Origin of the sequence: Microbacterium sp. NPDC056052, from assembly GCF_042266785.1 — a bacterium.
Taxonomy (GTDB): Bacteria; Actinomycetota; Actinomycetes; order Actinomycetales; family Microbacteriaceae; genus Microbacterium.
Genome location: NZ_JBHJWV010000001.1, coordinates 392902 through 448162 on the forward strand (window position 1 = coordinate 392902; position 55261 = coordinate 448162).

Below are 55261 nucleotides of genomic sequence, written 5' to 3' on the forward strand. Positions count from 1 at the left end.
ACCCGCTTCCCTGCGCGGTTCCAGCTGGTCCTGGCGACGAATCCGTGTCCGTGCGGGGCATTCGGGGTGATCGGCGAGGAGTGCATCTGCCCGCCATCCGCGATCCGGCGCTACGCGGCGCGGCTGTCTGGGCCGATCAGGGACCGGCTCGACATCGAGGTGCGGGTCGCCCGCGTGTCCGCGGTCCAGGCCACAGCCGAGGAGCGGGGCTCGCTCTCGACGGCCGACGCGCGTGGGCAGGTCGAGGCCGCCCGCGACCGCGCGGCGCGGCGATGGCGAGGAACGCCGTGGCGTCTCAACGCGCACGTGCCAGGCACCTGGCTGCGCCAAGGCGAGTTCCGGCTCCCGGCCGAGGCGCGGGCGCCGCTGGACCGAGCGCTGCAGCGCGGCGCCCTCACGCTGCGCGGATACGACCGGGTGCTGCGGATGGCGTGGTCGGTGGCCGATCTGGCGGGCGCGGACGCCCCCGGGCTCGCGCACGTCGGACGTGCGCTCTTCCTGAAGAAGGGGATCATGACATGAACGACGCGGAACGCACGGCGGCGGGTCCGGACCTCGCCCCCACGGCTCGGCGTACCCCGAGCCCCGCGGAGATGAGAGCCGCGCTGCGAAACGTGCGCGAAGACGCCCGCTTCCTCGCGGCAGCCGTGGGGATCCGCCCCGACGCCGGCGAGCCCGGCGTCCGGGACGCTCTGATCTGGGGCCTCGTCGCCGAGCCCGGCGACGGCGTCGCGGGAGCCCTCGTCGCGGCCCTCGGGGCCACGGAGGCGCTGGACATGGTGGCAGGCGGATACGGCGGTTCCGGGATGCCGGCGGATGACGAACGCCCCGCGGCGGGGGCGGTTCGGGACGGGCGTCGTCGATGGGCGCCCCGGCTCGATCCGGAACCGCATCTGGCCGGCCTGCGAGCGGCGGCGCGCGTCGGTGCGAGGCTCCTGCTCCCGACGGATCCGGAATGGCCGCCGTCCGTGGCCGACCTCGGCGCGCACGCTCCGCTCGCGCTCTGGCTGCGGGGTGACCCTGCGGCGCTGGCCGGCTCCGGCGTGGCGCTCGTCGGCGCGCGGGCCTCCTCGAGCTACGGCGAGCACGTGGCGGGGGAGTTCGCGGGAGAGCTCGCCGCGGAGGGGCGCGTGATCGTCTCCGGAGGCGCGTACGGAATCGACGGCACCGCCCACCGGGCTGCGCTGCGCGCCGGCGGCATGACGGTGGCGGTGCTGGCCGGCGGCGTGGATCGGCCGTACCCGAGCGGGCATGCGCAGTTGTTCGAGCGGATCGCCGCGAGCGGCGCGCTCGTGAGCGAGGTCGCGTGCGGCGTCGCACCGACGAAGTGGAGGTTCCTGGCTCGCAACCGGCTGATCAGCGCGCTCTCCGCCGCGACGATCGTCGTCGAGGCAGGGCAGCGCAGCGGATCCCTGAACACCGCGGGGCATGCGGCCGCTCTCGGCAGGCCGCTCGGTGCCGTGCCGGGGCCGATCACCTCGACGGCGTCGGCGGGATGTCATCGGCTGCTGCGCGACTACGACGCGTGCTGTGTCACGTCGGTGGCGGACGTGCGGGAGTTGCTCGGAGGGGCGCCAGTCGCGGCGACGAGGCGTGCGGAGGATCCGGACATGGTGCGCCTGGCCGATGCCCTGAACGTGCGCGTGGCGCGCGGCAGCACGGAGCTGGCGCAGCGCAGCGGGCTGAGCATCGATCGCGTGGAGGCGCTTCTCGGCGTCCTCGAGCTGGACGGCGGCGCCGTCCGTTCCGAACGCGGGTGGCGCAGTGTCCTGCGGTGAGGGCATCCTGCACCGAGTCGATACCGCGCCCGCGCGTGCTCCTGCTGCTGCGGCGCAGAGGAGCGCATGCTGGAGCCATGCGCGTATCCGAGGCCGCCGCGGCGTTCACGACGCACCTCACCCAGGTGCGCCGGCTCTCCCTGGCGACGGTGCGGGCATACCGCTCGGATCTGGCAGACCTCGCCGCCTCCACGGCGGATGCGGAACTCGCCGATGTCGACCTGGAGGCGCTGCGGGACTGGCTGTGGCGCGCCACGCAGCGCGGCGATGCGCGCTCGACGCTGGCTCGTCGGACCGCGGCGGTGCGCTCGTTCTTCTCCTGGGCGGCCGAGACCGGCCTCGTCGGCATCGACCCCGCGCTGCGCCTCGTGACCCCCAAGCGCGGGCGCACGCTGCCGGCGGTCGCCTCGGCCGACGCGATGCGGGTGCTGCTGGACGAGGCGCGCGACGGGGCGCTCGACGGGGATCCGATCCGGCTGCGGGACAGCGCGATCCTCGAGCTCCTGTACGGATCCGGCATGCGCGTCTCCGAGCTGTGCGGGCTGGCCGTCGACGACCTCGACCTCGACCGCGGCACCGCGCGCGTGCTCGGCAAGGGAGACAAGGAGCGCGTCGTGCCGTTCGGCGCTCCGGCGCGCGACGCGGTGGCGAAGTATCTGCGCCGGGCGCGCCCCGTGCTCGTGGCGCGTGCCGAGCGGCCGGGCCCTGCGCTGTTCCGCGGATCCAGAGGGGGAGCGCTCGGACCGCGCACGGTGTACGAACTGGTCGCCCGCGTGCTCGCGCCCGTCATCGGCGCCGAGACCGTGGGCCCCCACGCCCTCCGCCACTCCGCGGCCACGCATCTGCTCGACGGCGGGGCCGACCTGCGCGCGGTGCAGGAGATCCTCGGTCACGCGAGTCTCGGGACCACGCAGATCTACACCCACGTCTCGGCGGAGCGGCTCACCGCGAGCTACCGGCTGGCGCATCCGCGCGCGTGACGACTCCGCGCCTGACGGCGCCGTCGGGGAGCGTCCTCGCGCCCGTGCGTGACGCGTTCAGCAGCCGCCGGCACCGCAGGGGAGCAGCACCGCACGCGGCACCCCGCCGAACAGCAGCATCGGATTGATGTAGGCGCCGTTCCACCGCACGCCGACGTGCAGCGCGCCCGCCGGGGTGTGTCCGCCGACGGACAGGGTCGCGATCGCATCTCCTCGCCGTACGACGACCCCGGCGCTCAGGTCGGACCGCACGGGCTCGAGCGTGGTGACGAGGCCGTCGCCGTGGTCGATGGTCAGGAGCGGCCGGTCGACGACCACGCCGCGGAAGGCGACGACCCCCGACGCCGGCGCCCGCACCGATCCCTGGGTCGCCGCGACGTCCATCCCGCGATGGCCCGGTCCGTAGTCGTGCGCGGGCGCGCGGAACGGGGCGATCACCGTGCGCGCGCCCTCGACCGGCCACAGCCAGTCGCCGGCGGGCAGGGGATCGGGATCGCCGACGGCTCGGCGCGCGCCCGGGGCGACCCCCGCGACGGCGGCTCCGCCCGGAGCGGCCACAGGCCTGGCGATCGCCGAGGGTCTGGCGATCGCCACGGGCGTCGCAGCCGGGAGGAGCACCGGGACGAGGCCGCCGAGCAGCCCGGTCGCGACGGCGACCGCGACAATCGAGGGGCGGCGAGCGGGGGCGGGTGCGACAGAGCAGGGAGAGGATCGGGGCATGCCCCGATCCTGCGCCGCTCGATCCGCGCGCGGAGGGGCGTCTGCGCAATCGGTGGAAAGCACGCGGCGCGGCGCGATTGTGCGGGCGGAACGCGCGCGATCCAAGGCCCCGACCCTGATATGCTTGCAGGGCATCCCGTATGTCGGGGTGACTACGCGTGCCCACAGCGTTCACCGTGGCGAACACTCCACAGGTCTCTCGAAAGAGAGCGGAGTGCGCGCCGGGCACCAGGATCGCCGATCGCTCGATCGGCAGCACAACCTCAACCAACAAGGAGTACGACCATGGCCGTCGTCACCATCCGCCAGCTGCTCGACAGCGGCGTTCACTTCGGACACCAGACCCGTCGGTGGAACCCGAAGGTGAAGCGCTTCATCCTCACGGAGCGCAGCGGGATCCACATCATCGACCTGCAGCAGTCGCTGGGCTACATCGACAAGGCCTACGACTTCGTCAAGGAGACCGTCGCGCACGGCGGCACCATCCTCTTCGTCGGCACCAAGAAGCAGGCGCAGGAGATCCTCGCCGAGCAGGCCACCCGCGTGGGCCAGCCCTTCGTGAACCAGCGCTGGCTCGGTGGCCTCCTCACCAACTTCTCCACCATCTCGAAGCGCCTCGCCCGGATGAAGGAGCTCGAGGAGCTCGACTACGAGACCCCGGCGAACAGCGGCTTCACCAAGAAGGAGCTGCTGCTCAAGAAGCGCGAGCTCGACAAGCTGCACAAGTCGCTGGGCGGCATCCGCAACCTGACCAAGACCCCGTCGGCCCTGTGGGTCGTCGACGCCAAGCGCGAGCACCTCGCCATCGACGAGGCCAAGAAGCTCGGCATCCCGGTGATCGGCATCCTCGACACCAACGCGGACCCGGATGACTTCCAGTACCCGATCCCCGGCAACGACGACGCGATCCGCTCCGTCTCGCTGCTGACCCGCATCATCGCCGACGCCGCGGCCGAGGGCCTGCAGCTCAAGCACAACCCCGAGGTCGGCGACGCCGAGCCGCTCGCCGAGTGGGAGCAGGAGCTGCTCGAGGGTGGCGAGGCGCAGACCGCTGCGACCGAGTCCGCCGCGGACGAGGCCGGTGCCGCCGCGCACGACGAGGCGATCGCCGCTGCCGCGGACGAGACGGTGACCGAGGTCGCCGCCGCCGAGTCGACCGAGGCTGAGGCGACGGACGCCGGCGCCGAGTCCGCCGACAAGTAATCGCGGTCCGTCGGCCGGCGCAAGCCGGCCGGCTCGCAACCACCACGCACACACACGAAGCAAGGAGCCACCACAACATGGCCAACTTCACCATCGCCGACATCAAGGCGCTGCGTGAGCAGCTCGGCACGGGAATGGTCGACACCAAGAAGGCGCTCGAGGAGGCTGACGGCAACGTCGAGAAGGCCGTCGAGATCCTCCGCCTGAAGGGTGCGAAGGGCAACGCCAAGCGCGCGGACCGTTCCACCAGCGAGGGCCTCGTCGTCGCCCGTGAGCAGGACGGCGCCGTGACGCTCGTCGAGCTCGCCTGCGAGACGGACTTCGTCGCGAAGAACGATCGCTTCATCGCGCTGGCCGACAAGGTCGCCGACGCCGTGGCCGCCATCAAGGCGGACTCCGTCGAGGCGGCCCTCGCGGCCGACGCCGGCGGCCAGACCGTCGAGCAGCTGATCTCGGACGAGGCGGCGATCATCGGCGAGAAGGTCGAACTGCGTCGCGTCGCGACCATCTCGGGCGACAAGACCGAGGTGTACCTGCACCGCACGAGCAAGGACCTCCCGCCGCAGATCGGTGTCGTCGTCGCCTACACGGGTGACGACGCGGAGACCGCTCGCAGCATCGCTCAGCACATCTCGTTCGCGAACCCCTCCTACCTCACCCGTGAGGACGTCCCCGCCGCGGACGTGGAGAAGGAGCGCGAGATCGTCACCGAGATCTCCCGCAACGAGGGCAAGCCCGAGGCCGCCCTGCCGAAGATCGTCGAGGGTCGCGTGACCGCGTTCTTCAAGCAGGTCGCCCTGCTCGAGCAGGACTACGCCAAGGACAACAAGCTGTCCGTGGGCCAGGTCGCGAAGGACGCCGGTCTGAACGTGACCGGCTTCGCCCGCTTCAAGGTCGGCGCGTAGCATCATCGAAGGGGTTCGGATCCACCAGGATCCGAACCCCTTCGTCATGCCCCGGGTTTCGATGCGTCGCACGGCGCATCTCCCGAGATCTTCCGTGCTCGCGCACGGTAGTTTGTTCCACGGATGAGAGGAAGCACTCCATGACCGAACGACAGGGTCGACGTCGCGTCGTCCTCAAGCTCTCCGGTGAGGCCTTCGGCGGCGGCCAGCTCGGGGTCAACCCCGACATCGTCAGCCAGATCGCCCGGGAGATCGCCGCAGCCACCGACCGCGTCGAGATCGCGGTCGTCGTCGGCGGCGGCAACTTCTTCCGCGGTGCGGAGCTGAGCCAGCGCGGTATGGACCGCTCCCGCGCCGACTACATGGGCATGCTGGGCACCGTCATGAACGCGCTCGCGCTGCAGGACTTCCTGGAGCAGGCGGGCGCCTCGCCGCGCGTGCAGTCCGCGATCGCGATGACCCAGGTCGCGGAGCCGTACCTGCCGCTCCGCGCGGAGCGGCACATGGAGAAGAGCCGCGTCGTGATCTTCGGCGCCGGTGCGGGGCTGCCGTACTTCTCCACCGACACGGTCGCCGCGCAGCGCGCGCTGGAGATCGGCGCCGACGAGGTCCTCGTGGCCAAGAACGGCGTCGACGCGATCTACACCGCCGACCCGAAGAAGGACGCGTCGGCGGAGCGGATCGAGGAGATCACCTTCCAAGATGCGCTCGTGCGCGGCCTCAAGGTCGTCGACTCCACAGCGTTCAGCCTGTGCATGGACAACGGCATGGACATGCGCGTGTTCGGCATGGAGCCCGCGGGGAACATCACCCGCGCGCTGCTGGGCGAGCCGATCGGAACCCGCGTCATCGCCTGAACGCATCGGATCCCCGGACCGCGCCGCAGGGCGTCTGGCCGGGGATCCGTGCATCCTCCCCGATAGACTGGGGACGCAACCCCCTGACGAATAGGAGCCACCGTGATCGCGGATGTCCTCGCCGACACCACCTCCCGCATGCAGCGCGCCGTCGAGGCCGCCAAGGAGGACTTCAGCACGGTGCGCACCGGCCGTGCCAACCCGCAGATGTTCCAGAAGGTCCTGGTGGACTACTACGGCACGCCGACTCCGCTCGCCCAGCTCGCGTCGCTGGCCAACCCCGAGGCGCGTTCGCTGATCATCACGCCGTACGACAAGTCGGCGCTCAAGGCCATCGAGCAGGCGGTCCGCGACATGCCGAACCTGGGCGCGAACCCGACGAACGACGGCAACATCGTGCGCGTCACGATGCCCGAGCTCACAGCCGACCGTCGCAAGGAGTACGTCAAGCTCGTGAAGAGCAAGGGCGAGGACGCGAAGGTGCACGTCCGTGGCATCCGTCGCAAGGCGAAGGATGAGCTGGACGGCCTGAAGAGCGATCTCGGCGAGGACGAGATCGCTCGCGGCGAGAAGGAGCTCGATGCCCTCACGCGCCAGCACGTCGACCTCATCGACGAGGCTGTCAAGCGCAAAGAGGCCGAGCTGCTCGAGGTCTGAGACCGTCCATGAGCACCCCGTCCGACGACGACGCGTCGAGGATCCCCCCGCGGCCGCCGCTTCCGCCGCGTACCGGCGAGAGCGCGCCCGCGCGCACCGGTGACAACCTGCAGGCGCAGTTCCGGGCGAAGAAGGCGGAGCTCGAGACGCACGTCTCGCATGCCCGTGACCAGCTGGATCAGGCGAACGAGCGCATCAAGGAGCGCACCGGCCGCGACCTCGTGGTCGCGATCGGTGTCGGCCTGCTGATCGGCGGCGTGATCCTCGCTTCGCTGCTGTTCGCGAAGTGGTCGTTCGTCGTGATCGGCCTCGCGATCATCCTGCTCGCCGTCTGGGAGCTGGTGCTCGCGCTGCGCAGCGGCGGGCGCAAGGTCGACCTGTGGCCGCAGCTCGTGCTCGGCGCCCTGCTGGCCGCCGGCGGCTACTTCGCCGATCCCTGGCTGACCTGGGTCATGCTCTTCGTCGCGGTGTTCGGCGTCGTCGTCTGGCGCCTCGTCTCGCAGATGATCGCGAAGGACGGACGCACCTACGGCGACGTCCTGACGGACGCGATGGCCGGCGGGTTCATCCAGGTGTACGTGCCGTTCCTCGGAGCCCTCGTCCTGATGCTCCTGCGTCAGCCGCGCGGGGAGTGGTGGGTGCTCTCGCTCATCGTCGTGGTGGTCGCGGCCGACACCTGCGCGTACGCCTCCGGCCTGCTGTTCGGACGCGGCGGACGCCATCCGATGGCGCCGCGGGTGAGCCCCAAGAAGACCTGGGAGGGTTTCGCGGGCGCCGTGCTCGGATCCCTCGTCGCAGGCGCACTCGTGGGCGTCTACCTGCTCGGCGTACCGTGGTGGGCGGGAGTCATCCTCGGCGCCGGCCTGGTCGCCTCCGCGACCATCGGCGACCTCGGGGAGTCGCTGCTCAAGCGCGATCTCGGTATCAAGGACATGAGCTCCTGGCTTCCCGGTCACGGCGGACTGCTGGACCGGCTGGACAGCATGCTCCCCTCCGCCGTCATCGCCCTCGCCCTGTATTTCCTCCTCACCCCTCTGGCGGCAGCATGACCGATTCCGCATCGTCCGACCGCGCCATGTCCGGCGCCGCAGTGAGCTTCCCCGTGGTCCCTCGGCGTGAGAAGGGCTATCAGCGCGCCGCTGTCGACACGTTCCTGGCGCGCGCACGCGGCGCGTTCGAGGACGACGCCGATGGGGTCGGATCCGCGGACATCCGCGCGGCCTCGTTCCCGCTGGTACGCGGCGGCTACGACATCGCCGCTGTGGACGCCGCGCTGGCCAGGGTCGAGGAGGCGTTCGCGCAGCGCGAGCGCGCTCTCGTCGTCTCCACCGATGGCGCCTCGGCGTGGGTCGGAAAGGCGCGCACGGACGCTCAGGTGATCCTGGATCACCTGAGCCGCCCTCAGGGACGGAAGTTCGCGCGGACCGGCCTCCTCACCTTCGGCTACCGGATCGACGAGGTGGATCACGTCGCCAAGCGGGTCGTGCGCTTCCTCCGGGACGGCGACGCGCTGACCGCGGAGCAGGTGCGCCAGACCGCGTTCCGGATGCAGCGTCGGGGCTACCGCGAGGAGCAGGTCGACGCACTGCTCGACGCGACGATCGACGTGCTGCTCGCGATCCGTTGAACGGGGCGGATCAGGGCGCGGAGCGCATCGCGGCGATTCTCATGGCGATTTCAGCTTCGGCTGGCTAAACTCGGACCCATTGTGACTCCCGATAACGATTCGATTGCGGCGCGCTCCCGAGGCGCCGCGCAGAACGACGCAGCCACAGCATCCCGCCCGAAGGCGAAATCGCACCCCGGACGGCGTGCGACCTCCGCCGTGCTGGCCGGGCTCGCGGTGGTGGGCTTCTCCGTCGCGATCGTGGCGCCCGCGGGGCTCGCGATGTCCGCCTCGGAGCCGGCGCAGGCCGCGGTGACCACGGCGTATTCGCTGGCGTCCCGCGATGCGCAGAACATCACCGTCTCCGTCCACGGCGCGACGCCGACGGCGCAGACGCGCGAGTCCTTCGACGTCTACGTCACGCCGAAGCCGACCCCGACCCCGACGCCGGAGCCGGTGGTCGCATCCAGCGATTCTTCTTCTTCTTCTTCTTCTTCTTCTTCTTCTTCTTCTTCGAGCGATGCCGGGCCGATGTACTACAGCGGCGGTGGTGCTCCGGCGGAGTGGATGGCCGCGGCCGGCATCGCCTCGAGCGACTGGGGCTACGTCGACTACATCGTCAGCCGCGAGAGCGGCTGGAACCCGAACGCCACCAACAGCGGATCCGGCGCGTGCGGCCTGGTGCAGGCGCTCCCGTGCAGCAAGGTGCCGGGCAACGGCTACGACCCCGTCGACAACCTGCGCTGGGGCAACGGCTATGCCGTGGGACGCTACGGCAGCTGGGGCGCTGCGGTGGCGTTCTGGTCCGCCAACAACTGGTGGTGAGCAGCGCTCACCCATGCCACGCCCGCATCGACGACGTCAAGAGCGCCCGCGCGAGGATGCGCTCGACCGGCTGATCGCCGGGTGGAAGCGCACCGAGGTGCGAGGCGGCGCCGAGTGGTACGTCCAGCCTCTGACGGCGGCGCAGGCGCAGAAGGAGTACATCTGTCCTGGGTGCCGCGGCGTGATCCCCGCGCACACCGCGCATCTGGTGGTCTGGCGTGCGGACGGTGTGCTGGGTGATGCGGCTGATCTGGCGGCGCGCCGCCATTGGCACAACGGCTGCTGGAAGAAGAACTGACGTGGAGATCCGCGGACCCCGTGCGCTGCCCGCACGGCGCGAGGACATCGAGCTGCGCACCCAGGACGGACTGTGCCTGGTCGGGGAGCTCGCCCTCCCCGAGGCCTCCGCCCCGGCGGCGACCCTCGTCACGCTGCATCCGCTGCCCACCGCGGGCGGCTTCATGGACTCGCACATCCTGCGCAAGGCGGCGGCGCGGCTGCCGGCGCTGGCCGATCTCGCCGTCCTGCGCTTCAACACGCGCGGCACCAGTTCGCCGCGGGGCTCGAGCGAAGGCGTCTTCGACGGCGGAGCGGCGGAACGGCATGACGTGGCCGCGGCGATGGCGTTCGTGCGCGAGCGCGGCCTGCCTCGGCCGTGGCTCGTGGGCTGGTCGTTCGGCACCGAGCTCGCGCTCAAGTACGGCCGGGAGCACGAGATCGAGGGCGTCATCCTGCTCTCGCCTCCGTTGCACCGCGCGACCGCGGACGAGGTCGCCGCCTGGGCTCATGACGACCGGCGCGTGGTGGTGCTCGTTCCCGAGCTCGACGACTATCTGCGACCGGCCGAGGCCGAGCAGCGCTTCGCCGCGATCCCTCACGCCGAGTTCATCGCGGTGGACGGCGGCAAGCACCTCTGGGTGGGGGAGAGTCAGACTCGTCGCGTGATGGATGAGATCGTCGCCGCCGTGAACCCTTCCGCGCTCCCTCTTGCGCGGGAGTGGCCGGCGGCCTGACGGGCTAGCGCTCGTTCATCCGCGGGATCAGCACCTGACGGTAGATGATCAGGATGCTGGCCGCGACGGGGATCGCGATGAGCGCGCCGAGCAGTCCCAGCAGCGCCCCTCCGGACAGAGCGGCGATCACGACCACGGCCCCCGGCACGGCGACTGCGCGGTTCATCACGCGCGGCGAGATGACGTAGGCCTCGATCTGCATGTACACGAGGTAGTAGGCCGCCGCGATGAGCCAGGCCCAGGGGGGAGATCCGAGTCCCGGGATCAGGCACAGCAGGACGATGAGCGTCGAGCCGGTCAGCGTGCCGACCAGAGGGATCAGGGAGAAGAAGAAGGCGATCACGGCGAGCACGATGGGGAAGGGCGCCCCGATGATCGACAGGAAGATGAAGCTCAGAACGCCGTTGATCACGCCCATCGCGACCTGGCCCATGACGTAGTGGCCCACCGAGGCGGTGATCTGCTCGGCGAGGTCGATGAACCGGTCGCGCTTGGAGGCGGGCACGACCTGGTACACGGCGCCCTTGAGCGAGGGGATCGCCGCGGTGAAGTAGATGGTCAGGATCAGCACGATGAATGTGCCGCTGATCCCGGCGAAGAGCGCGCCTCCGACGACGATCACCCCCTGGCCGATCGAGCTGCTGATGTCGCCGAGATTCTTGTTGAGCCAGTCGTTGATGTAGCCGAAGACGGTGTCGACGTCGAGATTGGGGAGAAGATCCTCCAGCCAGTGCTTGAAGTCGGCCATCGCCGTGCCGCTGTTCACGATCACGGTGATCTGCTGGACGAGCTGCGAGATCTGGTTCACCAGGATCGGGATCACCATCAGCACGATGCCCGCGAACACCCCGAGCACCACCACGATCGTGATCAGCACCGCCGCCCAGCGGGGAAGCCGACGCCGGGTCAGCCAGCTCACCATCGGATCCAGGCCGAGGCTCAGGAACAGGGCTGTGCCGACGTACAGCAGGATGGTGGACAGGGACTGCACGCTCTGGATGAGCATGATCCCCAGGCCCACGCCGAGGGTCGCCACCAGCGCGGTGCGGAACGGGTTGTGCAGCTTCATGAGATCCTCTGGCTCGGTCCCTCAGCCTAACCGGCAGAGCTCCCGGAGCCGTGGAGCGTCGCTGTGGCGCTCGTGGCTGAGCGGCCGGAGGGGCCTCTCGTGGCATCCATACAGGTCGTTTCGCTAGTCTGAAACGTCGAGCGGAGATCCCGGGCGCCTACCCGTGGATCGCGGAGGGGATTTTTCGTGCGTTTTGTATGGGCTGTTCTGGCCTTCGTGCTGGCGGCCGTCCTGATCGGGACGGGTATCGCTCAGCGGACCATCTTCCTCGGCCCCAAGGACGTCACGGCCGAGCTCTCGGTCAAGGCTCCGCAGGCGTTCACGGTGATCGATTCCGCCGTGCTCCGCGCCCACCCGGGCGAGCAGACGCTCGTCGCGCACGGCGACGGCACGATCTTCGTCGCTCAGGCCCGCACCGCGGATCTCGAAGCCTGGCTGAGCGACACGAGCTACAACCGGATCACGCTCGCCAAGGACGGCACTTCCACCACCGCGAAGGTGGTCGAGCCGACCGCGAAGAGCGAGGACGGCAAGGACGCCCAGCGGGATCCGGCGGGATCCGACCTGTGGCTGGACAGCTTCACGGACAAGAACTCCCTGGTCGACCGCATGCAGGTGCCGGAAGGGGTGAGCGTGCTGATCGCGTCCGACGGCAAGACCGCTGCGCCCTCCGACGTCGCGTTGAAGTGGCCGCTCGACACGGCGACGCCGTGGGCCGGTCCGCTCATGGTCGCCGGCGGGGCCTTCCTCCTGCTCGGCCTGGTGCTGTACATCCTCGCAATCCGGCACTCGCGTCGAGGTCGCGGCCCGCGCCGCAAGGCTCCGCCGCCCCTCCCGGTGACCGAGCCCATCGACGTCGCTGATCGCGCTGCGATCGATGCGGCGCGTGAGACCGCGGCGCCTGAGGACGCGGCGCCTGAGACCGCCGATCCCGAGGACGCCGCTCCTGAAGCCGCGCCGGAAGCCACGGGTTCGCGGACGCCGCCGGAGACGGATCCGGCCGCGAATCGGGACGGGGTCGTGCGGGAGCGTCGCGCCACGGGGCCGAAGCGCCGCCGCGCCCTGCTGCTGATCCCCGCCGTGGGCGTGACCGCCGCGCTGCTCAGCGGATGCACGCCCGACATCTGGCCGCAATCCGCGGCATCGCCCACTCCGACCCCGACCGAGACCCAGGCCGTCGAAGCGGGCCAGCAGGCCCCCGCGGTCACCGAGGCGCAGGCCGCCCGGATCCTGGAGAGCATCTCCGGCACCCTCGCCGACGCAGACAAGAACCTCGACGCCGCGAAGGCGGAGACCCGGCTGGAGGGTCCGGCCCTCGCGGTGCGCAAGACGGCGTACGCCGTCCACAAGAGCGTCGCGGACTTCGCGCTGCCCGCGACGATCCCGGCCGACAAGGTCAAGATCCTCGTGCCGCAGGCATACGACTCGTGGCCGCGCACCGTGCTGATGCTGGTGGAGCACGGCAGCGACGACAAGGTCGCTCCGCTGATCATGACCATGACGCAGTCCGACCCCTGGTCGAACTACAAGATCTCCCATGTCGCCGAGATGCAGGCGTCCGCGAAGCTGCCCAACATGGCCCCGGCATGGCTGGGCGCGAAGCTCACCCCGCCCGACTCCCCGTTCCTCGTGGTCCCGCCGGATGAACTGGCCTCGGAGTTCGCGAACGTGATCGATCAGGGCGACAAGAGCGAGTTCTACGACAAGTTCGACAAGTCGGCGCTCGCTTTCGCCAAGTCCGTGCAGGACAGCCGGGCGACGGTTGTTCAGGCGCTCAAGGAGGCCAACGCCGACACGACGTCGACCCTCGCCTTCGCGGCGACGGCCGGCACCGAGGTTCCGGTGTCGATGTCGAGCATCGACAGCGGCGCGATCGTCTCGGTGACGGTCGACGACTCGCAGACGATCAAGCCGACGTCGGCGGATGCCGTGATCAAGCTCGACAAGAACCCCTCTGCGAAGGCCCTGACCGGTGTCGATCAGTCGGCGACCGGCTTCGTGTCCGTGTACGGCGTGCAGCTCTTCTTCGCCGTGCCCGCGCAGGGATCCGATGCCAAGATCACGCTGCTGGCCGCGTCCCAGCAGCTCCAGAGTGTGACGGAGATCAAATGACCGAGCTGTCCGCCGCCGCGCTTCGCGGCGCCGTCGACCTTTCCTCGCTGCGCAACCGCCCTGCCGCGCCGGCGCCCGATGCTCCCGCGGAGGCACCCGCAGAGGGCGGCGCCTTCCCGCTGGTCGTGGATGTCACCGACGCGACGTTCGGGCAGGTGCTCGAGCTGTCGCAGAGCGTTCCGGTCGTCGTCGACCTGTGGGCGGAGTGGTGCGGGCCGTGCAAGCAGCTCAGCCCGGTGCTCGAGAAGGTCGTGACCGAGCTCGCGGGCCGCCTGGTGCTCGCGAAGGTCGATGTGGACGCCAATCCGCAGCTCGCCCAGGGCTTCCGTGCGCAGTCGATCCCGATGGTGGTCGCTCTCGTGGCCGGTCAGCCGGTTCCGCTGTTCACCGGTGCCGTGCCCGAGGAGCAGGTGCGTGAGGTGTTCGCTCAGCTGCTGCAGCTCGCGGCGCAGCACGGTGTGACCGGCACGATCCCGGTCGGCGAGAACGCGGAGCAGGGCGAGCCCGCCGAGCCGGTCGAGCAGCCGCTGCCGCCGCTGCACCAGGCCGCCTTCGATGCGATCGAGCGCGGCGATTTCGCCGCAGCCATCGAGGCGTACGAGAAGGCCCTCGCGGAGAATCCGCGTGACGAGGAGGCCCGCTCGGGTCTCGGACAGGTCCGGCTGCTGTTCCGCACGCAGGACCTCGATCTGAACGAGGCTCGCGCCGCGGCCGCGGCGGTGCCGACGGACATCGATGCCCAGTTCGCGGTTGCCGACCTCGATGTCGCGGGCGGCCATGTCGCCGATGCGTTCGACCGCCTGCTCGATCTGTTCACGGCGGTCCCCGCCGACGAGCAGCGTCGCGTGCGGGAGCGCCTCGTGGAGCTGTTCGGCCTGGTCGGCGATGCGGATGCGCGCGTCGTCACCGCCCGCAAGCGCCTCGCTGCTCTGCTGTTCTGAGCGTTCAGCCGTTCTGAACGGATCCTGCGCGCCCGCGCGTCAGGACGAACGAGGCAGCGTGCGCAGCCACCGTTCCGTCTCGCGGGGATGCCCGAACCGGACGACCGGCAGATACGGATGCTCCGAGGCGATCTCGGGCATGCGCTCACGCCACTTGTGCAGAGTCGTCGTCTGCCAGCGCAGGATGTTCTCCTCAGGTCCGTGGCGGAGCATCGCCCATAGCGGCTTCTCGCGATTGCCGTTCCAGAGCTCGCTGCGCAGGACGCTCCGCGAGATCGTCCGCCGCAGCAGCCGTGTCCGCACGACGCGATACGGGTAGTCGAGCCAGATCGCCAGGTCCGCGCGCGGCGCCAGGATCGGATCCGTGCCCTTGCTCGTGTACTGCCATTCGGTCACCCAGCGCTCCGTGGCGGCGAACGCGCGGACGTCGTCCAGGAACGAAGGACGAGGTGTCCAGCCGGGGCCGTGGAAGAGCGCGTCCAGCTCGACGTGGGGGAGACCCCGGATCGTGCTCAGCCGCCGCGCCAGGGTGGTCTTCCCGCTTCCCGTCACGCCGGCGATGAGGATCCGATGCGGCGCGGACGGCACAGGTGCTTGGTCGGCGGACATCGGATGAGGCTAGCATCCGGAATATCCCCGAAGAACATGCGGTTGAATCGACGTGTGAGTGAACCCATCTCGATCGACATCTGGTCCGACATCGCCTGCCCCTGGTGCTACATCGGCAAACGCAATCTCGAGGCGGGGCTCGCCGCCACAGCCGAGGACGACGACGCGCCGCAGGTGACGATCACCTTCCACTCCTTCGAACTCTCACCCGACACCCCGGTCGACTTCGAGGGGGACGAGGCAGACTTCCTCGCCGGCCACAAGGGCATGCCGCGCGCACAGGTGGAGCAGATGCTCGACCGCGTGACGGGCGTCGCGAAGGAGGCGGGACTCGAGTACCGCTTCGACCTCCTGCAGCACACGAACACGGTCAAGGCCCATGAGCTGCTGCACCACGCCAAGGCGCACGGTCGCCAGCACGACATGGAGGAGCGGCTCATGTCCGCGTACTTCATCGAGGGTCGTCACGTCGGTCGCGTCGAGGACCTGGCCGACCTCGCGGCCGAAGTCGGGCTCGACCGGGACGCCGCTCTCGAGGCGCTGCGTTCCGAGCGGCACCTCGCCGACGTGCGAGCGGACCAGGCGCAGGCCCAGGCCTACGGGATCCAGGGCGTGCCGTTCTTCGTGATCGACGGGCAGTACGGCGTCAGCGGCGCCCAGCCGCCCGAGGCCTTCGCCGGCGTCCTGCGCGACCTCTGGTCCAAGCGCGCCGACGCCGACGCCGACGCGGCCGGCGCCTCCGTCCTCGAGCCCTGACCCGCCCGACCCTTTTCACCCGCGAGACTCCATCTGGGCGACGAGACTGCAGCTGATCCGTGCAGTCTCGTCGCCCAGATGGAGTCTCGCGGGTGGGGGTCAGTCCAGGGCGTTCTCGATGGCGGCGACGATCTCGGGGTCGTCGGGGACCTGGCGGGGGCGGAACCGCCGCACGGATCCGTCCGGTGCGACGAGGAACTTCTCGAAGTTCCACTCCACGCGTCCTGCCTTGCCGTGACCGTCCTCGGCCTGCTTCAGGCTCTTGTAGAGGTCGGCGGCGCTTCGTCCGTTGACCTTGACCTTGTCGTTGATCGGGAACGAGATCCCGTAGGTCGTGGAGCAGAACTCGAGGATCTGGTCCACGGATCCGGGCTCCTGACCGAAGAACTGGTTGCAGGGGAAGCCGACCACGGTGAGGCCGCGTTCGCCGAATCGGCGCTGCAGTTCCTCGAGCTGCGCATACTGCGGCGTGAGCCCGCATTTCGATGCGACGTTGACCACGAGCACCGGACCTGAGCCGTAGTCGTCCAGCGTGCGGGTGCCGCCCTCGGCGTCGGTGAACGGGATCTGGCGCAGCGGAGTCTCAGGCATATCCCCCAGCCTATGAGCGACGGGGATCGGAGGCTCCGGATCTGGGACAATGGACAGGATATGACTCTCGCCCCTGCTTCCGTCCGGCCCCTGCAGATCGGCCCGCTGCGCATCGACGTCCCCGTCGTGCTCGCCCCGATGGCGGGCATCACCAACACGGCCTTCCGTCGCCTCTGCCGCGAGTACGGCGCCGGCCTGTACGTCAGTGAGATGATCACGTCGCGGGCGCTCGTGGAGCGCAACGCGATCACCATGCGTCTCATCCAGCACCATGAGAGCGAGACTCCGCGATCGATCCAGCTCTACGGGGTGGATCCGCAGACGATCGCCGAGGCGGTGCGGATCATCGTCGCGGAGGACCGCGCCGATCACATCGATCTCAATTTCGGCTGCCCGGTGCCCAAGGTGACCCGCAAGGGCGGCGGCGCCGCGCTGCCGTGGAAGATCGGACTGTTCGCCGACATCGTCGACCGCGCCGTCAAGGCCGCGGGCGATGTGCCGCTCACCGTGAAGATGCGCAAGGGCATCAGCAAGGATCACCTCACGTTCCTCGACGCGGGGCGTGCCGCGGAGGACGCCGGGGCCGCCGCGGTCGCGCTGCACGCGCGGACGGCGGGGGAGTACTACTCCGGGCATGCGGACTGGTCGGCGATCGGCGAGCTCAAGCAAGCGGTGACCTCGATCCCGGTTCTGGGCAACGGCGACATCTGGAGTGCCGACGACGCCGTGCGGATGATGGCGGAGACGGGCTGCGACGGCGTCGTGGTGGGCCGAGGCTGCCTCGGCCGGCCCTGGCTGTTCGGCGAGCTCGCCGGTGCGTTCGGCGACGAGAACGCGGTGCAGGTCGACGCGACCCTGGGCTTCGTGAAGGACGCCTTCCGGCGGCACGCGGAACTCCTCGTCGAGTTCTTCGAGGATGAGGACCGCGGCTGCAAGGACGTCCGCAAGCACGTGGCCTGGTATTTCAAGGGCTACCCCGTCGGCGGGGAGACCAGGGCGGCGCTCGCCCGCGTCTCGACGCTGCAGGAGATCGACGACATCCTCGCCACGCTGGGCGACGCCCCCTATCCCGGCGCGCCGGCCGAGGGGCAGCGTGGTCGCGCCGGGACGCCGAAGCGCACGGCGCTGCCGGACGGCTGGCTGGACTCCCGCGAGGTGGCCTCCGAGGTCACCGACATGATGCGCGGCGCCGAGGTCGAGAACAGTGGCGGCTGAGGACGTCGTGCGCGTCGACGGCTACGACGCGCACGACGCCGCCCGCTTCTTCGCCGAGACCCACCGCTCCGAACGGGACGACTTCGCCCGCGACCGCGCCCGCGTGCTGCATTCTGCGGGGCTGCGCCGTCTCGCGGCGAAGACGCAGGTGCTGAGCCCCGCGAGCACGGCGGACTTCGCCCGCAACCGTCTCACGCACTCGCTCGAGGTGGCGCAGGTCGGACGCGAGCTCGCGGTTGCGCTCGGGGTCTCCGCCGACGTCGTCGACACCGCGTGCCTCAGCCACGACCTGGGGCACCCGCCGTTCGGGCACAACGGGGAGCGCGCGCTCAACGACTGGGCCGAGGACATCGGGGGGTTCGAGGGCAATGCGCAGTCGCTGCGGATCCTCACCCGGCTCGAGGCGAAGGTGCTCGACGACCAGGATCGCTCGGTCGGGCTCAACCTGACCCGGGCCAGCCTGGACGCGACCTGCAAGTACCCCTGGACCGTGGACAGCCCGCTGCCCGATCCCGGCGGCAGGCTGAAGTTCGGCGTGTATCCGGATGATGAGGACGTCTTCCACTGGATGCGCGAGGGCGCGCCGGGCCGCCTGCGCTGCATCGAGGCCGAGATCATGGATCTCTCCGACGACATCGCCTACTCGGTGCACGACTTCGAGGATGCCATCGTCAACGGCTACCTCGACGTGGCGCAGCTGGCGGATCCGGCGGAGCACCATGCGCTGGTCGGACGGGTGCAGCAGTGGGTGGGTTACGACTTCACCCGCGAGGACCTCGCGGACGCGCTGTACCGACTGACCCGGCAGCCGATGTGGCTGTCCTCCTTCGACCGTTCCCGTCGCGATCTCGCCCGGCTGAAGAACCTCACGAGCGACATGATCGGCCGCTTCGCGCGCGCCGCCGTCTCCGCGACGCGTGAGGCCTACCCCGGCGCGAGCCTCGCCCGGTACAGCGCGCACGTGGTCGTGCCGAAGGTCATCGAGGCCGAGATCGCCGTGCTCAAGGGGATCATGGGCCAGGCGATCGTCACGATCGATGCCCGCCGCGGCGTGTACAAGGAGCAGCGACGGGTGCTCAAGCGCCTGGCCGACGCACTGTGGTCCACCGACGCGCTGTGGACGGCTGGTGCGGACGTGCTCGAGCCGGCGTTCGCCGCCGACTTCCACGCGGCCGGATCCGACGCCGAGCGCGCCAGGGTGGTCGTCGACCAGGTCGCGAGCCTCACGGACCAGACCGCGGTGGACTGGCACAACCGCCTGGTCGGCGACATCGACCCCGCCGAGGTCGGGATCTGGTCTCCCCGGCACGCCAGGCCCCGCCCGGCGCACACGCCTCGGGCCGCGCTCGTCGACGCCGAACACGGCGGGCGCTGATGCCGCGGATCCTGCAGGCGGATGTCGACGAGGTCAAGTCGCGCACCAACATCGCCGACATCGTGGGGGAGCGCGTCTCGCTGAAGTCCGCGGGCGTGGGGTCGATGAAGGGCCTGTGCCCTTTCCACGACGAGAAGAGCCCCAGCTTCCACGTGCGCCCGCAGGTCGGCTACTACCACTGCTTCGGATGCGGCGCGTCCGGCGACGTCTACTCGTTCCTGCGCGAGATGGACCACGTGAGCTTCACCGAGGCCGTCGAGCGCCTCGCCGCGCGCGTCGGCTACACGCTGCACTACGAGGATGGCGGGCCCGCGCCGGAGACGAGCGGCCGCAGCCGGCTCTACGCGGCGAACACCGCGGCCGCGGAGTTCTTCCGCGGCCAGCTGCTCAGCCCCGAGGCCGAGTCGGCGCGCGCGTTCCTCGGTCAGCGCGGGTTCGACGCGGGCGCCGCCGCGCACTTCGGGGTGGGCTACGCGCCGCGCGGCTGGGACGGCATGCTCAAGGCACTCAGCGCGCAGGGGTTCACCCGCGACGAGCTCACCGCCGCGGGGCTCGTGTCGGCCGGGCAGCGCGGTGTCTACGACCGGTTCCGCGGGCGCGTGGTCTGGCCGATCCGCGACGTGACGGGCCAGACCATCGGATTCGGGGCCCGCAAGCTCTACGACGACGATCAGGGTCCGAAGTACCTGAACACCCCCGAGACACCGATCTACAAGAAGGCGCAGGTGCTCTACGGACTGGATCTGGCCAAGCGGGACATCTCGCGCGGCGATCCCAAGCGCGTGGTCGTGGTCGAGGGCTACACCGACGTGATGGCCTGCCACCTGGCCGGCGTCACCACCGCCATCGCGACCTGCGGCACCGCATTCGGCGCGGAGCACATCAAGCTCCTGCGCCGGGTCATGGGTGACGACTCCGCCGCCGGTGAAGTGGTGTTCACGTTCGACGGCGACGAGGCGGGCCAGAAGGCGGCGCTGCGCGCGTTCACCGAGGACGACCGGTTCAACGCGCAGACCTTCGTCGCGGTCGCGCCCGATGGTCTGGACCCCTGTGATCTGCGTCTCCAGCGCGGTGACCAGGCTGTGCGCGGCCTCATGTCGGCCAAGGTGCCGATGTTCGAGTTCGTGATCGACCGCAAGATCGCATCCTTCGATCTGGGCACCGCGGAGGGGCGGGTCGGAGCGCTGCGCGCGGCGGCGCCGATCGTCGCCGAGATCCGTGACGTTCTGCTGCGCCCCGAGTACGAGCGGATCCTCGCCCGTCGTCTCGGCATGGACCCCACCGACGTGCACGCCGAGGTGCGCCGGCACGAGCGTCAGCGTCGCCAGGGCGGCTCCGGTGCGCACGAGCAGCGCTCGACCGCTCCGGCTGCCGGCGCGCGTCCGGGTGCGCCCGACGCGCCTGCCTCCGTTCCCGTGCCCGTGATGACGCTCGCCACGCTTCCGCGCACGGGGGATGCGCCGCTCGAGCGCGACGCGCTCATGGGGGCGCTGCAGTACGGGCATCAGCTCGATGCGGAGCTCCTGCAGCGCGCGATGACCATGCCGTTCGCGGTGCCCGCGCTCGACGCGGTGCGCGAGGCGATCGCACAGATCTCCGACCGGCAGCGGCCGGGATGGGCGCTGCAGGCCGTGGACGCCGTGCGGGAGCCTTACCGCGGGCTGGGCGGGGAACTTCTCATGGCCGCCTTCCCCGCGCGGGACGAACAGGGCGCCAGGGCGTCTGCGACGGACCTCTGCCGCCGGCTCATCGTGCGCGGTCTGGAGCGGGAGAAGCACGAGCTGCTGGGCGCGATCCAGCGGCTGCCCGCAGATTCCGACGGTGCTCGTTCGATCGCGCGACGCATCGTCGAGATCGACGCGGAGCGGCAGCGCTTCATCGAGAACTGAGGCCCGCCGCGAAGCACGGCCCGGCACCCCCGCGCATCGGGCAGGATGGGTGCATGGCACGTGCGACGGGGGATGCATCGACGGCGATCGTCTGCGAGGACATCGTGATCGACCGGATCGGGCATTCCGCGCCGACGAGGGCGATCGACGGCGTGACGTTCGCGTTGCCCGCGGGGGAGCTGATGTGCATCGCCGGTGCGACGGGGTCCGGAAAGTCGACGCTCGTCGGTGCTCTCGCGGGCGCTGCCGATCCGTCGATCCGTGTCGTCGGTGGTTCCGCCACGGTCTGCGGCGTGTCCGTGCGTCACCCCGGACGCCGGCTGCGGGAGCTGACCTACCGGGCCGGCTACTTGCCGCAGAACGCCGGGGCGCTGCTCACGCCCCAGCTCACCGTGCAGGAGACGATCGCGGAACCGATCCTGCAGCGCGAGCGGCGCGTGAACGTGAAGGCGCTGGCGATCCGGGTGGCGACCCTGCTGGACGAGCTGCATCTGCCACTGGGTCTCGCCTCATCCTTCCCCTATGAGCTCAGCGCGGGCATGCGCCAGCGCGTGGCGATCGCCCGCGCCCTGGTGCTGGATCCGACCGTGCTGATCGCGGACGAGCCGCTGGCGAACCTCGATCTGGAGGTGCGCCCCGTGGTCTTCGCCGCGATCACGCGCCGTCGCACCGAGCGCGGGATGGCCGCTCTGCTGGTGAGCAACGACGCGGCGTTCGCGCGCGAGCTCGGCGCGGAGACGCTCATGATCCGCGAGGGGCACGTGGTCGCACGTGGTGCGGGCGCGGATCTGCTCTGGACTCCGGGCACCGAGCACGCGCGCTGACTCGCCGACCGAGGCCGTAGGCCCGTCGTCGATGCGGTGTCGGTGTCGCAGGCGGGGACCTTAAATACGGCCGCGACCCCTGCACGGCGCGGTCCTCTCTGACTACTCTCGAAAGTGGGCGGAGATGAGAGGAACGTGTCATGAAGGAAATGATCGTTGTAGGAGTCTCGGACGCACCGGTCGCGACACGCGTCGTGGAGTGGGCGATCACACGTGCCGCGGAACGGTCGCAGCGGGTGGAGCTGGTGTCCGTCGTCGGGGGAGCGATCGGCACCCTCGGCGAAGGCGGCCCGCTGGCGGACGCGACCGCCGCGGCGCGCGCCTTCCTCGAGGAGTTCGTCCAGCGGCACGCCGAGCGAGGCGTGGATGTGAGCGTACGGGTAGAGGCCGGCAGCCCGGTCGAGCGACTCGTGGCCGCGTCGGAGGACGCCTCGCTGCTGGTCATCGGCAGCGACTATCAGGGGGGATCGTCGCCGTCTGTCCGCGGGTTCCACGGCGTCCGCATCACCGCCGCCGCGCACTGCCCCGTGGTCGTCGTCCCGGACTTCGACCTGGCCGATCGGAGGGGGATCGTCGTCGGGGTCGACGGATCCGAGATCTCCGAGAGCGCCCTTCGTTTCGCCGCCGCCGAAGCCGACCGTCGCGGTGAGCCGCTCACCGCGGTGTCGGTGTGGACACCGCTGACGGCACCCGGATACGGCCTCGTGGGCTACTCGCAGCCGTACATCGACAACATGCAGACGGCGACCGAGGAGATCCTCGCGATCGCCCTCGCCGGCCTGTCGACGGACTACCCCGATCTCACGATCGTTCCCGTCGTCGAGAGCGGCTTTCCCTCCCGTGTGCTCGACGAACTCGCCGCGGCGGCACGACTCTGCGTCGTGGGCTCCCGCGGGCGAGGGGCGATCCGGCGTCTTCTGCTCGGATCGATCAGCCAGGAGGTCATCGCTCATCCGGCCACCGTCACGGCCGTCGTTCGATAGGAGCGGGAGATGATCATCGAACTCAGCGAGCAGGAGTGCTACGACCTGCTCACTGCGACGACCGTCGGCCGGATCGGCTTCCTGCACGACGCCCGCGTGCTGATCCTTCCCGTCAACTTCGTGGTCTCAGGGCGGGATCTGCTCCTGCGCACGACCGCCGAGGGACTCCTGGGCACCCTCTCGGAGTCGCCGGCCGAGGTGGCGTTCGAAGTCGACAGCCATGTTCCGCTCTCCCGCACGGCCTGGAGCGTACTGATGCACGGCCGGCTTTCCCGCGTCGCGGAGGAAGACGCGGGGGCGGTCTTGCCCCGCGTCTCGCCGTGGGCCGGCACCGGCAGGGATCTGCCGTTGCGGTTCCGGATCGAACACATGACCGGGCGGACCGTGCACGGCGATCACGACTAGGGTTTCGGCCTTCTCCGGATCCACGTTCACGCCGTAGGGCTCACCCCGGCGGATCTTGAGGATCCCGCGGTGTCGTCGGATCCCAGAGACCGCCCGCCGTGCCCGCCTCCAGGTTCGAGCGATAGATGGCGGTCTTCGCGGATATCACGGCGAGAGACTCTTCCAGATCGCGGATCCTCGCACGGACGGTCGCCTCATGCGCCTCCAGCAGCGCCATCCGATCCGCCTCGTTCCCGGGACCGGCCTCGATGAGGGAGGCGAGTTCTTGGACCCGGGCGATCGGCATGCCGGTTCTTCGCAGCGTCGTGCACAACGTGATCCAGTAGACGATGTCGGCATCGAACACCCGTTGACCGCCGGGAGTCCGCTCCACCTTCATCGGGAAGAGCCCCTCCCGCTCGAACCAGCGGAGAGCATGAACCCCGACCCCCGTGATCCGGGAAACTTCGCCGATCGAATAACGTTGCGGTCCGGATGACGCGACCTCGTGGTCGCTCGCACTTGACATAGAGTTCACTCTAGGTCTTACGGTCGCATCATGACTTCGATCGAGACCCGCCTCGCACGCCAGCATCCGCTTCCCTCGCGTTTCACCCGCGACCACACCGCAGCCGATGTTCTCGGCGAAGTAGACCTCGCCGGCAAGCGGGTGCTCATCAGCGGGGGCTATTCCGGCATCGGGTTGGAGATGACGCGGGCTCTCTCCGAGGCGGGCGCCTCCGTCGTCGTCCTCGCGCGCCGCGTCGGGCTCGCCGCCGAAACGACCCGGAGAATCGAGCGCGTCACCGTGCTCGAGGCGGATCTGTCGGACCAGCGCGAGATCCACGCGCTCGTGCAGCATCTTCTCGAGGAGCGCGGGCGGTTCGACGGCGTCATCGCGAGTGCGGGAGTGATGGCTTCCCCGGAGAAGCGGACCCGTGAGGGATGGGAGTACCAGTTCGCGGTCAACCATCTGGGCCATTTCGCGCTCATCGGGGGGATCCTGCCGCTCCTCGGCGAGAACGGGGCGCGCGTCGTCATGATGTCGTCCGCCGGTCATTTCACCAGCGGAATCCGCTGGAACGACCTGCACTTCGCTTCAGAGCCCTATGATCCCTGGCTCGCCTACGGACAGTCCAAGAGCGCGAACGCGCTGTTCGCCGCCGAACTCGCGGAGCGCGGTCGAGAGATCGGCGTGCAGGCGTTCTCGGTGCATCCCGGCAACATCATGACCCCGCTGCAACGGCATCTTTCGACGGAGGACCAGATCGCGTTGGGGTGGGCCGACGCGTCCGGAGCGCCGAGTCCCGCGTTGCGGCTGAAGACCACGGAGCAGGGCGCGTCGACCGCCGTCTGGGCGTTGACCTCTCCCGAGCTCGCGGATCTGAGCGGCGTGTACACGCAGGACAACGACGTCGCGCTCCGGGCGCTCGACGCGGACATGGACATGGTCACCGGCGGAGTCAAGTCCTGGGCGCTGGATCCCGCGGACAGCGCGCGCCTCTGGGATTACTCGGTAATCGCGACCGGGACCGCGCCCCTCGTCTGAGCGTGCGGAGCCCGACCCCGGGAGCCATCAGCACGGCGCCGGGACCACATGCGCGTCCCGAGAGCGGATCGGCGCCGGCCCGCGATCGCACCAGCGTCACTCGTGTCGTTCCGTCGATGCGGGGGCGAGGTGCAGCGCGTCGCGATCCAGACGTGACTGTAGCCGGTGCAGCGTGACATCGCTGATGGTGCCGTGGTTGCGGAGGCGGATCACGATGTCCCGCGTGTGATCCACGAGAGCGAGACTCAGTGCGGCGTAGTCGCGATCCAGGTCGCGCCGGGTGCTGCGGTCCGGGTCGGGCGAGCCGTCGATCCTCTCGAGGCGTTCCCGGTACTCGTTCATGATCCGGTCGCGGACGTGGTCTGGGGCGTCGATCCCTTGTGCGAGGGCGGGCGTCGCATGGATCGCGGAGAGCAGGGCGGTCCGGTGCGCGCGGGTGAATTCGGCGGAGACCATCGAATCGGGTTCGAACCGCGCCCAGCGGATGGCCACCGGCAGGAGCAGGCCCTGGGCGAGGATCGTGAGGATGACGACGCCAGTGGCGACGAAGACGATCTCGGCGCGCCCTGCCATCCCGGCGGGCACGGCGAGTGCGACCGCCAGGGAGATCGCGCCGCGGAACCCGGCGACGGTCGAGACGACCCTGGCCCGATGCGTCATCCGTTTGCTGCGCTGCGCGGGGCTCCGATCCACGAGCCGGATCGTCCAGGTCGTGAACATCTGGAACACGAACCGGATGAGCAGGATGGCGATCCAGATCAGCACGCAGAGCGCGAGCAGCAGGGGGATGCTCTGCGGCGAGACGGATCGGATCGCGGACTGCGCTTCGATCCCGATCAGGACGAAGAGAGCGCCGTTGAGCGTCGTGGTCGCCAGGATCCAGAAGCCGTCCCGCTGCTGGCGGGACTGCGGTGTTCCGGAGCGCGGCCCTGTGCGGCTCAGGTACAGGCCTGCGGCGACGACGGCGATGACGCCGGACGCGTGGATCTGCTCCGCGGCGAGGAATGCGGCGAACGGCACCAGGACCAGCGCCGCGTTGTGCAGGAGGGGGTCGCTCAGGCGCCGGAGCACGGCGGTGCCGAGAAAGCCCGCGAGGAGCCCGACGATCCCGCCGCCGCCGTAGGCCAGTGCGACGAGCCACGTGACCTCTGCACCGGAGTAGTGGGTGCCGCTGCCGGCAAGTCCGATCACGATCGTGAAGATGACGAGCGCGGTGCCGTCGTTGATCAGGCTCTCGGTGCGCAGTTGGACGATGTTCCGGTGCGGGAGCGCGCGGGCGAGCGCTCCGACCGCCGTGGCGTCGGTGGGAGCCAGCGCGGCGCCGAGGACCAGCGCGGGCAGCCATCCCCAGCCGAGCGCGACGCCGATCCCCGCCGTGCCGAACGTCGTGGCGACCACCAGCAGCGTGCTCAACAGCAGGATGACTCTCAGATCCCGTCGAACTTCGCGCAAGGGCGTCATCAGCGCCTCCCAGAACAGCAGCGCAGGAAGGAACAGCACCAGCACGGCATCGGAGGGCAGGTGGATGCTCTGCACCGCGGGAATGAGCCCGACCAGCAGCCCGAGGATGAGCTGCAGCAGCGGGCCGGGCAGGTGAAGCCGTGGGGCGGCCCAGGACGCGCCCACCACGAGGGATCCGACCAGGACGAAGGTGGCGAGCGGATCCATGGGCTGTCCTTTCCGGCAGACGGGACGGTGCAGGGAACCGGGGATCCCGCCATCGCGACGCCGGTCCGCAAGACTCGGTCGAGAGGAGCATCTCAGTCCGGTGTTTCGACGCCGTTTCCGGCAGCGGCGGGGAGCGTTTCGGGCGCGGCGCCGCGGCGCTCGCGAGGTGCCCGAAGGCCCGAAAGCGTCTGGGAAAGGAGAGGCCCCAACCTCTTCACCCACAGGTGATCACACCGAAGATGCGCAACAGCAGGACCACAAGAGGGTCTGGTGCAGGAACAGGTGACATCGAGCATGGCTAGCCGGGAGGGCTGGACAGGAAGGATGTCATTGTGACCAGGCCACTTCCCAAGGGCACGACAAGCCTGTCGCGGCCCAACACCGCCCTCCGGGAAACCCGGGTCGATTCACTACGAGACGGGGGGCGAGCGTGGGGAACTCGTCAAGGGCATGCAGGTTCGCGTACACCTGTACGAGAACCTGGGCTGTCGCGCGATCGTCACCTCTGGACAGCGCATCGAAGATCTCGATGGAGGCTTCGTGGACCGTTCCACGGTTGTCGGTATCGAGCGCGAGGAGGTGCGCGCCCAGCGAGCGTGCGATGCTCTCAAGCGTGCTCCCGCGAGCGTCCCTTCGATCTCGTTCGATCGCGTAGAGGTTGCTGAACCGGCAACGCTCGATGACTGCGGTATTGACAACGCGTGCATCAGTACCTGTAGTCTGCACGCGGCTTCGATAGCTGCTGGGGTGGACGTAGGGGGATACGTGAGCGAGCGCGCGAGCGTGCCGGTTTCGGCGCGGCACCGGAGACTCTGGTGGACCATTGGGGTGGCAGGGGCAGCGGCAATAGCCGTGGCAGTGCTGGGCGTGACGCTGTCCAGCTCGATGCATCCTGCAACTGGTCGGGGCGAGCCTCTGCAGACTTTGCCGTCCTCGTTGCCACGACCTGTGCCGACGGATGCAGCTCTCGCGGCGGACAAGACGCAGGCTGCGACGGTCGATGACGTGTGGTCCTCCGCGCGCACCAGCGTTGAGGCGAAAGCGTTGACGCGGAGCGACTGCCTCGACTCTGCTGCGAAAGCGTACGCGACGGCTGCGGCGAAGAGGGGTGGCACGGGCGGAAGCCCGGAGAAGCCGTCGAGCAACTGCGACGGCGATGTGACCTTCGGGTACATGCTCGGTTTCGACAGCACGGGGGTCTCGCAGGCGACGGCGGCGCTGTCCGCGACGGGCAAGGGGAGTTCGCCGTTGGTTGCTGAGGGGGAGAAGAACGTGGGGTATGCGCTGGTGGAGTCTCGGGGGAGTACTGGCGACGTGAACGGGTATGTGCTGGCGTGGGCGGTGTCGAAGTGACCCGCCGGTGGCTGGCTGCGGTCGCAATCGCAGCGGTGGCGGCGACGACCTTGACGGCATCGCCGGCGTTTGCCGCAGCGAAGACGCCGACGGCGAAAGTGGTGCTTGACCCGGACAACGACTTCTCGCACGCGGTTTGGGATGGCGTCTCCTACAGCGAGTTGCCCATCACGGCACAAATCGCAAAGGACGTGAAGACGCAGCTGGAAGGGCTTCTGATCGCGCTCACTCTTCTTCCGTTCCTCGACATCGCGGCCGCAATTGCAGTGGACGGCGTCGCGATTGCTGGGTCGAGCAGGCCGGGAAACCCCGAGAGCCCGGTGGGTAAGGGGGGATACTATGAACGCACACCCACCGAAGTTCAGAAGCTTGCTGAGACGGGCAAGAGGTCGGCTCGTGGCGACGGATTCGTGACCAAGGCTGCGCAGGAACTCGACAAGCACGGAGGGGTGGGAGGATTTCCCAAGCCAACAGGCAACGCCCTAGTCAAGAACGAGCAGGCTCAAGCGATACTGGAAGAAATCCTTTACAACCCGGGAACACGTACGCAACCGATTGAGAATGGCCTTTTCGTTGGAGGCAAATACTATATCGCGCCGGATGGTTGGGGTGCTGCGTTCGATGTCAATGGCGTCTTCCAGTATTTTGGAAACTTTTGAGAATGAACTTCCCTATCCTGCGAAGCGCGCCTAAGCGGTCTCGTCTTGTCCGCGTGGTCTACGACTGGCTTGCCTCCGATGAGCTGGTGCAGTTCAGTGAAGTATTTGACTACAGTGCAATTGGTGTCAACTTCATCTTCAACAGTGGCGCGGCCTACACTATTCGGTGGTTCAACGGTAATCGGATTGAGTGCTTGACAAGTGAAGTATTCAATCCCCCGAGGACCGGTCCTGACTCCTTCAAGGTCGACCGAAGCGTCCGCTGGCATGAAGTCCTCGGTGCCACAGTTGTTGACCAATATCACTCCTACATTGAAACGGGCAGTGGGGAAATGGCGCCCTGGTGCACCAGGCTCGTCTTCGATAATGGGCATTCTATTGTTGTCTTCCTTGGTGACGTGGATTCCGAAGGGCGACCGATTGCCAGTGCTGATTCTCTTCTGGTGACGAGTGATGAAGATGCAGCGCGCGGGTATGAGCTGCATTCAGGGCAAAATGCGTGGCCAGAGGCCTAGTGCAGAATTTGGGCTATTTCTTCTGGTCGCGGCTAAATATTGGCTGCCTTTGGAGCAGTCCATGCGTTGTACGGTGCTCAGTCTGACGAGGGGAAAGTGGAAACAGTGAGTTTCGGAGACCTCCGACCATGAGGGGTGATCCTGGTCGTATGGAACCGATTCAGATCGCCCTCATCTTGGCGGCTATTGACAGCCTCGATCACTTTGACGGAGATCTGGCTCATCTGGCCGACATGCAGGCTCGGACAAGAGCCGCGCTGAACGCTCTTGAGATTGGCCATCAGACAGACAATTTGCGAGCCGCGCGTCGTGAATGGGGTCAGATCGAGATCATTTACGCGCTTGCGCTTGATCAGGAAAGATCAATACTTCTTGTCGACGATCGAGATGACATGTGGCAAGCCGTTCGGGTGTTTCGAGGGCTTTTTGATGGGCTATTGCCGCATGAGGGTGTGCGACGTGACGATTGAGAACTACTTGGCGATCGTGATCGGGGTCGCCGCGGTTGCGTGTGGACCTTTCATCATTCGTCGTCGTGTTCGGATCTTCCACGTCATTGTGGATGCCAACAGGGCCATGTGCGGGTCATCCGGGAAGGTTCTGGCGCGGCGGTCGAGTCCGTGATGGGTGGGGTTCTGTGGCGTGTGGTTGATGATCATCGGCGTCGGCGCGATTCTCGTCGGGATTTTCGGGCGAGAGTAATCGATTGGGAGCCTTCTCTGTGGTGTGTATCGTGGCAGGCGCGGTCGCGATCCTGGCAGGCATGTTGGCGCTGCTGTTCCGAGTTCGCGTGCTGCGTTTCGTGCAGGGACGATACGCGCGCGTTCATCGCGAGGATGGCTTGTCGGGGGAGGAGTCCTTCGAACGGATGCCGCGGATGTGGATGCTGCTGGCCATTGCGAGCGGCTACCTTGCATTCGGCATCTTGTCCAGCACCGTGGGCCTGATGACCGCGGGTGCGATTGCACAGGATGCTGACGCAAAGGGCAATCAGTGCATCACGTTGCGCTAGAGGGCGTTACATGACCGACGGCGCTGTGAGCGCTGCGATGCCCGCCGCCGGACGACGGTGGCTGCGTGTCCCGGCTGTGATCGTGGCCTGGGGTATGGCGCAGCTCGTCACCCCCGTACGTCACCCAGGCGACTGCGTGGTCTACGACGCTGCAGGTAACGTTCTAGACCATCTTTGGCGGTTCCGACCGGTCATTGGGGGCAGGAAGCTGAGATGACGCAGAGGCTTTGGCGAGGGGCATGCGGGATTCGAGTTCGCCCTGAGCCCAGTGGAGTGGCCGTGACCGTAGAGCTAGCGGCCTTGAAGAGCAGGCGAGCAACGTTACTCACGATCCTTGGGGGAATCAATGATCACTGAACCGAGCATTGGCGGCGTCGTCATGGACGATGCCGAGATCAAACGACATGTCGGCGACATCACGCGATTCGCGCTCAGCCGCCCGTCCGCGCTGGTGGTTCTCGTTCTCGGACCGCTCCTGTCGGTGTGGACCGGGCTGATGTTCTCGTCGGCCACCTGGCAGCCGCTGATCCTGGCTCTGGTCGGATCGATCCTGTTGATCGTCGTTTTCGTCGTGATCACGCGGAGGTCCGCTTCTCGCGTCGTGTGGGCGCAGTATCCGGTGGGCTCGCGCGTGGTGGCAGAGGTCGACGGCGACGTGCTGCGCACATGGACGGCGCTGAGCCGCGGCGAGACTTCCTTCGCGTTACTGGCCGGAGTGCTAATCGTGGGCGGCACTGTTGTTTTGAAGCGCAGAGGCGGCTCGTTCGTCGCGGTCCTTCCCGCGGCTGCGTTCTCCGCAACCGATCTCGGCGCGCTACAGGCGGCCTTCGCTGGGTAGGTCAGCCCTGCGGTGCGCGAAGAGGCGTGGGCCTACGGTCGATGATCTCTGTGGCGGAGTGGACGCAACCGACTCAGGTCAGTTGCAAATCCGATTCGGCAATGGGGTGACCCTTACGTGCTTTCCTTCAGAGGCATTTGAAGCCTGGTCGGTGACTTTGGCAAGCGGTGAGCTCTTCGTCTGCGAACCAGGGGGCGGGATTACTCATTGGGCCGGAGGCGTCGCGACGGTGAGGTGACGCAGGCTTGCCCAGTGGTGTCGCCCCATCATGGTCCGACGAGGTATCGCAGATGACGCTACGCAACTGCGTCTTAGCCATTGAGAGCGAGACGGTCGACCTTGCTGAGATGGTTGCGGTCCTTGGCAGCGCTCCAGACTCCGGATTCCAAAGGGGTGAACCCTCCGGGCTACGCGGCGCCGTTCGTCGGCGGTCCTCGTGGATGAAGGAGCTCAGGTGGGAAGGGGATGTTCATCCCGGCACCATGGGCCTTTCTTCGGCGATTGAGGCACTCGGCGACGAGCTTGCACAGAAGGTCAGGAAGCTCGTGAATGCCGGCTGTGCGGCGACGGTTGCCGTCGTCCAGGAACTGACGACGGATACCTGCTCGCACGGGCTAGCTTTGTCTGCTGCGGCGACTGCATGGATGGGTTCTGCTAAGGCGGGACTCACCGTTGACCAGTATGTGGACTCAATGTAACGCGACCGAGGGCGCCTCGGTACATGTCTGTCATGAGCATCTCTTCACCGGCAGCTGCGGCCCACGAATCGGCACGCACGGCAACAGGGCAGTTCGGCGAGCAGGAGCGCGCCGCTCCGGACGTTGCCCTCCCATCCGAGCCCTCTCTCGGCCGTGGCCTCATCGCGAGGCAGCTGTCCCGTTTCATCGAGAAGCTTCCCGCCGGTCACCCGTGGCGTTCCGATGCACCACGTCTGCTTGGGGTCGTGCGTAGTCTGCAGGACTCGCTGCCCCACGATGTCAACGCCACCGATGTCGCCGAGGTTGCCTGGCTGTGCGAGGAGCACGGCATCACGCCGAACATCCCCGGAGATGACAGCTGGCCTTCGTCGCTGAACGCTCTCGGCAAGGACGCGCCCGCCGTGCTGTGGTCCCAGGGCGACATGAGCCTGCTGGCCGACCGGGACCAGGTCACGCAGTTTGACGGCTCCCGGGCGTCCACCGCCTACGGCGAACATGCGGCCGCCGAACTCGCAGAAGGCCACAGCCGTCTCGGCGGCACCATTCTCACAACCGGCGGCTACGGCATCGCCGGTTCGGCAACCCGTCGCACCCTGGAATCGGGCGGGCATGCCGCTGTCCTCGTAGCGAGTGGGATGGACCGGCCATACCCGTCCGGGCATGCTTCGCTGCTTGCCACTACCAGCGATGCCGGCGTGGTGTGCTCCGAGTACCCGCCGGGCACACCGCCCACCAATCACCGCTTCCAGCGACGAAACCGAGTTGCCGCCGCCCTCTCCGGCCGACTGATTGTCGTCGAAGCAGGTGAACGCAGCGGTGCCGTCGCCGGCCGGCGCCGCGGAGCCAGTGCTGAGAGCCGGTGGCGTCTCGGTACCGTGCGCGCGCACGACAGGTTCCGTTGGCGTCCGAGGTCAGCACTATCTTTCCCAGCTGGCCCGGACGGCGGGCGGCGGGCATCAGCCTTTGAGTGCGTCGACGAACAATTGCACGCTGGTCTCCGGGTATCGCAGGACCCGGCCGACTTTGATGGGTTGCGGGCCGTACGCGGGTGTCTTCGTCCGCCAGTTGTAGATGGTCTGCTTGGGGACGCCGAGGTAGGCGGAGAGCTCGTCGATGCTCAGGAGGCGTTCGAGTCCGACGGGATCGGGGCGCGTGTTTGCGGTCATGCTGGGCATGTACCGCGGTCGCGAACGCTCGCGTCGGTAAGTAGTGGGAAACGACGGGGAACGTTGGTATGTCAATCTCGCCAGAGGGCTGTTTTTGGCGTATTCGCGCTACCATACGCGCCAACCGAGATGTCCGTACATGCAAGAACCCCTTGTGATTCCGCGGAATCACAAGGGGTTTCAGCTCCCCGGCTTGGACTCGAACCAAGAACCTGCCGGTTAACAGCCGGCTGCTCTGCCAATTGAGCTACCGAGGAATGCTTCCCGCCTCGCGGGCAACTCGTCAACTATAGCAAAGGATGCGCCCCGACTCCGACACGGGCCGGCGCCCGGGCGCGTCGCCCCGCGCGCCCCTCGGGGACGACGGAGGGGCCCGCCGTGGCGAGCCCCTCCGGAAGATGCAGGATCCTCGAGGATCAGCGTGCGGCGCCCTTGAGGGAGCCAGTGGTCTGACCGGCCGGGTCGCTCACGATGCACTGCACGAGACGGTCGTTCATCGAGTCCCAGGTGTCCTTCGTCGGCGTCATGTAGGAGACGTCGAGGGAGGAATCGTCGTAGGCGACGCCGATGAAGGTCGTGAACGCGTCTCCGGCGCACTTCTCGACCTCGGCGTCGATCGCGTCGGAGTCGTACTCGGCGCCTTCGAGCTTGAACTCGTAGAAGACCTCTTCGTCGTGCGGCTTGTCGCAGGGCACCACGTCGGTCTCGCTGATCGTCGTTCCGGTGTCGCTCATCTTGCAGTCGCCGAGCTTGAGGTTGAAGATGCCGATGTTCGAGCTCGCTGTGACCTGGGACTTGTCGTCGCGCGGCGCATCGCCGCCTCCGCTGCCGAGCAGGCTGTTGAGCATGCTGCAGCCGCTGAGCCCGGCGGCCAGGACCAGCGCGGAGCCGACGACGGCGACGCGACGGAGAAGAGCGCGGTCGTTCATGGGAATTCCCCCTCTAGAAGCTATGAATCCACGCAGAACGCGGGACAGCTAAGAACGTACCGGTGCAGAAGAGGAAATTTCAAACCTGCAAGAAAGTACGTCTGTCCAGGGGGATTTCTGTCCCGAGTTGAAATTTCGGGATCAGCCCTCGAGATCGTCCACGCCCGGCAGCCAGCTCACGCCGGGGCGCCCCCAGCCGCGTTTGCGGGCGATCTTCTGCACCGTCTTCCAGTCGCCGTCATCGAGGCGGTCGACGTAGAGGATGCCGTCGAGGTGATCGAACTCGTGCTGCATGATGCGGGCCCGCCAGCCGTCGACCTCGATGCGCACGTCGTCGCCGTTCAGATCCACGCCGGTCACCAGCACGCGCTCGGAGCGCCGCAGCGGGAACCGCTCACCGGGGAAGGAGAGGCAGCCCTCGGACTCGAGGTCGGGGTCGGGGGAGCCGGGCTCCAAGGGCGCCATCCAGAGCACGGGGTTGATGATCTCGCCGCGCCAAGGGTTCTCGTCGTCGTCCACATACGAGTAGACGTAGATCCGCAGGCCGATGCCTACCTGGGGCGCGGCGAGTCCGACGCCCGGGGCGACGTCCATGGTCTCGTGCATGTCCGCCACGAGGGTGCGGATCTCGTCGGTGATCTCGCCGACCGGGTCGGCGGGGGAATGCAGGACGGGGTCGCCCATGATGCGAATCGGAAGCACAGCCACGCGTCAACCCTAGTCGGCGCACGACGGCGGGTAGGCTCGAAGCGTGCTGGAGAACATGACGCGGACCACAGGGGCGGCCGACGTCGGCGAGCATCTCGCCGGGGTCTTCCAGAACCCCGGCCTGCTCATGGGCATTCCGCTCGCCCTCGCCGGCGCGGTGTTCATGTCGCTCGGCGCGCAGTACCAGCATCGCGGCGTGGAGAAGGTGGAGCGGCTCAGCGGCTCCGACGCGGCCACCGGCCTCAGCTGGGTGCAGGTGCGCGGGCTGCTCACGCGTCCGTCCTGGATCGTCGGCACCCTGATGCTGGCCCTGGCGATCATCTGCCAGCTCGCGGCGCTCACCAAGGCCCCGCTGATCGTGGTGCAGCCGCTGGGTGCGATCGCGCTGGTGATCACCACTCTGCTGAACGCCAGGGTGAGCGGCGTCGCGCCGACCAAGCGCTCCCTCGTGTCGATCTTCGCGTGCGTCGGCGGCATCTTCATATTCGTGCTGTTCGCGGCGCTGTTCGCGGTGGAGCGTGCGATCAGCGAGATCCAGCTGTTCACGATCCTGACGATCCTGCTGGTCGTGATCATCCTGCTCGGTACCTGCTGGCTGATCCTGCGGCACCGCATGCGCGCGCTCTTCTACGTGACCGGCGCCGGCATCCTGTACGGCTTCGTCGCGACCCTCGCCAAGGCCGTCATCAGCCGGATCCAGGCCGGGCAGTTCGACTGGCTCACGGCCGTGTGCGTGATCGCGCTGATCGCCGCGGGTGCCGCAGGCGCCTACTTCGTGCAGACCGCGTACGGATCCGGTCCTCCGGACCTGGTGATCGCGGGCCTCACGGTGGTCGACCCGATGGTCGCGGTGCTGATTGGTCTCCTCGTCCTCGAGGAGGGCGCAGCCGCCCCCGCGTGGGTGTTCGTCGCGTTCGGGATCTCCGGTGCGATCGCCGGCTGGGGCGTCGTGACGCTCGCCCGCTACCACCCTCAGGTCGTCAGCGAGAGCCAGGAGCTGCCGATCGCACGGGGCAGTTCCGGGGGCGCGACGCCGTCCGCCGCGCGCCCGGATCCTGGACCTTCGGTGACCGAGACGCCTTCGGGCGGATCCACCTCCCCGGGAGTTCCGCAGAGGGACGTTCCGGAATGGCCGTCCAACGTCGCGCCGATCCGGCGCGAGGATCCGCCCCGCACCGGCGGCGATGCCGACGAGCGCGGGAACGGATCCGCAGGCGTCTGAGCGGGTACCGGATCCGGTCCGGTCGGACGACCGTATCGATCAGTAGTCGACGTCGATGAGGTCGGGTGCGACCTCGGAGGCGGCCGCCTCGTCGACGAAGAACACCGTGCGCTTGCGCCCCTTGGCGCCCGCGGCCGGGACGTTCTCGTAGTTCGCGCCGGCCAGGGCGAGCCCGAGCGCGGAGGCCTTCTCCGCTCCGGTGAGCACGAGCCACACCCGCTGGGAGGCATTGATGACCGGCCGGGTCAGCGTGATCCGCTCCGGCGGGGGCTTGGGGGAGTCACGCACCGGCAGCACTGCGGCGTCGGTCACTGTGATCTCCGGGCGGTCGGGGAACAGCGACGCGATGTGGCCGTCCGGGCCGACGCCGAGGAAGCACACGGCGAAGGAGGGCCAGGCGCGCTCGGCGTCGCCGAAACGGGCGAGTTCCGCGGCGTAGGCCGCCGCGCCCTCGTCCAGGCTCAGTCCCGCATCGCTCGCCGCCATCTCATGGACGTTCTCGGGTGGGACCGGGATCCGGTCCAAGAGCGCCTCGCGCGCCTGTCCGGCGTTGCGCTCGGGGTCGTCCGCCGGCACGAAGCGCTCATCGCCCCACCAGAAGTGCACGAGCGACCAGTCCACCTCGGCCGCCCGCGCGTCCTCGGCGACGGCGCGCAGCACGGCGGAGCCCATGCTGCCGCCGGTGAGCGCGACGTGGGCGATTCGTCCATCCCTGATCCGCGCCTGGACGCGCACGAGGAAGCGGTCGGCGACGAGGCCGGCGAGGGACGCAGCGTCCGCGCCGATCACGACCCGCTTGGCGGGGGAGTCGGAGGCCATGTCAGGCCACCGGCTCCGGCGCGCTGAGCTGTGCGAAGCCCTCGGTGATCACGCGGCCATAGAGCGCGTCGGGGTCGAGCCGGCGCAACTCCTCCGCCAGGCACTCCCGCAGCGTCCGCCGCGGCAGGTGAAGCTCGTGGTCCGGCTGTCCGGGCTGGGTGAGCATCGCGGATCCCGGTACCGGGCGCTCCAGCAGGATGTCGCCGTTGGCACGGGTGAGCCGCACCGACTTGATGCCGTGCGCCCACTGCGCGATCGGCTCGTATGCCCAGCGGACCGGCACGTCCAGCGCGAGACCCAGCCAGGCGGCGAGCAGCGCGGTGGACGGGGAATCGGCGGCACCGCGCACCTCGACCGCGGTCACCTCGTCGAACGGCGGCTGATCGAGGACAGCGGCGAGCTGCTCCCGCCAGTGCGTGAGCCGGGTCCAGGCGAGGTCGGTGTCGCCGGGGACGTGCGTGCGGCCGAGTACCTCGAGCTGCGCCCGCACGTCGGTCGCGGTCGCCGCGTCGGTGATGCGGCGTTGCGCGATGCGTCCGAGCGGCGACTCGGCAGGGGCTTCCGGCGCCAGTGTTGGCCACCAGACGACGACGGGGGCGTCGGGCAGCAGGAGGCCGGTGACGAGGCTCTCCTCGTTGCTTGCTGCGGCGCCGTAGGCGTGCAGCACGACGACCTCGCTCGCGCCGGCGTCGCCGCCGACGCGGATCTGCGCGTCCAGACGTGCCTCGCCCTCGCTCGTAGTGAGCACGATGACGCGCATCGGGTGCTCGCGGGACGCGTCGTTCGCCGCGTCGACCGCTGCCTCGAGCGCGTCGTCCGGCGCCGCGATGATGAGCGTGAGCACGCGGCCGAGCGCGACCACGCCGCCCTCTTCGCGAGCCTTGACCAGGTTCTTCGCGACCTGGCTGGTGGTGGTGTCGGGCAGATCGATGATCACGGGCGCCTCCAGACACGTCCGTCGCGGGCGAGCAGGGCGTCGGCGGAGGCCGGGCCCCAGGATCCGGGAGCATACTGCTCCACGGGGCCGCCTTCCGTGGCCCAGTACTGCTCCACGGGATCGAGGATCTTCCAGCTGAGCTCGACCTCCTCATGGCGCGGGAACAGCGGCGGGTCGCCGAGCAGGACGTCCAGGATGAGCCGCTCGTACGCCTCCGGGCTGGCCTCGGTGAACGCGTGTCCGTAGCCGAAGTCCATGGTCACGTCGCGCACGTTGCTGCCGTTGCCCGGAACCTTGGAACCGAAGCGCAGCGTGACGCCCTCATCCGGCTGCACGCGGATGACGAGCGCGTTCTGCCCGAGCTCCGACGTCTGCCCGCTGCCGAACAGGTGCTCGGGTGCGCGCTTGAAGACGACCGCGATCTCGGTGACGCGGCGGCCGAGGCGCTTGCCGGTGCGCAGGTAGAACGGCACGTCGGCCCATCGGCGGGTGTTGATCTCGAGCTTGACCGCGGCGTAGGTCTCCGTGGTGGATTCCGGATCCATGCCGTCCTCGTCGAGGAAGCCGGTGACCTGCTCGCCGCCCTGCCAGCCGCCGGCGTACTGCCCGCGGGCGGTCGCGAGGGAGAGGTCGTCGGGCAGCGAGACCGCGGCGAGGACCTTCTCCTTCTCGGCCCGCAGATGCTCAGCGGAGAGGCTGATCGGCTCCTCCATCGCGGTGAGGGCCAGAAGCTGCAGCAGGTGGTTCTGGATCACGTCGCGGGCCGCGCCGATGCCGTCGTAGTAGCCGGCACGTCCTCCGACGCCGATGTCCTCGGCCATCGTGATCTGCACGTGGTCGACGTAGTTGCGGTTCCAGATCGGCTCGTACAGCTCGTTCGCGAAGCGCAGCGCGAGGATGTTCTGCACCGTCTCCTTGCCCAGGTAGTGGTCGATGCGGAAGATCGAGTCGGCGGGGAAGGTGCCTTCGAGCGCGTCGTTGAGCGCTCGCGCGGAGGCGAGGTCATGCCCGAACGGCTTCTCGATCACCACGCGGCGCCAGTGGTCCGCGTCCTCATGGGCCTCGACGAGCCCTGAGTCGCGCAGCTGCTGCGCGACGAGCGGGAACTGGTTGGGCGGGATCGACAGGTAGTAGGCGTGGTTGCCCATCGTGCCGCGTTCGACGTCGAGAAGCTCGACGGTCTCTCGCAGGCGGCGGAACGCGTCGGGGTCGCCGAACTCGCCCGACACGAAGCGGATGCCCTGGAGCAGCTGCGCCCACGTCTCCTCGCGGAACGGGGTGCGCGCGTGCTGCTTGACGGCGTCGTAGACGACCTGCGCGAAGTCCTGGTCCTCCCAGTCGCGGCGGGCGAATCCGACCAGGGCGAACCCGGGAGGCAGCAGGCCGCGGTTGGCGAGGTCGTAGACGGCGGGCATCAGCTTCTTGCGCGACAGATCGCCGGTGACGCCGAAGATCACGAGGGCGCTGGGCCCCGCGATCCGGTTCAGCCGGCGATCATCGGGGTCGCGGAGCGGGTTGCTGCCGCGGGAGACGGGAACAGTCATCAGCGGGGGATTCTCCTGAGTGCTCTCTGGGGGTGCTTACTGCGCGGCCTCGAAGAGGTCCAGCACATCGTCCTGGGGTTCGGTGATCGTGAGGGTCACCACGGGCCGGCCGTGCGCGGCGAGCACGCCCGCGTCGCCCGCGGCCTGCGCCTCGATGAGCTGCCCGAAGGTGAACGGGCGGTCGGGGATCTCCAGATCCACGTCCGTGCGCTCCAGGATCTGCAGGAACACGCCCTGCGCAGGGCCGCCCTTGTGGTACTGCCCGGTCGAGTGCAGGAATCGCGGACCCCAGCCGAACGTGGTCGGCCGCCCCGAGTCGGCGGCGACGAGTTCGCGGAGGCCCTGCAGCTGCGGCATCTCGAGCCGGTCCACATACGCCTGGATCGACACGTAGCCATCCGCCGGCAGCGTCTGCCACAGGGCGTCCAGGACACCCGCGATCGTGCCGGACACGAGCAGGGAGTCGTCCGAGGCGCGGACCTCGACCCCGTCCTGCACGAAAGCGGCGGGCGCCGCCTCGGGTCGGGCGTCCAGCAGACCGCGCGCGGCGATCTTGGCCGACTCCACGTCGGGCTGGTCGAACGGGTTGATCCCGAGCAGGTATCCCGCGATCGCGGTGGCGTACTCCCACACGATGAACTGCGCGCCGAGCGTCCCGCTGACGAGGATCTCGCCGGGGTGGCGCTCGCGCAGGTGGAACTCGTCGGCCTCGTCGACGAGGCGCACCAGCTGCAGGTCCGCCGGCCGGGCCTCGACCTCGGGGGAGACGGGGAGCAGGACGACGGGAAGGATCCCGGTGCCCTCCTTGCCGGTGGACTCGGCGACGAGCTGCTCGATCCAGTCGGGCAGGCCCACGATGTGGGTGCCGTCCGTGATCAGGCCCAGCTTGTCGCGCCTCGGACCGCCGGGGGTCTGCGCGCTGGCGGCGATCGCCGCGCCGAGCAGCAGCGCCGGGTTCTCAGCGGAGTCGATCGCGACCTGCAGCAGCGTGGCCTCGGCCTCGTCGAGCAGCTCGGCGATGTCGACGCCGGCCAGACCCGAGGGCACCAGTCCGAATGCCGTCAGCGCGGAGTACCGGCCGCCGACGTTCGGGTCGGCGTTGAACACGCGGTAGCCGGCGGCGCGCGCCGACTCGTCGAGAGGCGACCCGGGGTCGGTGACCACGACGATGCGCTCGACGGGGTCGATCCCGACATCGCGGAACGCCGCTTCGAAGGTGCGACGCTGCGAGTCCGTCTCGACCGTGGATCCGGACTTGGAGGAGACCACGAGCACGGCATCGGCGAGACCGGCGTCGATCGCCGCGAGGACCTGGCCGGGAGAGGTCGAGTCGAGGATGGTGACGTCGATGCCCGCGGTCTGCGAGATGACCTCGGGGGCGAGCGAGGATCCGCCCATCCCCGCCAGCACGACGCGCGTGACGCCCTTGCCCGCGAGGTCATCGCGCAGGGCGAGGATCTCGGGCACGAGCGGGCGCGACACGGAGACGGCGTCGACCCAGCCGAGGCGGATGCTCGCCTCGGACTCGGCGGCCTCACCCCACACGGTCGGGTCGCCTCCGGTGATCCGGGACGCGATCAGCTCGCCCACGAGACGCGGGACGACGTCGTCGATCGCGGCCTTCGGCGCCCCGGAGGTGTGGATCTCGAAACTCACCGCTGGGCTTCCAGTCCCTCGCGGACCTGGGTGAGCAGGCTGTGCCAGGAGTCGATGAACTTCTCGACGCCCTCGTCCTCGAGCACCTGGGTCACGTCGGCGAAGTCCACGCCGATCGCCGCGAGGCCCGCGAACACCTCACGCGACTCCTCGTACGCGCCGGTGACCGTGTCGCCGGTCACGACGCCGTGGTCGAAGGTCGCCTCGAGGGTCTTCTCCGGCATCGTGTTGACGACGTTCGGCGCGACGAGCTCGGTCACGTACAGGGTGTCCGGCAGAGCCGGGTCCTTGACGCCGGTGGACGCCCACAGCGGCCGCTGACGGTTGGCGCCCGCGGCGAGCAGCGCGGCGGCGCGGTCGCCCGCGAAGGTCTGCTCGTACAGCTCGTAGGCGAGACGGGCGTTCGCGAGGCCGGCCTTGCTCTTCAGTGCGGCGGCCTCCTCGGTGCCGATCGCGGTCAGGCGCTTGTCCGTCTCGGTGTCGACGCGCGACACGAAGAACGAGGCGACCGAGTGGATCGTGGACAGGTCGTGGCCGGCGGCCTTGGCCTGCTCGAGGCCCGTGAGGTAGGCGTCGATGACCTCGGCGTAGCGCTCGAGGCTGAAGATCAGCGTGACGTTGATGCTGATGCCCTCGGCGATCGCCGCGGTGATCGCCGGAAGCCCGGCCTTGGTCGCGGGGATCTTGACCAGCAGGTTGGGGCGGTCGACCTTGGCCCAGAGGTCCTTGGCCTGGGCGATCGTGCCGTCGGTGTCATGCGCGAGGTCGGGGGAGACCTCGATCGAGACACGTCCGTCGACGTGACCGGTCTGCTCCCAGACCGGACGGAAGACGTCGAGCGCATCGCGCACGTCCTGGGTGGTCGCCTCGAAGATCGCCTCCTCGGCGCTCGCGCCCGACGCCGCGAGCTGGGCGACCTGGCTGTCGTAGGAGGTGTCGTCGGGGTCGGTGATCGCGTTCGCGAAGATCGTCGGGTTCGTGGTCACGCCGACGATGTTGCGGGTGGCGATGAGGTCGGCGAGGTTGCCGGAGGCGATCCGGGTGCGGGACAGGTCGTCCAGCCAGATGGAGACTCCGGCGGCGGCGAGTGCGGCGGTGGGGGTGGTCATGCGTTCTCCTCGAATCCGTGCTTAGGCAGCCGCGTTCGCGGCGATGGTCTCGTGGGCCGCGGTGACGACGGCCTCGGCGGTGATGCCGAACTTCTGGAACAGCGTCTTGTAGTCGGCGGAGGCGCCGAAGTGGTCGATGCCGACGGAGCGCCCGGTCGAGCCCACGATGCCGTGCCAGGTCAGGGTGGATCCGGCCTCGACGGAGACGCGGGCCTTGACCGCGGATGGCAGCACCGACTCGCGGTAGGCCTCGTCCTGGTCGGCGAACCACTCGAGCGACGGCGCCGACACCACGCGGGCGTTGACGCCCTCCGCGGCGAGGGTCTCGCGGGCGGCGACCGCGAGCTGGACCTCGGAGCCGGTGGCGATGAGGATCACGTCGGGCGTGCCGCTCGGCGCCTCGGCCAGGATGTAGGCGCCCTTGACCGTGTTCGACGCCGCGGCGAACGTGTCGCCCGACGCGTCGCCCGTGCCTCGTGCGAAGTTCGGCACGTTCTGGCGGGTCAGGGCGATGCCCGTGGGGCCGCCGTGACGGCGCAGGATCTCCAGCCAGGCGGCGGCGGTCTCGTTGCCGTCCGCGGGGCGGACGATGGCGAGGTTGGGGATCGCGCGCAGCGAGGCCAGCTGCTCGATCGGCTGGTGCGTGGGGCCGTCCTCGCCGAGCGCGACGGAGTCGTGCGTCCACACGAAGACGCTCGGCACATTCATGAGGGCCGCGAGACGCACCGCGGGGCGCATGTAGTCGCTGAAGATCAGGAAGGTGCCGCCGAACGGCCGGGTCGGGCCGTGCAGGACGATGCCGTTCAAGATCGAGCCCATGGCGTGCTCGCGGATGCCGAAGTGCAGCACGCGGCCGTACGGGCTGCCGTCCCAGTCGTGCGTGGACCAGGTCGCGGGGATGAAGGACTTCGCGCCCGCGATCGTGGTGTTGTTGGATCCGGCGAGGTCGGCCGACCCGCCCCACAGTTCGGGGAGCTCGGGAGCGAGCGCGTTGATGACCTTTCCGGACGCGGCGCGGGTCGCGAGCTCCGTGCCGGCCTCGAACACGGGGAGCACGTCCTCGATGCCCTCGGGGAGCTCGTGGGCATCGAGGCGCTCGAGGAGCGCCTTGCGCTCCGGGTTGGCGGCGGCCCAGGCGTCGAAGTCCTGCTGCCATGCGGCGCGCTGCTCGGCCGACCGCGCGCCGAGTGCGCGGGTGTGCTCGATCACCGCGTCCTCCACGACGAAGGACTGCTCGGGGTCGAAGCCCAGGACGACCTTGGTCTCGGCGACCTCGTCCGCGCCCAGCGCGTTGCCGTGCACCGACTCGGTGCCCTTCTTATTGGGCGCCGGCCAGCCGATGACCGTGTTCAGGATGATCAGGGAGGGCTTGGAGGTCTCGGCCTTCGCCTGCTCGATCGCGTCGAAGAGCTCCTTCACGTCCTCGACGTAGGTGCCGGTGCGCACCCAGTCCACGTGCTGCACCTGCCAGCCGTAGGACTCGTAGCGCTCGCGCACCTCCTCGGTGAAGGACACGTTCGTGTCGCCCTCGATCGAGATGCGGTTCGAGTCGTAGATCGCGATGAGGTTGCCGAGCTGCTGGTGACCGGCGAGCGAGGACGCCTCACTGGTCACGCCCTCCTGCAGGTCTCCGTCGCCCGCGATCACGTAGACGTAGTGGTCGAAGGGGCTCGTGCCGGCGGCGGCGTCCGGGTCGAACAGGCCGCGCTCGTAGCGGGACGCGTAGGCGAAGCCCACCGCGGAGGCGAGGCCCTGGCCGAGCGGGCCCGTCGTGATCTCGACGCCCTTGGTGTGCCCGTACTCCGGGTGTCCCGGGGTGAGCGAGCCCCACGTGCGGAGGGCCTCGAGATCCGTCAGCTCGAGGCCGAAGCCGCCGAGGTACAGCTGGACGTACTGCGTGAGGGAGGAATGACCCACGGAGAGGATGAACCGGTCGCGGCCGATCCAGTGGGTGTCCGCCGGGTCGTGGCGCATGACGCGCTGGTAGAGCAGATAGGCCACCGGCGCCAGGCTCATGGCGGTTCCGGGATGGCCGTTCCCGACCTTCTGGACGGCATCCGCCGCCAGCACCCGGGCGGTGTCCACCGCGCGTCGATCGATCTCATCCCACAGCAGTTCCGACACTCCAGAGCCCTTTCCAAGACAGTGAGTGCGCCCGGCTGTGTTGCGCGCTACCGCGACTTCACGGAGGCGTGGCACGTTGACGGGCGCGCGAGTAATTTCAGCATAGTGCGGTCGCATGCCTGCGTGGCCGGTCGGGTCGCTGTGTTGCGCACGGTCGCCGGCGGCGGGGTCGGGCGCGGTCGACGAGGACGGGGCCGGGCTCCGTCGTGGCGTAGGATGGAGGCGTTCCCGTGTGCGCATGAAGGAGGCGGTCAGCATCGCGACCACCATCGAGTCCGTCGCCGCCGAGCGCTCTCTGAAGCGGACCGTCAAGGCCTATGTCGAGCTGACCAAGCCGCGTGTGCTCGAGCTCCTGCTCGTCTCCACCGTGCCGGTGATGTTCCTCGCGCAGCAGGGTCTGCCGAACCTCTGGCTGGTCGCCGCGACGGTGATCGGCGGCTCGATGAGCGCCGGATCCGCGGCGTCGTTCAACATGTACATCGATCGCGACATCGATGCGCACATGCACCGCACCGAGAAGCGTCCGCTCGTGACCGGCGAGGTCACGCCCCGAGGGGCGCTCATCTTCTCGTGGGTGCTCGCGGTGCTCTCGACCGTCTGGCTGTGGCTGACGACGAACTGGGTCGCCGCCGTGCTGTCGGCCGCCGCGATCTTCTTCTACGTGGTCATCTACACGCTCATCCTGAAGCGCCGCACCGAGCAGAACATCATCTGGGGCGGCATCGCCGGGTGCTTCCCGGTGCTGATCGGCTGGGCGGCCGTCACCGGGTCGCTGGACTGGCCGGCCTTCGTGCTGTTCGTCCTGGTCTTCCTCTGGACTCCTGCGCACTACTGGCCGCTGTCGATGAAGTACAAGGACGACTACGACGACGTCGACGTGCCCATGCTCGGCGTCACCCGGTCCGCGTCCCAGGTCGGGCTGCAGGTCATCCTGTACGCCTGGGCGACGCTGGCGTGCTCGCTGCTGCTGATCCCGGTCGCCGGCATGGGGCTGGTCTACACGGTCTCCGCGCTGGTCTTCGGCGGCTGGTTCGTGTACGAGTCGCACCGGCTGTACTCGCAGGCGGTGAAGGGCGCATCGGCCAAGCCGATGCGCGTCTTCCACGCCTCCATCACCTACTTGACGCTGATCTTCGTCGCCGTCGCGGTCGACCCGCTGCTTCCCTTCTGAGACTCCTCGGCCGGCTCGTCGCCGGTCTCCTCAGCCCGCTCCTGCTGCTCCTGCGCGATCTCGTGCGGTGCGGCGGGCGCGTCGAGGGCTCCCTCGGTGTCGTCGTCCTGGTCGATGTCGTCGAAGGCGAGCGGAGCGATATCGACAGGCTTCGCCGTGGCGGCGCCGAGCAGCGACGAGACGACCGCCAGGGCGAGCGTGAGCAGCACTCCGAGCGCTCCCGCTCCGAGCAGGGCAGCTCCGAGCACGATCCAGGACTGTCCGCCATAGACCTCGAGCCCTGTCGCACTGCCGTCCTTGAGGGTCGCGGTCATGGTCCCCAGATGATCGAGGACGGTGAGAAGGCCTGCGGCGACGAGGGCGATCGAGGCGGCGAGGAGGATCCAGAACGGGATGCTTCGGTTCAGTACGCGTGTCATGGATCCAGCCTCGCGGGCGAACTCGTGCGTCCGGTCTGCATCGCCTATGAGGCTGGTATGCGTCGGACGCGGGGAGAGGTCCCGGCGCTCAGGCGCCGGGACCGGTGTCCCCAGCACGCAGGTGCGGACCAGTCCCTGATCCGGAACACCTGCTAGCGTCCAATCCACATTCCAACTGACCTGATCAGGACGGCGCAAGGTCCGGTTCGTGCGCTGTCCGCAAGAGGACATGATGATGAGCGATGACGACCTGCTGGATCTGCTGCTGCGCGAGCGGCTCCTCGACGTGGACGCTGTCGTGGCGCGTTCCGGCCTCGCTCCGGATGCGGCGCGCGAGAGCCTGGAACGACTCGCGGACGAGGGCAGCCTGTCCCTGCGCGACGGGGTGGTCCTGCTGAATCCGCCGGTGCATGCGGCGGCGATCGCGATCGAGCGGCTGCTGCAGTCGGAACGCGCAGAGGCGCAGCGACGCAGCGACCGACTCGCCGCGGTCGTGGACGCGGTCGCACGCCGCACCTCGTCGTGGAACTTCGGCGAGGCCGTGGCGCAGGACCGGCTCTCGCTGCAGAGCGCGCACGGCCCGCACGCGGCGGAGGATCTGTGGTTCGCGGTGCAGGCATCTCGGGTGGGCTCGGGCGGCCGGGTGCGCGCCGTGCTCACCGACCTCGATCGGTACCGCGCGAGCAGTCCGGAGCGCAGCAGGTCGTTCGCCCGTGCGATGTCCACGTATACGTCGGTGCAGGCGATCATCCCCGCGATGCCGCTCGATGAGCAGTTGACGGCCATGGTGCGCGCCTTCGGGGACTCCGGAGTCGAGTTCCGCATGCTGGCGGATCCGCCGAGCTGGTTCTGGGTGGACGATCTGGATGTCACGGGCGTGCCGCTGGTGTGGGGGGAGAAGGCGCCGCAGAGCGTTCTCGCCGTCGCGAGTCCGGTGATCGCCGGGATCGCGAAGGCCTACTTCGCCGAACTGTGGCGGCAGGCCAGTCCGGTCGAGAAGGATCCGGGCGGCTACGGGCAGCTGCTGCATCGCATGCGTCGCGGGATGACCCTGGACGCGGCGTCCCGCTCGCTCGGCATCACCCCGCGCACCGGGCGCCGCAGGATCGCGGCCGCCATGGACCGCTACGGCGTCGCTACGCTGTTCGCGCTCGGGGTCGCCTGGGCGCAGGACGGCAGCCCAGGCGCCGAGCGGGCGGGCTGAGGGAGAGGTTCAGCCGCGCGCGGCCGATGCACCGGCGGCTCCCGCCTCCTCGGCGCGGACGGCCGAAGGCGAGGTCGGGGCCGGGCGCTTCAGCCGCAGCACGAGGGAGGTGCACGCCGCGACGAGGATCGCCGCCAGCACCATGTGCACACCCACTGCGAGCGGGGGCAGCGCGTTGCGTGCCTGGTAGAGGCCGACGGCGACCTGGACCAGCTCGATCGAGAGCAGCACGATCACCGCATTGCGGATCGCCGCGAGCGAGTTCGCCAGCGCGATCACGAGCAGCGTCAGCGTGAGTGCGAACAGCGCGTAGGCGGGCCAGGAGTGCACGTGCTCGAGGACCGTGGCGTCGAAACCGTTCCGCAGTGTCACCGCGGGGTCGCCCGAGTGGGGCCCCGCGCCTGTGGTGAGCACGCCGAAGAGCACGGTCAGGGCCAAGACGAAGGAGGTGACGTGCACCAGGATGGCGACGCCCCGGGGCACGGCGCGCTCTCGTGCGCCACGAGGCTGCCCCATCCGCACCACGAAGGCCGCCGACACCGCGACGAGCACGAGCGAGACCAGATAGTGGAAGGCGACCATGTTCGGGTGCAGCTGGAAGATCACCAGGATCCCGCCGACCACGGCCTGCACGAGCACGCCGGCGAAGATGATCCAGGACATGATCCAGAGGTCGCGGCGCTCGGCCCTGATGCGCGACACGAGAACGATCACCGCGATCGCGGCGAGGCCCACGAAGAAGCTGAGCCCGCGGTTCCCGAACTCGATGAGAGAGTGATAGCTCTGCGCCGCCGTGGGGAACAGCGAGTCCGGCGTGCACAGCGGCCACTCGCAGCCGAGGCCGGAATCGGTGAGGCGGACGGCGCCTCCGGTCCCGACGATCGCGATCTCGAGGACGAGCGACACCCAGGCCGCGATCCGCACGCGGAGATCCACGCGATCGGGGAGCCAATCATGGACTCGGCCCAGTAATCCGGAACGGGTGCGGGGGGCGGGCGGGGGTGCGGTCTCGGGCATGGCTCCTCCGGAACCCTTCCGGCGGGCGCACTGCGGCCCGGATGTCGGAGGGAACCTGTAGAATCTCAGGTGTTGGCGATGGTCGCAGAAGCGCGGGACGCGCGTGGCACTGCCATCGACAACACAGTTTAGGCGCGAATGCTTTGCGTCCATGATGAGGGCCCAGAAGCGGCACCCGTTCCCTGCAGACTCGACGGGATCCACGGTGTGCCGGGGCGGATGAACCGTTACGGCCCAAGAGGAGAGTGTGATGTCGGATGTGCTGATCGACCGCCCGGAGCTGGATGGTCTGGGGGTGTACGAGTTCGGCTGGCACGACACGGATGCCGCCGGCGCGACCGCACGACGCGGTCTTTCCGAAGACGTGGTGCGCGGCATCTCGGCGCTCAAGAGCGAACCGGAATGGATGCTGAAGACCCGTCTGAAGGGCCTGCAGCTCTTCGGCCGCAAGCCGATGCCGACCTGGGGCGCCGACCTCAGCGAGATCGACTTCGACAACATCAAGTACTTCGTGCGCTCCACCGAGAAGCAGGCGCAGAGCTGGGAGGACCTCCCGGAGGACATCCGCGAGACGTACGAGCGCCTCGGCATCCCCGAGGCCGAGCGTCAGCGTCTCGTCGCCGGCGTTGCCGCGCAGTACGAGTCCGAGGTCGTCTACCACCAGATCCGCGAGGACCTGGAGGCGCAGGGCGTCATCTTCATGGACACCGACACCGCGCTGCGCGAGCACCCGGAGTTCTTCGAGGAGTACTTCGGCACGGTGATCCCGGCCGGCGACAACAAGTTCGCCGCGCTGAACACCGCCGTGTGGTCGGGCGGCTCCTTCGTCTACGTCCCCAAGGGCGTGCACGTGGAGATCCCGCTGCAGGCCTACTTCCGGATCAACACCGAGAACATGGGCCAGTTCGAGCGCACGCTGATCATCGCCGACGAGGACAGCTACGTCCACTACATCGAGGGCTGCACCGCCCCGATCTACAAGAGCGACTCCCTGCACTCGGCCGTGGTCGAGATCATCGTCAAGAAGAACGCCCGCGTGCGCTACACGACGATCCAGAACTGGTCGAACAACGTCTACAACCTCGTCACCAAGCGCGCGGTCGCACACGAGGGCGCGACCATGGAGTGGGTCGACGGCAACATCGGCTCCAAGGTGACGATGAAGTACCCGTCGATCTACCTGATGGGCGAGCACGCGAAGGGCGAGACCCTCTCCGTGGCCTTCGCCGGCCCAGGGCAGCACCAGGACGCCGGCGCGAAGATGATCCACATGGCGCCCTACACGCAGTCGTCGATCGTCTCGAAGTCGATCGCCCGCGGCGGCGGCCGCGCCGGCTACCGCGGCGAGGTCAGGGTGGATGCGAACGCGCACCACTCCGCCAACACCGTGCGCTGCGACGCGCTGCTCGTGGACACCAAGTCCCGCAGCGACACCTACCCGGCGATCGACATCCGCGTCGACGACGTGCAGCTCGGCCACGAGGCGACGGTCTCGAAGGTCAGCGAGGAGCAGCTCTTCTACCTGCAGTCCCGTGGCATGCCCGAGGACGAGGCGATGGCGATGATCGTGCGCGGCTTCATCGAGCCGATCGCACGCGAGCTGCCCATGGAGTACGCGATGGAACTGAACAAGCTCATCGAGATGGGCATGGAAGGATCGGTCGGCTGAGATGACGGCCCCCACTGCCGCGCCCGCGGAGGCGCAGGACACGCACGCCCACATCGACCCCGCGGCCCAGCTCGTGGCTGCGGAGAAGACCGTTCCGGTGCAGACCCGTTCGGAGCGCCCGCACTCCTACGACCCGGCCGACTTCGGCGCACCGACGGGCCGCGAGGTCAACTGGAAGCACACGCCCGTCGCACAGCTCGCCGGTCTGATGACCGACGAGCCCGGCGATGACTTCGCCGTGTCGATCGACCTCGACGACGTCGAGGCCTTCCTGGTCCCCGACGAGGCCGACGCGTACGGCCAGTTCTTCCGCCCGGAGGATCTGCCCAGCGCGCTGGCGTGGAAGCACGCCCGCCGCGGCCTGCACGTGCGTATTCCGCAGGACGACGAGATCGACGCCCCGATCGTGCTCCGCATCGACGGCACCGACGCGGGCAAGCGCGCGTTCGGCCAGATCCTCATCGAGGCGATGCCCAACTCCCGCGCCACGGTCGTGCTCGATCACCACGGCGCCGCCCAGTACGCGCAGAACGTCGAGGTCATCGCCCGGGACGGCTCCCGCCTCACCGTGGTCAGCGTGCAGCGCTGGGCCGATGACGCGATCCACGCGTCATCGCACCAGGCCCGTGTCGACCGCGACGCCTCGCTCACGCACTTCGTCGTGAGCTTCGGCGGCGGCGTCGTGCGGGTGAACCCGAACGTCGAGCTCGCGGGAGCCGGATCCGAGGCGCGTCTGTACGGTCTGTCCTACGCGGATGCGGGTCAGCACCTGGAGAGCCAGGTCTACCTGCACCACAAGGGCCCGCACACCGTCGGCGACGTCCTGTACAAGGGCGCCCTGCAGGGACAGAACGCGCACAGCGTGTGGATCGGCGACGTGCTGATCGGCCCCGACGCGACCGGCACCGACTCGTACGAGGCGAACCGCAACCTCGTGCTCACCGAGGGCGCGCGCGCCGACTCGATCCCGAACCTCGAGATCGAGACGGGCGACATCCTCGGCGCGGGGCACGCGAGCGCCACCGGACGCTTCGACGACGAGCAGCTCTTCTACCTGCAGGCGCGGGGGATCTCCGAGGAGGAGGCTCGCCGCCTCGTCGTCCTCGGCTTCCTCAGCGACATCGTGCAGCGTCTCGGTGTGCCCTCCCTCGAGGCGGAGCTGCTCGCCGCGATCGAGCTCGAGCTGCAGGCGGTGAACGCGTGACCGCCCAGCGGGCCTGCGCCGTGAGCGACCTGCAGGAGGACACGCCGCTGCGCGTCGAGCTGGACGGTGTGCCGATCGCCGTCGTGCTCGACTCCGAGGGCGAGATCCACGCGATCGGCGACACCTGCACGCACGGCGACATCTCGCTGTCGGAAGGGTTCGTCGAGGGCACGACGCTGGAGTGCTGGGCGCACGGTTCTGCGTTCTCGCTGTGCTCGGGCAAGCCCCTGAACCTCCCGGCCTACGAGCCGGTCCCGGTGTACGTCACGGAGATCGTCGGAGACGACCTCATGATCGACCCCACCGTCACGAAGGACGTCAGCGGCCTCTGAGCCCGGCGTCCCCACACGAAGCTTCACGAATACGAAGGAACCATCCATGACTGTCCTGGAGATCAAGGACCTGCACGTCACCGTCGAGACCGAGGCGGGCACCACGCCGATCCTCAACGGCATCACCCTCACCATGCGCACGGGCGAGACCCACGCGATCATGGGCCCGAACGGGTCCGGCAAGTCGACTCTCGCCTACACGATCGCCGGTCACCCGAAGTACACCGTCACCGGCGGTTCGATCACCCTCGACGGCGAGGACGTCCTCGCGATGAGCGTCGACGAGCGCGCCCGCGCGGGCCTGTTCCTCGCGATGCAGTACCCGGTCGAGATCCCCGGCGTCACCGTCACCAATTTCCTGCGCACCGCGAAGACCGCGCTGGACGGCGAGGCACCCTCGATCCGCCAGTGGACCAAGGACGTGAAGGAGTCCATGGCGAACCTGCGCATGGACCCCAAGTTCGCGCAGCGCAACGTCAACGAGGGCTTCTCGGGCGGCGAGAAGAAGCGCCACGAGATCCTGCAGCTCGAGGTGCTCAAGCCGAAGATCGCCGTGCTCGACGAGACCGACTCCGGCCTCGACGTCGATGCGCTGAAGATCGTCTCCGAGGGCGTCAACCGCGCCAAGGAGCACACGAACCTCGGCGTGCTGCTGATCACGCACTACACGCGCATCCTGCGCTACATCCGCCCCGACTACGTGCACGTGGTCGTCGCGGGCAAGATCGTGGAAGAGGGCGGCGCGGAGCTCGCCGACCGTCTCGAGGACGAGGGCTACGACCGCTTCCTCGACCCCGCCGCTCCCATCGAAGCGTAGGCTGAAGGCATGACGGCAACGCTGACCGGAGAGAAGTACGACGAGGTCACCGAGGCGCTCAAGGACGTCGTGGACCCGGAACTCGGGATCAACGTCGTCGACCTCGGCCTCATCTACGACCTCTCCTGGGACGAGGAGAACGATGCCCTCGTCATCCACATGACGCTCACGAGCGCCGGGTGCCCGCTGACCGACGTGCTCGAAGAGCAGACCGGCCAGGCGCTGGACGATGTGGTCGACCGCTTCCGCATCAACTGGGTATGGATGCCGCCGTGGGGTCCCGAACGGATCACCGACGACGGCCGCGACCAGATGCGCGCCCTCGGCTTCGCGATTTGACACGCAACGGCTCAATGCTGCGAAGCAGCGTTGAGCCGTTGTCGTGTCAAGGTTGAGCGAGCACGCCGGAGGCGAGCGAGTCGAAACCTCACCTTCAGGGTCTGACGCCGTATGACGGCGTCAGACCCTTCGTCATCTGCGCCTCGATAGGCTCGAACGGTGACCATCGCCGCCCGCCCCGCAGCCCTCCAGGCGCTGCCGCTCGATCAGCTCCGCCGTCGTACCAGCACCAAATGGCGCTCGTATCCGGACGACGTGCTGCCGCTGTTCGTGGCGGAGACGGACTTCCCGCTGGCGGACGCGATCACCGAGCGCCTGCATGAGGCGGTCGAGCTCGGCGACACCGGGTACACCCCGCCGGACCCCGGGCTGCGGGACGCGTTCGTCGCCTACGCGCAGCGCCGGTTCGGCTGGAGCGTGCAGCCCGCGCGCATCAGGTCCACATGCGACGTGATGATGGGCGTCGTCGAGATCCTTCGTGCCGTCCTGTCTCCTGGGGATCGCGTGATCGTGGCGCCGCCGGTGTATCCGCCGTTCTTCGACTGCATCGAGGAGGCCGGGGGTGTGGTGGAGCGGGTGCCGCTCCTCGATGTGGACGGATCCTGGATCCTGGATCTCGACGGGATCGAGCGGGCACTCGCGGACGGGGCGCGCGCCGTGCTCCTGTGCAACCCGCACAACCCGACCGGCACCGTGCACAGCAGGGCGGCGCTCGCACGGCTCGCGGAGATCGCGGCGGCACACGGGGCGGTGGTCGTGAGCGACGAGATCCATGCGCCGCTCGTGCAGCCCGGCATCCCTTACACGCCGTTCCTCGCCGCATCGCCACTCGCTGCAGAGATCGGCTACACCGTCACCAGCGCGAGCAAGGCGTACAACCTCGCCGGGCTGAAGTGCGCGATCATGGTGACCGCGAGCGAGCAGACCGCCGCCGTGGTGCGCGGGCTTCCGCCGGAGGTGGAGTGGCGCACGGGCCTCTTCGGGGCGATGGCGGCCGTCGCTGCCTGGGATCCTGCGAGCGATGCGTGGCTGGATGGGCTTCTCGTGGCACTCGACGAGAACAGGCGCCTCCTCGGCCGTCTGCTCGCCGAGCACATCCCGGAGGCGCGCTACCGCGTGCCCGATGCCGGGTATCTCGCCTGGGTCGATCTGGGCGACCTCGGCTGGGGCGACGACCCCGCAGGGCGCATCCTGCGGGAGGCCAGAGTGGCGCTCAATCGCGGACCGACGTTCGGCGCGGAGGGCAAAGGGCACGTGCGCATCAACCTCGGCTGCGCGCCGGAGGTGCTGACGCAGGCCGTGCTGCGGATCGCGTCGCTGGTGCAGCGGTGAGCATCGGGGCGCCCGTCGCCACGATCTGGGACCGGCATCGCCTGGGCATCACGGTCGGATCCGTGGTGCTGATCTTCCTCGCCGCGATCGAGGCCCTGGCGGTGACGACGGTCATGCCGCTGGTCGCCGCAGACCTGCACGGCGAGTCGTTGTACGCCGTGGCCTTCGCCGGGACGCTGGCGACCGGGGTGATCGGCATGGTCGTCGCCGGGGCGTGGAGCGACAGGTCGGGTCCGAGAGCGCCGCTCTACACCGCGGTCGTGCTGTTCATCGCCGGGCTGCTGATCGCGGGTGCCGCCACCGACATGTACGTCGTGATCCTCGGCCGGCTCATCCAGGGGCTCGGCGCGGGCGGCCAGACCGTCGCGCTCTACGTCGTCGTCGCCCGCGTGTACCCGCCGCAGCTGCACGGCCGGATCTTCGCCGCCTTCGCCGCCGCCTGGGTGGTGCCGTCGATGATCGGCCCGTTCCTCGCGGGCGCCGTCGCGCAGTACCTGCACTGGCGCTGGACGTTCCTCGGGGTCGCCGTGCTCACGGTCATCGCGTTCATCCTCGTCGTCGTGCGGCTGCGTGCCGTGGACCTGAACACGCACCCGGACGGCTCCGCCGAGAAGGCGGATGCCGCAGCGGACGGCGGCCGGATCGGCCTGAGGATCCTCCTCGCCGTCGTCGTGGCGATCGCCGCGGTCGCCGTCGGTTTCGCGGCCGATGCCGCACCGGCGATCGGGTGGCCGATCGCCCTCGGCGCGATCGCGACCATCGCTTTCGCGATCAGGTCGTTGCTGCCCGCGGGATCGCTGCGTGCGGCGCCGCGGCTGCCGAGCGTCGTGCTCATGCGCGGCCTCGTCGCGGGGGCGTTCTTCGCCGCGGAGGCCTACGTGCCGAAGATGCTCATGGAGCGCTTCGACTTCAGCCCGACGATCGCCGGTCTCGCCCTCACCGCTGCGGCCCTCGCGTGGTCGGGCGCCTCCGCTGTGCAGGGCCGGTACGGCGAGCGGCTGGGGAGCCGCCGGATGGTCGTGATCAGCGCGGTGCTGCTCCTCGTCGCGTTCCTCGGCCTCGCCATCGTCGCGGCGTCTCACGCATTGCCCTGGGTCGTCGTCCTGCTGTGGGGGATCGCGGGCGGGGCGATGGGGCTGCTCTACCCGCGTCTCACGGTGCTCACGCTCGCGTACTCGACGCCGGCCGACGAGGGTTTCAACTCTTCGGCGCTCTCGATCTCGGACGCGTCGGGTTCGGCCGTCACGATCGCGGTCGCCGGGTTGCTCTTCGTGAGCCTTCCGATCGCCGGGTCGGGCTTCCCCGTCGTGTTCGCGCTGGCGGCCGCGGTGCTGCTGGTCGCCGCGATCCCCGGCCTGCGGATCGGAGACGGCCCGCGGGCGATCGAGGCGGACGCCGTCAACGCGGTGTCGGCATCAGACCCGCGCCGCGGCTGAGCAGCGCGATCCCCGCCTCGAACACGGCCGCGTCCTCGCCGTCGGCCGGTTCGCCGGTGGAGCTCGCTGCGCCGTGGCTCTCCCCGTGCATGCGCTGCTGCACGAGCGTGGTGTGGCCGAGGATGAACTGCAGCACCGCCGTCGCCGCGAGACCGGCGTCGGCGAGAGTCGGCGGCAACGCCGCCCGGAGCGCGGCGTCCGCGCGGGACCGGCCGGGACGGAGGGCCGCGGAGCTCAGGACGACTTCGGCGCCATCGCGGTACGAGAGCAGGGCGTCCCGCACCGCATGCGCCGCGCCGAGGAGGTCGATCCCGGGCTCCGCATCGGGGATGCGCGCGAGGATGCGGTCCGACACGGCGGCCAGCAGGTCCTGCTTGCTGTCGAAGTGCCAGTACAGGGCGCTGGGCTGCACCTCCAGCTCCGTCGCCAGGCGCCGCATGGTGAGGTCCGGCAGGCCGTAGCGGTCGAGCAGCTCGAGCGCGATGCCGATGATGTGTTCGCGGTCGTGACGTCCGGTGCGCGC

Annotated in this window: 58 protein-coding genes, 1 tRNA gene and 1 pseudogene (2 of these 60 running past the window's edge); 41 read left to right on the forward strand and 19 right to left on the reverse strand. The window is 69.1% G+C overall.

All coding sequences use genetic code 11. From position 1 onward, the window contains the following. The 3 genes from ACFC1J_RS01860 to ACFC1J_RS01870 form a co-directional block, all read left to right on the forward strand. Positions 1–522, forward strand: the 3' end of a protein-coding gene (locus ACFC1J_RS01860; protein WP_375901967.1) for a YifB family Mg chelatase-like AAA ATPase. It extends 1008 nt beyond the left edge of the window; the window shows 522 of its 1530 coding nt (coding positions 1009–1530); its start codon lies beyond the left edge, outside the window; the stop codon is at positions 520–522. Further along, positions 519–1778 carry a DNA-processing protein DprA gene (dprA, locus tag ACFC1J_RS01865; RefSeq protein WP_375901969.1) on the forward strand — a complete coding sequence of 420 codons (1260 nt, stop codon included), beginning with the start codon at positions 519–521 and terminating at the stop codon, positions 1776–1778. The genes ACFC1J_RS01860 and dprA overlap by 4 nt, the downstream gene beginning before the upstream one ends. A 77-nt stretch (positions 1779–1855) precedes the next feature. Further along, positions 1856–2758, forward strand: a complete 903-nt coding sequence (locus ACFC1J_RS01870) for a tyrosine recombinase (protein WP_375901971.1) — start codon at positions 1856–1858, stop codon at positions 2756–2758. A gap of 57 nt (positions 2759–2815) precedes the next feature. Here ACFC1J_RS01870 and ACFC1J_RS01875 read toward each other — a convergent pair whose 3' ends face one another. Further along, on the reverse strand, positions 2816–3478 hold the full coding sequence (locus ACFC1J_RS01875; RefSeq protein ID WP_375901972.1) for a murein hydrolase activator EnvC family protein: 663 nt from the start codon (positions 3476–3478) through the stop codon (positions 2816–2818). 285 nt (positions 3479–3763) lie between these two features. Here ACFC1J_RS01875 and rpsB point away from each other — a divergent pair, with 285 nt between their 5' ends. The 9 genes from rpsB to ACFC1J_RS01920 all read left to right on the forward strand — a co-directional run bounded on the left by rpsB (position 3764) and on the right by ACFC1J_RS01920 (position 10544). After that, positions 3764–4681, forward strand: coding sequence for a 30S ribosomal protein S2 (gene rpsB / locus ACFC1J_RS01880; protein ID WP_375901974.1), 918 nt, complete (start codon positions 3764–3766; stop codon positions 4679–4681). A 77-nt stretch (positions 4682–4758) separates the two neighbouring features. After that, positions 4759–5586, forward strand: coding sequence for a translation elongation factor Ts (gene tsf, locus ACFC1J_RS01885; protein WP_105687842.1), 828 nt, complete (start codon positions 4759–4761; stop codon positions 5584–5586). Between the two features lie 140 nt (positions 5587–5726). Beyond that, complete coding sequence (gene pyrH / locus ACFC1J_RS01890; protein WP_045273203.1) at positions 5727–6443, forward strand: UMP kinase; 717 nt, start codon at positions 5727–5729, stop codon at positions 6441–6443. 102 nt (positions 6444–6545) lie between these two features. Continuing rightward, on the forward strand, positions 6546–7100 hold the full coding sequence (gene frr, locus ACFC1J_RS01895; RefSeq protein ID WP_309337356.1) for a ribosome recycling factor: 555 nt from the start codon (positions 6546–6548) through the stop codon (positions 7098–7100). An 8-nt stretch (positions 7101–7108) separates the two neighbouring features. After that, positions 7109–8149 carry a phosphatidate cytidylyltransferase gene (locus ACFC1J_RS01900; RefSeq protein ID WP_375901977.1) on the forward strand — a complete coding sequence of 347 codons (1041 nt, stop codon included), beginning with the start codon at positions 7109–7111 and terminating at the stop codon, positions 8147–8149. Continuing rightward, positions 8146–8727 (forward strand): DivIVA domain-containing protein, encoded by a 582-nt coding sequence (locus ACFC1J_RS01905; RefSeq protein ID WP_375901979.1) that lies wholly within the window; start codon positions 8146–8148, stop codon positions 8725–8727. Before ACFC1J_RS01900 ends, ACFC1J_RS01905 begins: the two co-directional genes overlap by 4 nt. 81 nt (positions 8728–8808) lie before the next feature. Then, positions 8809–9531: a transglycosylase SLT domain-containing protein gene (locus ACFC1J_RS01910; RefSeq protein WP_375901981.1), complete on the forward strand. Its 723-nt coding sequence runs from the start codon at positions 8809–8811 to the stop codon at positions 9529–9531. A gap of 13 nt (positions 9532–9544) precedes the next feature. Next, positions 9545–9829 carry a hypothetical protein gene (locus ACFC1J_RS01915; protein ID WP_375901983.1) on the forward strand — a complete coding sequence of 95 codons (285 nt, stop codon included), beginning with the start codon at positions 9545–9547 and terminating at the stop codon, positions 9827–9829. Between the two features lies 1 nt (position 9830). Next, positions 9831–10544, forward strand: coding sequence for an alpha/beta hydrolase (locus tag ACFC1J_RS01920; RefSeq protein ID WP_375901985.1), 714 nt, complete (start codon positions 9831–9833; stop codon positions 10542–10544). 4 nt (positions 10545–10548) lie between these two features. Here the strand turns inward: ACFC1J_RS01920 and ACFC1J_RS01925 are convergent, their stop codons facing one another. Next, on the reverse strand, positions 10549–11613 hold the full coding sequence (locus ACFC1J_RS01925) for an AI-2E family transporter (RefSeq protein WP_375901987.1): 1065 nt from the start codon (positions 11611–11613) through the stop codon (positions 10549–10551). A 186-nt stretch (positions 11614–11799) separates the two neighbouring features. Between ACFC1J_RS01925 and ACFC1J_RS01930 the strand changes: the two genes are divergently transcribed. Next, a complete protein-coding gene (locus ACFC1J_RS01930) occupies positions 11800–13725 on the forward strand; it encodes a glycosyl transferase (protein ID WP_375901989.1) in 1926 nt (641 codons plus the stop codon). Continuing rightward, positions 13722–14666: a tetratricopeptide repeat protein gene (locus tag ACFC1J_RS01935; RefSeq protein ID WP_375901990.1), complete on the forward strand. Its 945-nt coding sequence runs from the start codon at positions 13722–13724 to the stop codon at positions 14664–14666. The genes ACFC1J_RS01930 and ACFC1J_RS01935 overlap by 4 nt, the downstream gene beginning before the upstream one ends. A 39-nt stretch (positions 14667–14705) precedes the next feature. On the opposite strand, the gene ACFC1J_RS01940 is transcribed toward ACFC1J_RS01935, so the two are convergent. Continuing rightward, positions 14706–15275 (reverse strand): AAA family ATPase, encoded by a 570-nt coding sequence (locus ACFC1J_RS01940; RefSeq protein WP_375901992.1) that lies wholly within the window; start codon positions 15273–15275, stop codon positions 14706–14708. A gap of 54 nt (positions 15276–15329) precedes the next feature. On the opposite strand from ACFC1J_RS01940, the gene ACFC1J_RS01945 reads away from it, so the two are divergent. Beyond that, a complete protein-coding gene (locus tag ACFC1J_RS01945; protein WP_375901993.1) occupies positions 15330–16031 on the forward strand; it encodes a DsbA family protein in 702 nt (233 codons plus the stop codon). Positions 16032–16130: 99 nt separating this feature from the next. On the opposite strand, the gene ACFC1J_RS01950 is transcribed toward ACFC1J_RS01945, so the two are convergent. After that, positions 16131–16622 (reverse strand): glutathione peroxidase, encoded by a 492-nt coding sequence (locus tag ACFC1J_RS01950; protein WP_375901994.1) that lies wholly within the window; start codon positions 16620–16622, stop codon positions 16131–16133. A 60-nt stretch (positions 16623–16682) separates the two neighbouring features. Between ACFC1J_RS01950 and dusB the strand changes: the two genes are divergently transcribed. From dusB to ACFC1J_RS01980, 6 genes are all read left to right on the forward strand, one after another. Continuing rightward, entirely contained in the window at positions 16683–17837 is a 1155-nt protein-coding gene (gene dusB, locus ACFC1J_RS01955) for a tRNA dihydrouridine synthase DusB (protein WP_375901996.1), read from the forward strand. Next, positions 17827–19212 carry a deoxyguanosinetriphosphate triphosphohydrolase gene (locus tag ACFC1J_RS01960; protein WP_375901998.1) on the forward strand — a complete coding sequence of 462 codons (1386 nt, stop codon included), beginning with the start codon at positions 17827–17829 and terminating at the stop codon, positions 19210–19212. The genes dusB and ACFC1J_RS01960 overlap by 11 nt, the downstream gene beginning before the upstream one ends. Continuing rightward, the gene (gene dnaG / locus ACFC1J_RS01965) at positions 19212–21101 is read left to right on the forward strand and encodes a DNA primase (RefSeq protein ID WP_375902000.1); all 1890 of its coding nucleotides are present in this window, start codon (positions 19212–19214) and stop codon (positions 21099–21101) included. Before ACFC1J_RS01960 ends, dnaG begins: the two co-directional genes overlap by 1 nt. 53 nt (positions 21102–21154) lie before the next feature. Beyond that, positions 21155–21925: an ATP-binding cassette domain-containing protein gene (locus ACFC1J_RS01970; protein WP_375902001.1), complete on the forward strand. Its 771-nt coding sequence runs from the start codon at positions 21155–21157 to the stop codon at positions 21923–21925. A gap of 140 nt (positions 21926–22065) precedes the next feature. Continuing rightward, entirely contained in the window at positions 22066–22908 is an 843-nt protein-coding gene (locus ACFC1J_RS01975) for a universal stress protein (protein ID WP_375902002.1), read from the forward strand. Positions 22909–22917: 9 nt separating this feature from the next. Next, positions 22918–23313: a pyridoxamine 5'-phosphate oxidase family protein gene (locus tag ACFC1J_RS01980; RefSeq protein ID WP_375902004.1), complete on the forward strand. Its 396-nt coding sequence runs from the start codon at positions 22918–22920 to the stop codon at positions 23311–23313. A 40-nt stretch (positions 23314–23353) separates the two neighbouring features. Here ACFC1J_RS01980 and ACFC1J_RS01985 read toward each other — a convergent pair whose 3' ends face one another. After that, positions 23354–23887: a MerR family transcriptional regulator gene (locus tag ACFC1J_RS01985; RefSeq protein WP_375902006.1), complete on the reverse strand. Its 534-nt coding sequence runs from the start codon at positions 23885–23887 to the stop codon at positions 23354–23356. On the opposite strand from ACFC1J_RS01985, the gene ACFC1J_RS01990 reads away from it, so the two are divergent. Further along, entirely contained in the window at positions 23852–24841 is a 990-nt protein-coding gene (locus ACFC1J_RS01990) for an SDR family NAD(P)-dependent oxidoreductase (protein ID WP_375902008.1), read from the forward strand. The genes ACFC1J_RS01985 and ACFC1J_RS01990 overlap by 36 nt on opposite strands. A gap of 96 nt (positions 24842–24937) precedes the next feature. On the opposite strand, the gene ACFC1J_RS01995 is transcribed toward ACFC1J_RS01990, so the two are convergent. Then, positions 24938–26509: a Na+/H+ antiporter gene (locus tag ACFC1J_RS01995; RefSeq protein ID WP_375902010.1), complete on the reverse strand. Its 1572-nt coding sequence runs from the start codon at positions 26507–26509 to the stop codon at positions 24938–24940. A gap of 450 nt (positions 26510–26959) precedes the next feature. On the opposite strand from ACFC1J_RS01995, the gene ACFC1J_RS02000 reads away from it, so the two are divergent. The 9 genes and pseudogenes from ACFC1J_RS02000 to ACFC1J_RS02040 all read left to right on the forward strand — a co-directional run. Continuing rightward, entirely contained in the window at positions 26960–27862 is a 903-nt protein-coding gene (locus ACFC1J_RS02000) for a hypothetical protein (protein ID WP_375902012.1), read from the forward strand. Further along, positions 27844–28521 carry a hypothetical protein gene (locus ACFC1J_RS02005; RefSeq protein WP_375902014.1) on the forward strand — a complete coding sequence of 226 codons (678 nt, stop codon included), beginning with the start codon at positions 27844–27846 and terminating at the stop codon, positions 28519–28521. Before ACFC1J_RS02000 ends, ACFC1J_RS02005 begins: the two co-directional genes overlap by 19 nt. Before the next feature lie 53 nt (positions 28522–28574). Continuing rightward, complete coding sequence (locus tag ACFC1J_RS02010; RefSeq protein WP_375902016.1) at positions 28575–29036, forward strand: hypothetical protein; 462 nt, start codon at positions 28575–28577, stop codon at positions 29034–29036. Positions 29037–29185: 149 nt separating this feature from the next. Then, positions 29186–29506 carry a hypothetical protein gene (locus tag ACFC1J_RS02015; protein ID WP_375902018.1) on the forward strand — a complete coding sequence of 107 codons (321 nt, stop codon included), beginning with the start codon at positions 29186–29188 and terminating at the stop codon, positions 29504–29506. 263 nt (positions 29507–29769) lie between these two features. Next, positions 29770–30048 (forward strand): hypothetical protein, encoded by a 279-nt coding sequence (locus ACFC1J_RS02020; protein WP_375902019.1) that lies wholly within the window; start codon positions 29770–29772, stop codon positions 30046–30048. A gap of 346 nt (positions 30049–30394) precedes the next feature. Then, positions 30395–30886, forward strand: a complete 492-nt coding sequence (locus ACFC1J_RS02025) for a hypothetical protein (RefSeq protein WP_375902021.1) — start codon at positions 30395–30397, stop codon at positions 30884–30886. Positions 30887–30893: 7 nt separating this feature from the next. Continuing rightward, the gene (locus ACFC1J_RS02030) at positions 30894–31124 is read left to right on the forward strand and encodes a DUF6188 family protein (protein ID WP_375902711.1); all 231 of its coding nucleotides are present in this window, start codon (positions 30894–30896) and stop codon (positions 31122–31124) included. A gap of 52 nt (positions 31125–31176) precedes the next feature. Next, positions 31177–31584 carry a hypothetical protein gene (locus ACFC1J_RS02035; RefSeq protein WP_375902022.1) on the forward strand — a complete coding sequence of 136 codons (408 nt, stop codon included), beginning with the start codon at positions 31177–31179 and terminating at the stop codon, positions 31582–31584. 32 nt (positions 31585–31616) lie between these two features. Further along, positions 31617–32402, forward strand: a pseudogene (locus ACFC1J_RS02040) (DNA-processing protein DprA); the annotation flags it as partial. A gap of 138 nt (positions 32403–32540) precedes the next feature. On the opposite strand, the gene ACFC1J_RS02045 reads toward ACFC1J_RS02040, so the two are convergent. The 4 genes from ACFC1J_RS02045 to def all read right to left on the reverse strand — a co-directional run bounded on the left by ACFC1J_RS02045 (position 32541) and on the right by def (position 34387). Continuing rightward, on the reverse strand, positions 32541–32750 hold the full coding sequence (locus ACFC1J_RS02045; RefSeq protein WP_375902023.1) for a helix-turn-helix transcriptional regulator: 210 nt from the start codon (positions 32748–32750) through the stop codon (positions 32541–32543). 184 nt (positions 32751–32934) lie between these two features. Then, positions 32935–33007 (reverse strand) — tRNA-Asn (locus tag ACFC1J_RS02050). Positions 33008–33166: 159 nt separating this feature from the next. Further along, positions 33167–33679: a septum formation family protein gene (locus ACFC1J_RS02055; RefSeq protein WP_375902025.1), complete on the reverse strand. Its 513-nt coding sequence runs from the start codon at positions 33677–33679 to the stop codon at positions 33167–33169. A gap of 141 nt (positions 33680–33820) precedes the next feature. Further along, on the reverse strand, positions 33821–34387 hold the full coding sequence (def, locus tag ACFC1J_RS02060; protein ID WP_375902027.1) for a peptide deformylase: 567 nt from the start codon (positions 34385–34387) through the stop codon (positions 33821–33823). Between the two features lie 55 nt (positions 34388–34442). Here def and ACFC1J_RS02065 point away from each other — a divergent pair, with 55 nt between their 5' ends. Further along, a complete protein-coding gene (locus tag ACFC1J_RS02065; protein ID WP_375902714.1) occupies positions 34443–35609 on the forward strand; it encodes a DMT family transporter in 1167 nt (388 codons plus the stop codon). 39 nt (positions 35610–35648) lie between these two features. Here ACFC1J_RS02065 and pgl read toward each other — a convergent pair whose 3' ends face one another. Genes pgl through tkt form a run of 6 tightly spaced genes read right to left on the reverse strand, consistent with a single transcriptional unit; the run spans position 35649 to position 43798 of the window. After that, on the reverse strand, positions 35649–36428 hold the full coding sequence (gene pgl / locus ACFC1J_RS02070; RefSeq protein ID WP_375902029.1) for a 6-phosphogluconolactonase: 780 nt from the start codon (positions 36426–36428) through the stop codon (positions 35649–35651). A gap of 1 nt (position 36429) precedes the next feature. Continuing rightward, entirely contained in the window at positions 36430–37365 is a 936-nt protein-coding gene (locus tag ACFC1J_RS02075; RefSeq protein ID WP_375902031.1) for a glucose-6-phosphate dehydrogenase assembly protein OpcA, read from the reverse strand. Then, positions 37362–38909: a glucose-6-phosphate dehydrogenase gene (gene zwf, locus ACFC1J_RS02080; protein ID WP_375902033.1), complete on the reverse strand. Its 1548-nt coding sequence runs from the start codon at positions 38907–38909 to the stop codon at positions 37362–37364. The genes ACFC1J_RS02075 and zwf overlap by 4 nt, the downstream gene beginning before the upstream one ends. Positions 38910–38945: 36 nt before the next feature. Continuing rightward, the gene (locus ACFC1J_RS02085) at positions 38946–40565 is read right to left on the reverse strand and encodes a glucose-6-phosphate isomerase (protein WP_375902035.1); all 1620 of its coding nucleotides are present in this window, start codon (positions 40563–40565) and stop codon (positions 38946–38948) included. Further along, the gene (gene tal, locus ACFC1J_RS02090; RefSeq protein ID WP_375902037.1) at positions 40562–41674 is read right to left on the reverse strand and encodes a transaldolase; all 1113 of its coding nucleotides are present in this window, start codon (positions 41672–41674) and stop codon (positions 40562–40564) included. Before tal ends, ACFC1J_RS02085 begins: the two co-directional genes overlap by 4 nt. A gap of 21 nt (positions 41675–41695) precedes the next feature. Next, complete coding sequence (gene tkt, locus ACFC1J_RS02095; RefSeq protein WP_375902039.1) at positions 41696–43798, reverse strand: transketolase; 2103 nt, start codon at positions 43796–43798, stop codon at positions 41696–41698. Between the two features lie 238 nt (positions 43799–44036). Between tkt and ACFC1J_RS02100 the strand changes: the two genes are divergently transcribed. After that, complete coding sequence (locus ACFC1J_RS02100) at positions 44037–44969, forward strand: heme o synthase (RefSeq protein ID WP_375902041.1); 933 nt, start codon at positions 44037–44039, stop codon at positions 44967–44969. Here the strand turns inward: ACFC1J_RS02100 and ACFC1J_RS02105 are convergent. Further along, the gene (locus ACFC1J_RS02105; RefSeq protein WP_375902043.1) at positions 44915–45388 is read right to left on the reverse strand and encodes a dinucleotide-utilizing enzyme; all 474 of its coding nucleotides are present in this window, start codon (positions 45386–45388) and stop codon (positions 44915–44917) included. The two genes, ACFC1J_RS02100 and ACFC1J_RS02105, sit on opposite strands and share 55 nt — an antisense overlap. 235 nt (positions 45389–45623) lie before the next feature. On the opposite strand from ACFC1J_RS02105, the gene ACFC1J_RS02110 reads away from it, so the two are divergent. Then, positions 45624–46592 carry a hypothetical protein gene (locus ACFC1J_RS02110; RefSeq protein WP_375902045.1) on the forward strand — a complete coding sequence of 323 codons (969 nt, stop codon included), beginning with the start codon at positions 45624–45626 and terminating at the stop codon, positions 46590–46592. A 9-nt stretch (positions 46593–46601) separates the two neighbouring features. On the opposite strand, the gene ACFC1J_RS02115 is transcribed toward ACFC1J_RS02110, so the two are convergent. After that, on the reverse strand, positions 46602–47516 hold the full coding sequence (locus ACFC1J_RS02115) for a heme A synthase (RefSeq protein WP_375902047.1): 915 nt from the start codon (positions 47514–47516) through the stop codon (positions 46602–46604). A 343-nt stretch (positions 47517–47859) separates the two neighbouring features. On the opposite strand from ACFC1J_RS02115, the gene sufB reads away from it, so the two are divergent. The 7 genes from sufB (at position 47860) to ACFC1J_RS02150 (ending at position 54738) form a co-directional block, all read left to right on the forward strand. After that, positions 47860–49278, forward strand: coding sequence for a Fe-S cluster assembly protein SufB (sufB, locus tag ACFC1J_RS02120; RefSeq protein ID WP_105687815.1), 1419 nt, complete (start codon positions 47860–47862; stop codon positions 49276–49278). 1 nt (position 49279) lies between these two features. Beyond that, positions 49280–50482: a Fe-S cluster assembly protein SufD gene (gene sufD / locus ACFC1J_RS02125; RefSeq protein ID WP_375902049.1), complete on the forward strand. Its 1203-nt coding sequence runs from the start codon at positions 49280–49282 to the stop codon at positions 50480–50482. Beyond that, on the forward strand, positions 50479–50814 hold the full coding sequence (locus ACFC1J_RS02130) for a non-heme iron oxygenase ferredoxin subunit (protein ID WP_045273169.1): 336 nt from the start codon (positions 50479–50481) through the stop codon (positions 50812–50814). The genes sufD and ACFC1J_RS02130 overlap by 4 nt, the downstream gene beginning before the upstream one ends. 46 nt (positions 50815–50860) lie before the next feature. Further along, entirely contained in the window at positions 50861–51631 is a 771-nt protein-coding gene (sufC, locus tag ACFC1J_RS02135; protein ID WP_105687813.1) for a Fe-S cluster assembly ATPase SufC, read from the forward strand. 9 nt (positions 51632–51640) lie between these two features. Further along, positions 51641–51970, forward strand: coding sequence for a metal-sulfur cluster assembly factor (locus ACFC1J_RS02140; protein WP_045252088.1), 330 nt, complete (start codon positions 51641–51643; stop codon positions 51968–51970). A gap of 159 nt (positions 51971–52129) precedes the next feature. After that, positions 52130–53302 carry a MalY/PatB family protein gene (locus ACFC1J_RS02145; protein WP_375902052.1) on the forward strand — a complete coding sequence of 391 codons (1173 nt, stop codon included), beginning with the start codon at positions 52130–52132 and terminating at the stop codon, positions 53300–53302. Next, on the forward strand, positions 53299–54738 hold the full coding sequence (locus ACFC1J_RS02150; protein WP_375902054.1) for an MFS transporter: 1440 nt from the start codon (positions 53299–53301) through the stop codon (positions 54736–54738). The genes ACFC1J_RS02145 and ACFC1J_RS02150 overlap by 4 nt, the downstream gene beginning before the upstream one ends. Here the strand turns inward: ACFC1J_RS02150 and ACFC1J_RS02155 are convergent. Then, a protein-coding gene (locus ACFC1J_RS02155; protein WP_375902055.1) for a TetR family transcriptional regulator crosses the window boundary here: on the reverse strand, positions 54701–55261 show its 3' portion. Its footprint extends 9 nt past the window's final position; only the last 561 of its 570 coding nucleotides appear in the window; its start codon lies off the right edge, out of view — the gene reads right to left on this strand; it ends in the stop codon at positions 54701–54703. The two genes, ACFC1J_RS02150 and ACFC1J_RS02155, sit on opposite strands and share 38 nt — an antisense overlap.

Coding starts and splice junctions, on each gene's coding strand:
- dprA (WP_375901969.1), top strand. CDS start 519: ATGAACGACGCGGAACGCACGGCGGCGGGTCCGGACCTCGCCCCCACG.
- ACFC1J_RS01870 (WP_375901971.1), top strand. CDS start 1,856: ATGCGCGTATCCGAGGCCGCCGCGGCGTTCACGACGCACCTCACCCAG.
- ACFC1J_RS01875 (WP_375901972.1), bottom strand. CDS start 3,478: ATGCCCCGATCCTCTCCCTGCTCTGTCGCACCCGCCCCCGCTCGCCGC.
- rpsB (WP_375901974.1), top strand. CDS start 3,764: ATGGCCGTCGTCACCATCCGCCAGCTGCTCGACAGCGGCGTTCACTTC.
- tsf (WP_105687842.1), top strand. CDS start 4,759: ATGGCCAACTTCACCATCGCCGACATCAAGGCGCTGCGTGAGCAGCTC.
- pyrH (WP_045273203.1), top strand. CDS start 5,727: ATGACCGAACGACAGGGTCGACGTCGCGTCGTCCTCAAGCTCTCCGGT.
- ACFC1J_RS01900 (WP_375901977.1), top strand. CDS start 7,109: ATGAGCACCCCGTCCGACGACGACGCGTCGAGGATCCCCCCGCGGCCG.
- ACFC1J_RS01905 (WP_375901979.1), top strand. CDS start 8,146: ATGACCGATTCCGCATCGTCCGACCGCGCCATGTCCGGCGCCGCAGTG.
- ACFC1J_RS01915 (WP_375901983.1), top strand. CDS start 9,545: ATGCCACGCCCGCATCGACGACGTCAAGAGCGCCCGCGCGAGGATGCG.
- ACFC1J_RS01925 (WP_375901987.1), bottom strand. CDS start 11,613: ATGAAGCTGCACAACCCGTTCCGCACCGCGCTGGTGGCGACCCTCGGC.
- ACFC1J_RS01935 (WP_375901990.1), top strand. CDS start 13,722: ATGACCGAGCTGTCCGCCGCCGCGCTTCGCGGCGCCGTCGACCTTTCC.
- ACFC1J_RS01940 (WP_375901992.1), bottom strand. CDS start 15,275: ATGTCCGCCGACCAAGCACCTGTGCCGTCCGCGCCGCATCGGATCCTC.
- ACFC1J_RS01950 (WP_375901994.1), bottom strand. CDS start 16,622: ATGCCTGAGACTCCGCTGCGCCAGATCCCGTTCACCGACGCCGAGGGC.
- dusB (WP_375901996.1), top strand. CDS start 16,683: ATGACTCTCGCCCCTGCTTCCGTCCGGCCCCTGCAGATCGGCCCGCTG.
- dnaG (WP_375902000.1), top strand. CDS start 19,212: ATGCCGCGGATCCTGCAGGCGGATGTCGACGAGGTCAAGTCGCGCACC.
- ACFC1J_RS01970 (WP_375902001.1), top strand. CDS start 21,155: ATGGCACGTGCGACGGGGGATGCATCGACGGCGATCGTCTGCGAGGAC.
- ACFC1J_RS01975 (WP_375902002.1), top strand. CDS start 22,066: ATGAAGGAAATGATCGTTGTAGGAGTCTCGGACGCACCGGTCGCGACA.
- ACFC1J_RS01980 (WP_375902004.1), top strand. CDS start 22,918: ATGATCATCGAACTCAGCGAGCAGGAGTGCTACGACCTGCTCACTGCG.
- ACFC1J_RS01990 (WP_375902008.1), top strand. CDS start 23,852: ATGACTTCGATCGAGACCCGCCTCGCACGCCAGCATCCGCTTCCCTCG.
- ACFC1J_RS01985 (WP_375902006.1), bottom strand. CDS start 23,887: ATGCTGGCGTGCGAGGCGGGTCTCGATCGAAGTCATGATGCGACCGTA.
- ACFC1J_RS01995 (WP_375902010.1), bottom strand. CDS start 26,509: ATGGATCCGCTCGCCACCTTCGTCCTGGTCGGATCCCTCGTGGTGGGC.
- ACFC1J_RS02000 (WP_375902012.1), top strand. CDS start 26,960: ATGCAGGTTCGCGTACACCTGTACGAGAACCTGGGCTGTCGCGCGATC.
- ACFC1J_RS02015 (WP_375902018.1), top strand. CDS start 29,186: ATGGAACCGATTCAGATCGCCCTCATCTTGGCGGCTATTGACAGCCTC.
- ACFC1J_RS02025 (WP_375902021.1), top strand. CDS start 30,395: ATGATCACTGAACCGAGCATTGGCGGCGTCGTCATGGACGATGCCGAG.
- ACFC1J_RS02035 (WP_375902022.1), top strand. CDS start 31,177: ATGACGCTACGCAACTGCGTCTTAGCCATTGAGAGCGAGACGGTCGAC.
- ACFC1J_RS02045 (WP_375902023.1), bottom strand. CDS start 32,750: ATGACCGCAAACACGCGCCCCGATCCCGTCGGACTCGAACGCCTCCTG.
- ACFC1J_RS02055 (WP_375902025.1), bottom strand. CDS start 33,679: ATGAACGACCGCGCTCTTCTCCGTCGCGTCGCCGTCGTCGGCTCCGCG.
- ACFC1J_RS02065 (WP_375902714.1), top strand. CDS start 34,443: ATGACGCGGACCACAGGGGCGGCCGACGTCGGCGAGCATCTCGCCGGG.
- pgl (WP_375902029.1), bottom strand. CDS start 36,428: ATGGCCTCCGACTCCCCCGCCAAGCGGGTCGTGATCGGCGCGGACGCT.
- zwf (WP_375902033.1), bottom strand. CDS start 38,909: ATGACTGTTCCCGTCTCCCGCGGCAGCAACCCGCTCCGCGACCCCGAT.
- tal (WP_375902037.1), bottom strand. CDS start 41,674: ATGACCACCCCCACCGCCGCACTCGCCGCCGCCGGAGTCTCCATCTGG.
- ACFC1J_RS02100 (WP_375902041.1), top strand. CDS start 44,037: ATGAAGGAGGCGGTCAGCATCGCGACCACCATCGAGTCCGTCGCCGCC.
- ACFC1J_RS02105 (WP_375902043.1), bottom strand. CDS start 45,388: ATGACACGCGTACTGAACCGAAGCATCCCGTTCTGGATCCTCCTCGCC.
- ACFC1J_RS02110 (WP_375902045.1), top strand. CDS start 45,624: ATGAGCGATGACGACCTGCTGGATCTGCTGCTGCGCGAGCGGCTCCTC.
- sufB (WP_105687815.1), top strand. CDS start 47,860: ATGTCGGATGTGCTGATCGACCGCCCGGAGCTGGATGGTCTGGGGGTG.
- sufD (WP_375902049.1), top strand. CDS start 49,280: ATGACGGCCCCCACTGCCGCGCCCGCGGAGGCGCAGGACACGCACGCC.
- sufC (WP_105687813.1), top strand. CDS start 50,861: ATGACTGTCCTGGAGATCAAGGACCTGCACGTCACCGTCGAGACCGAG.
- ACFC1J_RS02140 (WP_045252088.1), top strand. CDS start 51,641: ATGACGGCAACGCTGACCGGAGAGAAGTACGACGAGGTCACCGAGGCG.